The 40,870-nt window shown below is 65.9% G+C and carries 31 protein-coding genes (1 of these 31 only partly in view); 13 read left to right on the plus strand and 18 right to left on the minus strand.

Annotated elements, in window-relative coordinates; translation table 11 throughout:
* The 3 genes from U5A58_RS09295 to U5A58_RS09305 form a co-directional block, all read right to left on the minus strand.
* Window positions 1-642: the 5' portion of a bestrophin family protein gene (locus tag U5A58_RS09295; protein WP_321961213.1), read on the minus strand. The gene continues 288 nt to the left of window position 1, outside the view; 642 of the gene's 930 nt are visible here — the first part of the coding sequence; it begins with the start codon at window positions 640-642; its stop codon lies beyond the left edge, outside the window.
* 266 nt (window positions 643-908) lie between these two features.
* Window positions 909-2,315 (minus strand): argininosuccinate lyase, encoded by a 1,407-nt coding sequence (gene argH / locus U5A58_RS09300; protein ID WP_321947809.1) that lies wholly within the window; start codon window positions 2,313-2,315, stop codon window positions 909-911.
* Window positions 2,316-2,443: 128 nt separating this feature from the next.
* On the minus strand, window positions 2,444-3,268 hold the full coding sequence (locus U5A58_RS09305) for a helix-turn-helix transcriptional regulator (protein WP_321961214.1): 825 nt from the start codon (window positions 3,266-3,268) through the stop codon (window positions 2,444-2,446).
* 200 nt (window positions 3,269-3,468) lie between these two features.
* Here U5A58_RS09305 and U5A58_RS09310 point away from each other — a divergent pair, with 200 nt between their 5' ends.
* Window positions 3,469-4,233 (plus strand): class I SAM-dependent methyltransferase, encoded by a 765-nt coding sequence (locus tag U5A58_RS09310; protein ID WP_321961215.1) that lies wholly within the window; start codon window positions 3,469-3,471, stop codon window positions 4,231-4,233.
* Window positions 4,234-4,324: 91 nt separating this feature from the next.
* On the opposite strand, the gene ppc is transcribed toward U5A58_RS09310, so the two are convergent.
* Complete coding sequence (ppc, locus tag U5A58_RS09315; protein WP_321961216.1) at window positions 4,325-7,426, minus strand: phosphoenolpyruvate carboxylase; 3,102 nt, start codon at window positions 7,424-7,426, stop codon at window positions 4,325-4,327.
* A 544-nt stretch (window positions 7,427-7,970) separates the two neighbouring features.
* Here ppc and hemC point away from each other — a divergent pair.
* From hemC to U5A58_RS09330, 3 genes are read left to right on the plus strand one after another with little or no spacing between them, the layout of a single operon-like run.
* Window positions 7,971-9,023: a hydroxymethylbilane synthase gene (hemC, locus tag U5A58_RS09320; protein ID WP_321961217.1), complete on the plus strand. Its 1,053-nt coding sequence runs from the start codon at window positions 7,971-7,973 to the stop codon at window positions 9,021-9,023.
* Complete coding sequence (gene hemDX, locus U5A58_RS09325) at window positions 9,020-11,197, plus strand: fused uroporphyrinogen-III synthase HemD/membrane protein HemX (RefSeq protein ID WP_321961218.1); 2,178 nt, start codon at window positions 9,020-9,022, stop codon at window positions 11,195-11,197. Before hemC ends, hemDX begins: the two co-directional genes overlap by 4 nt.
* Window positions 11,198-11,200: 3 nt before the next feature.
* Window positions 11,201-12,400 (plus strand): heme biosynthesis protein HemY, encoded by a 1,200-nt coding sequence (locus U5A58_RS09330; RefSeq protein WP_321961219.1) that lies wholly within the window; start codon window positions 11,201-11,203, stop codon window positions 12,398-12,400.
* Window positions 12,401-12,487: 87 nt separating this feature from the next.
* Here the strand turns inward: U5A58_RS09330 and U5A58_RS09335 are convergent, their stop codons facing one another.
* The 3 genes from U5A58_RS09335 to U5A58_RS09345 form a co-directional block, all read right to left on the minus strand.
* Complete coding sequence (locus U5A58_RS09335; RefSeq protein WP_321912698.1) at window positions 12,488-13,807, minus strand: MFS transporter; 1,320 nt, start codon at window positions 13,805-13,807, stop codon at window positions 12,488-12,490.
* Window positions 13,808-14,005: 198 nt separating this feature from the next.
* Complete coding sequence (locus U5A58_RS09340) at window positions 14,006-14,764, minus strand: SDR family oxidoreductase (protein WP_321912696.1); 759 nt, start codon at window positions 14,762-14,764, stop codon at window positions 14,006-14,008.
* Between the two features lie 42 nt (window positions 14,765-14,806).
* Window positions 14,807-16,246 (minus strand): aldehyde dehydrogenase family protein, encoded by a 1,440-nt coding sequence (locus tag U5A58_RS09345; RefSeq protein WP_321961220.1) that lies wholly within the window; start codon window positions 16,244-16,246, stop codon window positions 14,807-14,809.
* A gap of 307 nt (window positions 16,247-16,553) precedes the next feature.
* On the opposite strand from U5A58_RS09345, the gene ppa reads away from it, so the two are divergent.
* Window positions 16,554-17,081 carry an inorganic diphosphatase gene (gene ppa, locus U5A58_RS09350; protein WP_116611852.1) on the plus strand — a complete coding sequence of 176 codons (528 nt, stop codon included), beginning with the start codon at window positions 16,554-16,556 and terminating at the stop codon, window positions 17,079-17,081.
* A 74-nt stretch (window positions 17,082-17,155) separates the two neighbouring features.
* Here the strand turns inward: ppa and U5A58_RS09355 are convergent, their stop codons facing one another.
* Complete coding sequence (locus U5A58_RS09355; RefSeq protein ID WP_321961221.1) at window positions 17,156-20,011, minus strand: EAL domain-containing protein; 2,856 nt, start codon at window positions 20,009-20,011, stop codon at window positions 17,156-17,158.
* Window positions 20,012-20,174: 163 nt separating this feature from the next.
* Window positions 20,175-20,492, minus strand: a complete 318-nt coding sequence (locus tag U5A58_RS09360) for a GIY-YIG nuclease family protein (RefSeq protein WP_321961222.1) — start codon at window positions 20,490-20,492, stop codon at window positions 20,175-20,177.
* Between the two features lie 144 nt (window positions 20,493-20,636).
* Here U5A58_RS09360 and U5A58_RS09365 point away from each other — a divergent pair, with 144 nt between their 5' ends.
* From U5A58_RS09365 to U5A58_RS09375, 3 genes are read left to right on the plus strand one after another with little or no spacing between them, the layout of a single operon-like run.
* On the plus strand, window positions 20,637-22,268 hold the full coding sequence (locus tag U5A58_RS09365) for a CHASE2 domain-containing protein (RefSeq protein ID WP_321961223.1): 1,632 nt from the start codon (window positions 20,637-20,639) through the stop codon (window positions 22,266-22,268).
* Between the two features lie 35 nt (window positions 22,269-22,303).
* Window positions 22,304-22,699: an SH3 domain-containing protein gene (locus tag U5A58_RS09370; protein ID WP_321961224.1), complete on the plus strand. Its 396-nt coding sequence runs from the start codon at window positions 22,304-22,306 to the stop codon at window positions 22,697-22,699.
* Entirely contained in the window at window positions 22,696-24,459 is a 1,764-nt protein-coding gene (locus U5A58_RS09375; protein ID WP_321961225.1) for a M48 family metalloprotease, read from the plus strand. The genes U5A58_RS09370 and U5A58_RS09375 overlap by 4 nt, the downstream gene beginning before the upstream one ends.
* 30 nt (window positions 24,460-24,489) lie before the next feature.
* Here the strand turns inward: U5A58_RS09375 and U5A58_RS09380 are convergent, their stop codons facing one another.
* Entirely contained in the window at window positions 24,490-25,662 is a 1,173-nt protein-coding gene (locus U5A58_RS09380) for a GNAT family N-acetyltransferase (protein WP_321961226.1), read from the minus strand.
* Between the two features lie 232 nt (window positions 25,663-25,894).
* Between U5A58_RS09380 and U5A58_RS09385 the strand changes: the two genes are divergently transcribed.
* Complete coding sequence (locus U5A58_RS09385; RefSeq protein WP_321961227.1) at window positions 25,895-27,997, plus strand: NAD(+) synthase; 2,103 nt, start codon at window positions 25,895-25,897, stop codon at window positions 27,995-27,997.
* A gap of 75 nt (window positions 27,998-28,072) precedes the next feature.
* Entirely contained in the window at window positions 28,073-28,411 is a 339-nt protein-coding gene (locus U5A58_RS09390; RefSeq protein ID WP_027795598.1) for a P-II family nitrogen regulator, read from the plus strand.
* Window positions 28,412-28,603: 192 nt separating this feature from the next.
* Here the strand turns inward: U5A58_RS09390 and U5A58_RS09395 are convergent, their stop codons facing one another.
* From U5A58_RS09395 to U5A58_RS09415, 5 genes are all read right to left on the minus strand, one after another.
* Complete coding sequence (locus U5A58_RS09395) at window positions 28,604-29,788, minus strand: porin (protein WP_321961228.1); 1,185 nt, start codon at window positions 29,786-29,788, stop codon at window positions 28,604-28,606.
* A gap of 579 nt (window positions 29,789-30,367) precedes the next feature.
* Window positions 30,368-31,150, minus strand: a complete 783-nt coding sequence (locus U5A58_RS09400; RefSeq protein ID WP_321912679.1) for an ABC transporter ATP-binding protein — start codon at window positions 31,148-31,150, stop codon at window positions 30,368-30,370.
* Window positions 31,151-31,169: 19 nt separating this feature from the next.
* A complete protein-coding gene (locus tag U5A58_RS09405) occupies window positions 31,170-31,892 on the minus strand; it encodes an ABC transporter permease (RefSeq protein WP_158757272.1) in 723 nt (240 codons plus the stop codon).
* 19 nt (window positions 31,893-31,911) lie between these two features.
* The gene (locus tag U5A58_RS09410; RefSeq protein ID WP_321961229.1) at window positions 31,912-32,601 is read right to left on the minus strand and encodes a histidine ABC transporter permease HisQ; all 690 of its coding nucleotides are present in this window, start codon (window positions 32,599-32,601) and stop codon (window positions 31,912-31,914) included.
* 302 nt (window positions 32,602-32,903) lie between these two features.
* Window positions 32,904-33,680 (minus strand): ABC transporter substrate-binding protein, encoded by a 777-nt coding sequence (locus U5A58_RS09415; protein WP_321961248.1) that lies wholly within the window; start codon window positions 33,678-33,680, stop codon window positions 32,904-32,906.
* A 434-nt stretch (window positions 33,681-34,114) separates the two neighbouring features.
* On the opposite strand from U5A58_RS09415, the gene U5A58_RS09420 reads away from it, so the two are divergent.
* Window positions 34,115-34,813, plus strand: coding sequence for a pirin family protein (locus tag U5A58_RS09420; RefSeq protein WP_321961230.1), 699 nt, complete (start codon window positions 34,115-34,117; stop codon window positions 34,811-34,813).
* A 168-nt stretch (window positions 34,814-34,981) separates the two neighbouring features.
* Here U5A58_RS09420 and U5A58_RS09425 read toward each other — a convergent pair whose 3' ends face one another.
* A complete protein-coding gene (locus U5A58_RS09425; protein WP_321961231.1) occupies window positions 34,982-35,533 on the minus strand; it encodes a Spy/CpxP family protein refolding chaperone in 552 nt (183 codons plus the stop codon).
* 233 nt (window positions 35,534-35,766) lie between these two features.
* Between U5A58_RS09425 and U5A58_RS09430 the strand changes: the two genes are divergently transcribed.
* Window positions 35,767-36,498, plus strand: coding sequence for a response regulator (locus U5A58_RS09430; RefSeq protein WP_028207713.1), 732 nt, complete (start codon window positions 35,767-35,769; stop codon window positions 36,496-36,498).
* A complete protein-coding gene (locus U5A58_RS09435; RefSeq protein ID WP_321961232.1) occupies window positions 36,482-37,798 on the plus strand; it encodes an ATP-binding protein in 1,317 nt (438 codons plus the stop codon). Before U5A58_RS09430 ends, U5A58_RS09435 begins: the two co-directional genes overlap by 17 nt.
* A 177-nt stretch (window positions 37,799-37,975) precedes the next feature.
* On the opposite strand, the gene U5A58_RS09440 is transcribed toward U5A58_RS09435, so the two are convergent.
* Both U5A58_RS09440 and U5A58_RS09445 read right to left on the minus strand, forming a co-directional pair.
* Entirely contained in the window at window positions 37,976-38,242 is a 267-nt protein-coding gene (locus tag U5A58_RS09440) for a hypothetical protein (protein ID WP_158757279.1), read from the minus strand.
* Between the two features lie 177 nt (window positions 38,243-38,419).
* The gene (locus tag U5A58_RS09445; RefSeq protein WP_321961233.1) at window positions 38,420-40,099 is read right to left on the minus strand and encodes a diguanylate cyclase; all 1,680 of its coding nucleotides are present in this window, start codon (window positions 40,097-40,099) and stop codon (window positions 38,420-38,422) included.
* Window positions 40,100-40,870: the final 771 nt, after the last annotated feature.

The raw sequence follows: 40,870 nt of genomic DNA on the forward strand, positions 1-40,870 counted from the left end.
GAACGGCAGCGGCGTGGAGACGATGCGCTCGCAACCGCCGATCACGTCTGAAATTCCATTGAGATTGTGCTCGAACGCGAGCACCGCGTAGCCGTCGAGGCGCCCTTCGCGCGTCTCGCGCCGGACCCATTCCGAGGCGCACAGCATGAGCGTGGCCGGCCGGTAGCGCGAGGCCATCACGCGCTCGAACAGTGCGAGCGGCAAGCGTGCTTCGAGATCGGCGCGCGGGTCGGTGTTGCGCAATTGATGGCGCAGCGCATGCGGCAGCGCGGCAAGCATTCCGGCCAATTCACGCGCTCGCTCGCGCGTGGCGGCTTCGTCGCTGTTGCGAGGCAGCGTGAGCGCCTCGCGCACCAGCGAACGCGTTTCGTTGAGCATTTGCCCCCAGAGCTTGCGGCCTTCCCAGTAGCGGTCGTAGCTCGCGCTGTTGCGAAAGCCGAGAAACACCGCAAGCGCGATGCCGATCAGCGAAAACGGCACCGTGCTCAGGTTCACCGTGAGCTTGAGGATGTGATCGTGTGCGGCCACCGCGATGATCGAGAGGACCAGCACGATGAACAGGCGCGGCAAAAGCTGCGGCAACACGGAGCCGCGCCACGCGAGCAGCATGCGGAACCAGTGGAGGTGAGGGCGGACGATCATGGAGCAGGTAGTGGAAGCGAAGACAAACCTGACGGAGCAATACGTCAGTATGGCGCGGGATCGTAGGCCATGGCGTGCGACTGCCGGGCGCACACTTCCGGCATTTTGCTGCGGGTACAGCGCGTTGTCATGCGCGCTGTTATCCGTCTCGTCATCCGCCTCGTCATGCGATGCGCCGCCGCAAAAACAAACCGGGCGCGCGACGGGGTCCGTCGCGCGCCCGGTTGGCCTGCGAGTGCGGGCGCATTGCGCCCGCCAGGCTGCGCTTACTTGAGTGCCGCGCGCGCCGCCGCGATGGCCGCACGCACCTGCTCGGGCGCGGTGCCGCCCGCATGGTTGCGCGCCGAGACCGAGCCTTCGAGCGTCAGCACTTCGAACACGTCTTCGGCCAGCAGGTGCGAAACGGCCGGCAGTTCGCGGCGCATCTCGTCGAGCGTGAGGTCGGCGAGATCGCAGTTGCGGTCCACGCAGATGCGAACGGCGTGCGCCACCGCTTCGTGCGCGTCGCGGAACGGCAGGCCCTTCTTCACGAGGTAGTCAGCCAGATCCGTGGCCGTGGAGAAGCCTTGCAGCGCTGCCGCGCGCATGGCCTGCTCCTTGACCGTGATGCCCGCCACCATCTCCGCGAAAATGCGCAGCGTGTCCGCCACCGTATCGACGGTGTCGAACAGGGGCTCCTTGTCTTCCTGGTTGTCCTTGTTGTACGCGAGCGGCTGGCCCTTCATGAGCGTGAGGAGCGCCATGAGGTGGCCGTTCACGCGGCCAGTCTTGCCGCGCGCGAGTTCCGGCACGTCCGGGTTCTTCTTCTGCGGCATGATCGACGAGCCCGTGCAGAAGCGGTCGGCCAGGTCGATGAAGCCCACGCGCGGGCTCATCCACAGCACCAGTTCTTCCGAGAAGCGCGAGACGTGCGTCATCACGAGCGCGGCGGCTGCCGTGAATTCGATCGCGAAGTCGCGGTCGGAGACGGCGTCGAGCGAGTTCGCGCAGATGCCGTCGAAGCCCAGCGTCTTCGCCACGGCGAAGCGGTCGATCGGGTAGCTCGTGCCCGCGAGTGCCGCCGCGCCGAGCGGCAGACGGTTCACGCGCTTGCGGCAGTCCACCATGCGTTCGGCGTCGCGCGTGAACATTTCCACGTAGGCGAGCAGGTGATGGCCGAACGTGACCGGCTGCGCCACCTGCAGGTGCGTGAAGCCGGGCATGATCGTGCCCGAGTGCTGTTCGGCGAGATCGAGCAGCGCGCCGCGCAGGTCGCCGAGCAGGCCGCCGATGCGGTCGATCTCGCCGCGCAGCCACAGGCGGATGTCGGTCGCGACCTGGTCGTTGCGCGAGCGGCCCGTGTGCAGACGCTTGCCTGCATCGCCGATCAGGGCGGTCAGGCGCGCTTCGATGTTCAGGTGCACGTCTTCGAGGTCGAGCAGCCACTCGAATTCGCCGCGCTCGATCTCGCCCTTGATCTTCGCCATGCCGCCCTGGATGGCGGCGAGGTCGTCGGCGGAGATGATCTTCTGCGCGGCCAGCATCGACGCGTGCGCGAGCGAGCCCTCGATGTCGACCAGCGCGAGACGCTTGTCGAAGAAGACCGACGACGTGTAGCGCTTGACCAGCTCCGACATGGGTTCGGAGAAGCGAGCCGACCAGGCTTCGCCTTTTTTGTGCAGTTGGGACGTCATGGTGATGGGGCGTGAACGAGCGTGATGAGCGTGAAAAAGCGCGGGCCGCGCGGCGCGTTACGTCTCGCACGGCATGAAAGACCACAATTTTAACATTGGCCGCCTGCTGGACCGTCGCCGGGCGGCGTTCAGAGCCGCACCAGCACCACGAGCTTGAGATCCTCGCGGTGAGCGGGCTTGAAGGTGATCTGGTCGTAGGCGATGCGGCCGTGCCGCGGATGGTTGAACTCGCGGCGGCCGCCTTCGCGCTCGAACACGTCCTGCGAGGCCCAGAAGCGTGCGAACTCGTCGCTCGCGGCGATCAGCGAATCGATCAGCGCGCGCGTGGGCGCATCGTTCAGATGGCGGATCGAGTCGGCGCGGAACTCGGCGGCGAGGCGGCGCGCGCGCGTTTCCCAGTCCACGATCAGCTCGCGCCCGAGCGGCTCGGTGAAGGTGAAGCGCAGCAGATTGCGGTCGTGCTCGCCGTCGAGCCAGCCTGTGAAGAGGTCCGCCGCATGGGCGTTCCACGCGAGCGCGGTCCACTGGCGGTCGAGCACGTAGGCGGGGGCGTCCACGAGCTTCACGGTCTGCAAGAGCGTGGCGGGGGCGTCCGCGGCGGTGGCCGGGTCGGGCTCGGCGGGGTCGCGCTGCGCGGCCAGTTCGAACAGATAGGCGCGTTCGGCGCGCGAGAGCCGCAGCGCGACGGCGATGCGCGCGAGCGCGTCTGCCGAAGCCGAAACCGGGCGGCCCTGCTCGATCCACGTGTACCAGGTCGGGCTCACGCCGCACAACTGCGCGACTTCTTCGCGGCGCAGGCCAGGCGTGCGGCGGCGCGGGCCCGGCGGCAGGCCGACCTCCGCAGGCGAGAGACGCTCGCGATGGGCGCGGATGAATTCGCCCAGCGCGCGGGCGGGCGTCGCGTCGAGGGTTTTGGCGGAGCCGCTGGCGGCGGCGGGCGTGTCGAGGCTCATGAGGTGTGGGACAGGTGGCGGTGATACCAGAATAATCGCTTAACTTGTACTGGTACAAAACGGCCTCTATTGTAGCGTCTGACGCGGCGACGGGCCGCCACGTCAGACCGCCCGGAGATTGCAGAACCCGCTACGCGCAGCGCTCGACGCTTCGCGCCCTACATAAAGCACCGCATAAGAACCCGCAAAAGGAGCATGCGATGAAGCATCACGATCAGGTCGCCGACGCATTCGGCTCGACCGCCGCCGCCTACCTCACGAGCCAGGTCCACGCGAGCGGCGCGGATCTGGAGAACCTCGCCGCGACCTTCGCGGCCACCTGCGGCAATGCGACGGTGCTGGACATGGGCTGTGGCGCAGGCCACGCGAGCTTTGCCGTGGCGCCGCACGTGCGTGAAGTCGTGGCCTACGACATCGCCCCGCAGATGCTCGCTACGGTTCAAGCCGCCGCGAAGGAGCGTGGTTTGACGACCGTGCGCACGCAACAGGGTGCGGCGGAAACGCTGCCGTTCGCCGATGCGAGCTTCAACTGGGCCGTGAGCCGCATGAGCGCGCATCACTGGCGCGACGTGCCGCGCGCGCTGGCCGAGGTGCACCGCGTGCTCAAGCCAGGCGGCCGGCTGAAGTTCATCGACATTGCGGGCATCGACGATCCGCTTTACGACACGCATATTCAGGCGATCGAACTGTTGCGCGACGCTTCGCACATTCGCGACTATCGCGCCGACGAGTGGATTGCGATGCTCGACGCCGCCGGCTTCGATGCGAAGGTGAGTGAGCGCTGGCGCATCGCACTCGACTTCGAATCGTGGGTCACGCGCATGCGCACGCCGCCCGAGCGCGTGACGGCGATCCGCTCGATGTGGGAGCGCGCGCCCGATGAAGTGCGCCAATATTTCGATGTGCAGAGCGATTTCTCGTTCAAGCTCGACGCGCTGATGATCGAGGCGACGCGGCGCGACTGAAGCGAGGTCATGGCAATAAAAAACGGCGTCGTGCCCGCGAAGGCACGACGCCGTTTGCACATGAGCACGGCGCGAACGCTTGACCCGTCGCTTAACCCGTATTGCGCAGCCCCGCCGCAATCCCGTTGATCGTAAGATGAATCCCGCGCTGCACGCGCGGGCTCGGGTCGCCGGCGCGATAACGCTTGATCAGCTCCACCTGCAAGTGATTCAACGGATCGAGGTACGGGAAGCGGTTCTTGATCGAGCGTGCGAGCAGCGGGTTGTCGGCGAGCCGTTCGGCCGCCCCCGTGATCTCGCCGAGCACCTTCGTCGTGCGCTCCCATTCGGCCACGATGCGCTCGAACACGAGCTTGCGCAGCTTCTTGTCGGCCACGAGCTGCGCGTAGCGCGAGGCCACCGCGAGGTCGGTCTTCGCGAGCGTCATGTCCATGTTCGAGAGCAGATTCGAGAAGAACGGCCAGGTCTTGTACATCTTCTTGAACATCGCAAGACGGCGCGCGCGCTCGGCGTCGCTGCCCGCATCGTTGAGGTATGAAGACACCGCGCTGCCAAAGCCGTACCAGCCCGTGAGCAGCAAGCGGCACTGGCCCCACGAGAAGCCCCACGGAATCGCGCGCAGGTCGTCGATCTTGCGGTTCTTCGGGTCCTGCAGCTTGCGCGAGGCCGGACGGCTGCCGATATTCAGCTCCGCGATTTCCGTGATCGGCGTCGAGGCGAAGAAGTAGTCGGTGAAGCCGGGCGTCTCGTACACGAGCGAGCGGTATGCGGCCATTGCGGCGTCGGAGAGCTGCTGCATCGTCTCTTCGAAGGCGGGCAGTTGATCGGGCGCGTTGCCCGCGCCGCCCATCGGCAGCAGCGTCGCTTCAAGCGTCGCGGCAATGACCGTTTCGAGGTTGCGGCGGCCGATCTCCGGATTGCCGAACTTGCTCGCGATGACTTCGCCCTGTTCCGTGAGGCGGATCTGGCCTTCCACCGTACCCGGCGGCTGCGAGAGGATCGCGTTGTAGGTCGGGCCGCCGCCGCGGCCTACCGTGCCGCCGCGGCCGTGGAACAGACGCAGCGTGATGCCGCGCTGCTTGTACAGCGCGACGAGCGCCAGCTCCGCACGATACAGCTCCCAGTTCGACGTGAGGAAGCCGCCGTCCTTGTTGCTGTCCGAGTAGCCGAGCATGATTTCCTGCTCGTTGCCCTGGTGCTCGACAATGCCGTCGATGCCCGGCAGCGCGAGCAGGTCGCGCATGATGCCCGGCGCGTGGCGCAAGTCGGGAATCGTCTCGAAGAGCGGGATCACCATCAGCGCGGCCTTCGCGGGGTCTTCCGCGTGGCCGAGGCGCCCGCTCACGAGGCCGGTTTCCTTTTGCAGCAGCAGCACCTCGAGCAGGTCGGAAACCGTTTCGGTGTGCGAGATGATGTAGTTGCGCACCGCGCGCGCGCCGAACTTCTCGCGCGTCACGCGCGCCATTTCCAGCACGCCCAGCTCGCTCTTCACGAGGTCCGAATAGTCGAGGTACGGCGAGCGCAGCGTGCGCGGATCGGCGAGCTGCGCGAGCAGCACGATCTGCTTGTCTTCTTCCGAAAGCGCCGCGTAGTCGGCTTCGACGCCGGCGCGCGCGAGCAGCTCCGTAATCACCGCTTCGTGAATGTCCGAGCTTTGGCGCAGATCGATCGAGGCGAGATGGAAGCCGAACACGTCGACGGCGCGCATGAGCGGCGCGAGACGCGTGGTCGCGAGCGACGCGCCATGATGCTCGGCGAGCGAATCCATCAGGATATGCAGGTCGCGCGAGAACTCATCCGCATCGGCATAGGGCTTGGCGCGCACCGGCGCGGCGTTGCGGCCCGCGCTGCGCACGGCCACCACGCCTTCGCCCAGGCGCACGCGTGCGCTGGCGGCGAGGCGCGTGTACACGCCGATCAGCGCGCGGCGATACGGCTCGTCCACGCGGTGCGGCGACTGGTCGGGCGAGGCTTCGGCCAGCGCCTTCAGTTCATCGCTTGCTCCCGCGAGCAGGTTCGACACCGAAAGCTCGGCGCCCAGACGGTGCACCTCGTCGAGGTAATGCTGGAGGATCACCTGTGCCTGGCGCTCGCTCGCTTCTTCGAGCGTGGCGGCGGTGACGTTCGGGTTGCCGTCGCGGTCGCCGCCAATCCAGCTGCCCATCTGGAAGAACGCGGGCAGGCGCGCCGAAAGGCCGTGCTCCTTCAGCTGCGTTTCGATCTCGCTGTAGAGCGCGGGGATCTCGGTGAGGAAGGTCGTGTGGTAATACGAAAGCGCGTTCTCGATTTCGTCGCCAACGGTCAGGCGCGAGTCGCGCAGCATGCGCGTTTGCCAGAGCGAGGTCACGCGTGCGCGCAGCAGTTGCTCGTTGTGTTCGAGTTCGCGGTGCGTGAGCGGCTGGTCGCGCTCGGTGAGCAGGCGCGCGATGTCGTGCTGCGAGTCGAGCGTGCTCTTGCGCTGCACTTCGGTGGGGTGCGCAGTGAGCACGGGCACGATCAGCGCGTCGTTGAAAAACTGCTGGAGCACCGGCGTCGCGGCGGAGCCCGCTTGCGCGAGACGTTCGAGCGAATGGGCGATGGTGCCGGCCTGCGGCGCCGAGCCCGCGAGGTCGTGAATGCGGCGGCGGCGATTGCGGTGGCGATCTTCAGCGATGTTCGCGAGATGCGAGAAGTAGCTGAACGCGCGCACGACGCTCACGGTCTGCTCGGGCGAGAGCGCGCGCAGCTGCTTCTCCAGCGCGAGTGCATCGGCGTTGTCGTCCTCGCGGCGAAAGCGCACTGAGGTCTGACGAATGGTCTCCACCACGTCGAACACGGCGTCGCCTTCCTGCTCGCGCAGCACGTCGCCGAGCAGGCGGCCCAGGAAGCGGATGTCTTCGAAGAGCGGCTGGTCCTTGTCGTCGCGCGCGCGGCCGTTGCGCGAGACGCCGGCGCCCGCTTTCGGGGCTTTCGCCGCCTTCGGGGCCTTCGTGGCTTTAGCGGCCTTCGGCGTCTTCACCGCCTTTGCTGCCTTGACGGCCTCGGCGGCCTCTTTGGCCTGGGTCGCCGGTTTGGTCGTGACGGATTTCGTGGTCTTCGTAGTCTTCGTCGTTTTCGCCGGTTTCGTGGACGGCGTGGCCGGTGCGGCCTTCGAAGTTGCGTTCTGCGATGCGGTGTTGCGGCGCTCTGCGCGCGCCGAGCCTGAAGACTTCACGATGTTTTCCTTGAGGCTTGCCAGGATATGGGCAGGTTAGTCGGAGAACTACCAACTGCATGGCCGCGGCGCGTGCCGGGCCGTGTACTGCGGGTGCAACCTGGAGAGGGTGGAAGGTGCCACCCTGCGTGAGCCGTGCGGATAGTGCAGAGGCGGTGCGGGCCGCCAAAGGCGGTGCGCCGGGTGCAGGCGTTGCTGGAGAGTGCGCCGTTGCGAGCGCGTACACAAGCCGAAGCGCCACCGCGGCGATGGCCGCAGCCATGCGGGCTGCGCATGCGCAACGCGTGCACCCTGCGCGCGCCAGTCACGCAGCCTCTTCGGGCCGCCGTGTCCACGACGTATCGCCATTGGTCGGCTCGCGGCCCATTGCGTACCAAATTGCCTACGATGAATACGTAAGCGCCGCGTGCAACGCCTGAGTCTCTTCCTTGCCGCCGCCCGCGCCTTCCCAGCCTGTCCCTGCGGGGAGGCGGTAAAAAGGGCGCGTGCTAACATTGCCTGTTATCCGATCCTGCTTTTCATCCCGTCATTCGATGTACTTGCCATGAACTCCGAGACGTTATCCGCGCCCATGCCCCGCACCCTGGTGATCGCTTCGCGGGAGAGCCGCCTCGCGATGTGGCAGGCAGAGCATGTGCAAGCTGCGCTGCACAAATTATATCCAGCCTGCGACGTGAAAATTGTTGGAATGACGACACGCGGCGATCAAATTCTCGACCGCACGCTTTCGAAGGTGGGCGGCAAGGGTCTTTTCGTGAAGGAACTGGAGCAGGCGCTGGCCGAGGGCCGCGCCGATCTCGCGGTGCACTCGCTCAAGGACGTGCCGATGGAGTTGCCCGAAGGCTTCACGCTCGCGGCCATCATGGAGCGCGAGGACCCGCGCGACGCGTTCGTCTCCAACGACTACGATTCGCTCGCCGCGTTGCCCGCGGGCAGCGTGGTGGGGACGTCCAGCCTGCGCCGCGAGTCGATGATCCGTGCGCGCTATCCGCATCTCGAGGTGAAGCCGTTGCGCGGCAATCTCGACACGCGCCTCGCCAAGCTCGACCGCGGCGACTACGCGGCCATCATTCTCGCGGCTGCGGGCTTGAAGCGTCTTGGCCTCGGCGCGCGCATCCGTGCGCTGATCGAGCCCGAGGACAGCTTGCCGGCGGCGGGCCAGGGCGCGCTCGGCATCGAAATCCGCGTCGACCGCGCCGATATCGCCGCATGGCTCGCACCGCTGCACGACGACGCCACCGCGAAGGCCGTCGAGGCCGAGCGCATGGTTTCGCGCGCACTGGGCGGCAGCTGCACGGTGCCGCTCGCGGCCTACGCGCAGTGGCACGACGGCATGCTCGCGCTGCGCGGCACGATCGCCACGCCCGACGCGAGCCGTGTGCTCGCCGCGCAGGAGGCCACCGCGGCGTCCACGGTCGACGAGGCCGTCGCGCTCGGCCGCCGCGTTGCCGACGACCTCATCGCGCAAGGCGCGCTCGAGATCGTGCGCGCGCTCGCGGATGCGGCCCAGGCCGCCGACGGCCCGAATACGGCGCCTCAAACAGGCGCTGCCATGAACAACCCAACCGGCACGGGCGAAGGCCCGGCCTCCCGATGATGGCCGGCCCCTGGCAACCGCGCGGCAACGCCGGCCAGCCCGACGAGTGGGGCGGCCCGGGCGACGCCTCCACCGGCGCGAAGCGCGCGTCGTCGGCAAGCGCGGATAGCGGCAGCACGCCGTTCACCGTCGTCATTACCCGGCCGGCCGGTCAGTCGGATGGGCTCGCCGGGCAGCTCGCGCAGCGCGGCATGCGCACGCTCGACTTCCCGCTCATCTCCATTGCGCCCGTGACCGACGAAGCGCCGATGCGCGCCGCGCTCGGCGCGCTCGAACGCTATGCGCTCGTTGTGTTCGTTTCGCCTAACGCCGTCGATCGCGCGTTCGCATGCTATGCCTCGGTGTCCTCGATCTGGCCGCCCGCGCTGCCCGTGGCCGTGGTCGGCCCGGCGAGCGTGGCCGCGCTCGAGCGTCACGGCGTGGCCGAGCCCGAGCATCGTGTGGTGAGCCCTGCGGGCGCGGGGGAAGAAGAGCCTGCGCGCTTCGATTCGGAGTCGCTTTACGCAGCGCTCGAGAAGACCTTCGGCGCGGACGCCTTTGCCGGCAAGCGCGTGCTGATCGTGCGCGGCGACGGCGGCCGCGAGTGGCTCGCCGAGCGTCTGCGCGAAGCGGGCGCCGAGGTGGAGACCGTAGCGGCATACCGCCGTGTCGTGCCCGAGCCGCCCATCGCCACGTGGACACAGGTGCACGCGCTGCTCGAAGGCGCGCCGCACGCGTGGCTCGTCACGAGTTCCGAGGGCGTGCGCAACCTCGACGAACTCGCGCGCGAGCACCTCACGGCGGGCGAGATCGTCGAACTGCGTCATGCGCCGCTCGTCGCGCCTCACCCGCGGATCGCCGAGACGGCGCGCTCAATGGGTTTTGATAGGATTACGGTGTCCGGCGCGGGCGACGAACGCATCGTCGAGACGCTGCTAGGCCTCGCTTCTTCCGTTGTTCAACCGGTTCAGAACACTCCGGCCCAGACGCCGGCCAACCCACGCATGACAGATTCGAACAACTCAAGCAGCACAGCAAACCAGGGTGCCGTCGCCACGGGCGCGGCGGTTTCCTCCGGCGCGTCGGCTTCGGCCAGCGCGTCGGCGCGGCCGTCGTATGCGTCGTCGGCCGCGGGTTCTTCCGCGCCGCTGACGCCGCCGCCGGGCGCAGGCGGCGCACGGCGCGGCGCGAGCATGGGACTGCTGTGGCTCGTCGTGGTGCTGGTCGCCGCGGGCTCGGGCGCAGGCGGCTATCTCCTCAATCGCAAGCTCGATGGCCTCGGCATGCAGGCCATCCAGCGCCAGCAGGCAGGCGAGCAGCAAATTGCCGCACTGCGCGCGCGCGCCGACGAGGCCGTCTCGGGCGCGCAGCAGCTCGATAAACAGATCGCCCAGCTCGAAGGCAAGATCGCCGACGCACAGACTTCGCAGCAGGCGCTCGCGCAGCAATACGCCGATCTTTCGAAGAGCCGCGACGACTGGACGCTCGCCGAAGTCGGCCAGATGCTCTCGAGCGCGAGCGAACAGCTCCAGCTCACGGGCAACACGCAGCTCGCGCTCTTCGCGCTGCAAAGCGCGGACACGCGCCTCGCCGCTTCGGAGAACGCGCAGGCCATCGCCGTGCGCAAGGCCATCGCGCAGGACATCGACAAGCTCAAGGCCGCGCCGTCCACGGACCTCACAGGCCTCGCCATCAAGCTCGACACCGCGCTCGGCCAGATCGACTCGCTGCCGCTCTCGGGCGAAGCGATCGTCGCGCATACGAAGCCCGAAGCTGCGCAGCCCGCCGATGTCGCAAAGGTTGCCGCCGCGACCAACCAGGCGAAATGGAAGGTGTGGATCGACACGTTCGTCGACGGCGTGGGCAAGCAGATCGCGAGCCTCGTGCAGGTGCGCCGCATCGATAACGCGGACGCCATGCTCGTGTCGCCCGATCAAGGCTACTTCGTGCGCGAGAACCTGAAGCTGCGTTTGCTCTCGGCGCGTCTGTCGCTGCTTTCGCGCAACCAGGACACGCTCAAGTCCGACCTCGCGGCCGCCGACGCCACGCTGGCGCGCTACTTCGACGGCGCCTCGAAAGACACGCAAACCGTGCGCGATCTGCTCAAGCAAGTGAACGACGGCTCGGCCGCCGTCGCGCTGCCCACGCTCGACACGAGCCTGAAGGCGATCCAGCAATACCGGAGCCGGGGGTAAGACATGGCGATCCGTGGACTCCTCTGGCTCGCGCTTCTCTTCGCGATTGCCGTCGCGCTCGCAACCGTCGGGCGCTTCGACACCGGGCAGGTGCTGCTCGTCTATCCGCCGTATCGGGTAGACGTCTCGCTCAACCTGTTCGTGGTCGGCATCGTGGTGGCCTTCCTGCTGCTGTACGCGATCCTGCGTTTCGCGCGCAACATCGTGACGATGCCGCGCCGCGTGGCTGCCTACCGTGCGCGCATGCGCACCGAGAAGGCGAACTCGGCGCTGCGCGACGCCGTGGGCAATCTCTACGCGGGCCGCTTCTCGCGCGCCGAGAAGGCCGCGCGCGATTCGCTCGCTGACATCAAGAACACGAGCGCCGCGGGCCTGATCGCCGCAACGGCCGCGCATCGTCTGCATGAATACGCGCGCCGCGACGAATGGCTCACCCAGGTCGACGACCCCGACCTGCAGGAAGCGCGCCTCATGGCGACCGCCGACATGCGCGCCGACGGCCGCGACGCCGATGGCGCGCTCGCCGCGCTCACCGAAATGCGCACGCAGGGCGGCCGCCGCATTCACGCTCAGCAGATCGCACTGCGCGCCCAGCAGCAGCTGAAGAACTGGAGCGAAGTGCTCAAGCTCGTGAAGACGCTGGAAAAGCGCGAGGCGCTGCACCCGGCCGTGGCCGTGCGTCTGCGCCAGCTCGCGGCGGAAAACCTGCTGCGCGATCGTCGCCACAACGCCGACGCGCTGCTCGAACTGTGGCAGTCGCTCTCGAACGTCGAGCGTCACTCGCCGCGTCTGGCCGATTGCGCCGCCGAACTGCTGATCGCGCTCGGACGCCCGGCCGACGCACGCAAGATTGTCGAGGAAGCGCTCGCGCAGAACTGGGACGCGCGCCTTTTGCGCCGCTATCCGGACACGGCTGGCAGCGACGCGCTGCCGCTCATCCAGAAGGCCGAGGCGTGGCGCAAGGAGCGCCCGGATGACGGTGACCTGCTGTTCGCGCTGGGCCGCCTGTGCCTGAAGCAGCAGCTGTGGGGCAAGGCGCAGTCGTTCCTCGAAGCCGCGCTCAAGTCCGCCGACACCACGCAGAACGAGCCGCTCAAGATCCGCTCGCATCGCGCACTCGCGCGCCTGCACGAGCAGCTCGGCGACGGCGACAAGGCTGCGTCGCACTATCGGGAAAGTGCGCTGTCGATGAACGTGGTCTAAGGAAGCTCACTGCAAATCCGAAGTCCCATCGAAAACGGCCGCCTGCAAAACAGGCGGCCGTTTGTTTTTGGAGAGCCTCGGACTGCTTCAGCGATTCACGAGTTTCGCCGGTGCGGAAAGTGCGAGCAATCCGCCCAGGATCATGAACGCTGCGAGCATGTACATGCCCGAATCGTTGGCCTTCGTGGCCTCCTTGAGCCAGCCCACCGCATACGGGCTCAGGAAGCCCGCGAGATTGCCGATCGAGTTGATGAGCGCGATGCCGGCCGCCGCGGCTGTGCCCGAGAGCCAGGCCGTGGGCAGGCTCCAGAACAGCGGCAGCGTGGTCAGAATGCCGATGGTCGCGATGGTGAGCGCCGTCATGGCGAGCGTGGTGTCGTGCGCCCAGGTGACCGAGAGCACGAGGCCGATCGCGCCGATGACAGCGGGAATCGCGATGTGCCAGCGGCGCTCACGCGTGCGGTCGGCGCTCTTCGCGAAGAGCACCATGCCGACCACGGCCGCCGCGAACGGAATCGCCGAAAGCAGGCCGATCGTGAGCGCGTCTTTCACGCCCGTCGCCTTGATGATGGTGGGCAGCCAGAAGCTCACGCCGTAAAGGCCCATCACGAACGAGAAGTAGGTGAGGCTCATGACCAGTACGCGCGGGCTCGTGAGTACGCTCATGAGCGGCGGGTCTTCCTTGGTGGCATCTTCGGCGGCGATGTTGCGTTCGAGCAGCGCGCGCTCTTCTTCGGTGAGCCACTTGGCTTTGCCGATGCGGTCGTCGAGCACGAAGAACACCAGCACGCCGACGATCACCGAGGGCAGCCCTTCGAGCAGGAAGAGCCACTGCCAGCCCTGCCAGCCATTCGCACCGTCGAAGGACTTGAGAATCCAGCCCGACACCGGCCCGCCAATCACGCCCGAAAGCGCAATGGCCGTCATGAACCACGTGGTCATGCGCCCGCGCCGATGCGCCGGATACCAGTAGGTGAGGTAGAGGATGATGCCGGGAAAGAAGCCCGCCTCGCACAGGCCGAGCAGAAAGCGCATCACGTAGAACATGGTGGGCGTGGTGACGAACATCGTCAGGATCGAGACGAGGCCCCACGTGACCATGATGCGCGCGATCCATACGCGCGCGCCCACGCGATGCAGGATCACATTGCTTGGCACTTCGAACAGAAAGTAACCGACGAAGAAAATGCCCGCGCCGAAGCCATAAACCGCATCGGAGAGATTGAGTGCCGAACTCATCTGCAGCTTGGCGAAGCCTACGTTCACGCGGTCCAGATACGCGACCACGTAACACAGCATGAGAAGCGGAATGAGCCGCCACGCGACTTTGCGATACGTGGCTTCCTCGAAGGCGGAGGGCGGTGCGCCCGCTCCCGCTTGCGGCAGGTGATTCGCTGGACTGGCCATGGTGTCTCCTTTGTCGACCGGAGATGGCGCTCCGGTCCCATGCAGAGCAAGATCTTGCTCATTGGCGTGTTTGTTGTATTGCCGCCGTGTTATGGCGGGTATTCGACGCGAAAGCACGACCATTCTATACGCGCCGCCGTGGCGCGACGGCGCGTTACGCTCGGGGAAAACACCGATTAGTCAACGACTTGGCGCGCACTACACGCAGCGGCCGCCATCGACTTCGATGCAGGTGCCGGTGATGAACGCGGCTTCGTCCGAGGCGAGATAGAGGCACGCGTTGGCCACGTCCTGCGGCGTGGAAAACCGTCCGAGCGGGATGGTTGCGATAAAGCGCTGGCGGTTCTCGGGGGTGTCGGGCACGCCCATGAATTCCGCCGTGAGGCCCGTGTCGCCAATCACGGGGTTCACGCAGTTCACGCGAATCTGGTCGGGGCCCAGTTCGGCGGCGAGCGCCTTGCTGGCCACGATCATCGCGCCCTTGCTGCCGTTGTACCAGACGAGCCCCGGCCGCGGCCGGATGCCCGCGGTCGACGCGATGTTGACGAACGCGCCGCCGCCACGCTCGCGAAAATGCGGCACGAACGCGCGCACGCTCCAGTAGAGCCCCTTCACGTTGACGGCGTAGACGCGGTCGAACTCCGCTTCGCTCACTTCGAGCACGGGCTTGTTGCGATGCGTGGTGCCCGCGTTGTTGACGACGATCTGCACGCTGCCGAAGTCTTCGATGGCGGCTTCGCGCAGCGCGTGCCAGTCGGCTTCGCGCGTGATGTCGCCTTGCACCGCGATGGCCCGTCCGCCCGCGAGCGCGATCTCGCTCGCCACGCGCTCGGCCGCATCGCCGTTCAGATCGTTGATGACGACGTTCGCGCCTTCGCGCGCATAGGTCTTGGCTATGCCTTCGCCGAAGCCCGAACCGGCGCCTGTCACGACAGCCGTCTTGCCTTTGAGTCGCATGGTGTCTCCGTTTGTCTGGTGCTTGCTTGACTGCGTAAGGGTTCAGCCGTGCCGGATCGCGATTGTTTTCAGCACCGTGAAGCCATAGAGCGCCTCGAAGCCTTTTTCGCGCCCATGCCCCGAATGCCGCGTGCCGCCGAACGGCAATTCGACGCCGCCCCCCGCGCCGTAGTTGTTGACGAAGACCTGGCCCGCGCGCACGCGCCGGGCAAGACGCATCTGGCGCGCGCCGTCGCGCGTCCAGATGCCGGCGACGAGGCCATAAAGCGTGCCGTTGGCGAGCGCGAGTGCTTCTTCCTCGCTCTCGAAAGGCATGGCCGCGAGCACCGGCCCGAACACTTCTTCCTGCGCAAGACGGCTTTGCGGTGGCACGTCGCGCAGCAGGGTCGGGACTTCGTAGAAGCCGCCGCTCGGCGCATCGGCCTCGAGCCTGCCGCTCGCCGCCGTGGCGATACGGCAAGCGGTGGCTTCGTCGAGAAAGCCGCGCACGCGCTGGCGCTGCTTCTCGTTGATGAGCGGGCCGCAGTCGAGGTCGGCGCTGGCGGGGCCCACGCGCAGCTTGCCGAACGATGCAGCGAGCCGGTCGATGAGCGGCTCGTACGCACTACGCTCGATCAGCACGCGGCTGCCCGCTGAACAGGTCTGCCCCGCGTTCTGCACGATCGCGGCCACGAGCACGGGGAGCGCCGCGTCGAGATCGGCATCGGCGAAGACGATTTGCGGCGATTTGCCGCCCAGTTCCAGCGTGACGGGCACGTGGTGCTCGGCGGCCATCTGCGCGACGAGCTTGCCCGTTTGCGGCGAGCCGGTGAACGAGATGTGGTCGATGCCGGGATGCGAGGAGAGCGCCGCGCCCGCCTCATGCCCCAGGCCCGTGACGATGTTGAGCGCCCCGGCGGGCAGGCCCGCTTCGCGCGCCAGTTCGGCCACGCGCAAGAGCGACACGCAGGCGTCCTCGGCGGGCTTCACCACGCACGCGTTGCCGGTGGCGAGCGCCGCGCCCACGCTGCGGCCGAAGATCTGCATCGGGTAGTTCCAGGGCACGATGTGGCCCGTCACGCCGTGCGGCTCGCGCACCGTGAGCACCGTGTAGCCGCTCTGGTAGGGCAGGGTTTCGCCGTGCAGCTTGTCGGCGGCGCCGGCGTAGAACTCGAAATAGCGCGCGAGCGCGGCGGCGTCGGCGCGTGCCTGCTTGAGCGGCTTGCCGGTGTCGCGCGCTTCGAGCTGCGCGAGTTCCTCCTTGTGCTGGAGGACAAGACCCGAAAGCGCGAACAGCAGCCGCCCGCGCTCAGTGGCGCTCAATGCGCCCCATGCGCCCTCGAAGGCCTTGCGGGCGGCGCTGACAGCGTCGTTGATGTCGGCGGCATTGCCGCGCGCAAGCTGCGCGAAGGGCTGGCCGGTGGAGGGATCGATCGCGGCGAGCGTTTCGCCGCTGGCGCTCGCTTGCCATTCGCCGCCGATGAAGTGCTTCGCTTCTTCCATGCATGCGCCTCGTAAATGGGGGTGAAACGAGGGAGGGGAAACGCAAAACGGGAAACGTCGCCGGAGCGTGCCTCGGATGGCCCGATGGCGGGCCGCGCCGGCGGATTCATTATCGCGCCAATTGCAGGCCCTACGCGCAGGAATTCAGCAGGCACTTCATCGGCGTGCGGGAAAGCCCTGGGCCGAAGCGCCGGCCGTCCTGGCCCGCCCTGGCCGATTGGCTATAATGGCGTCCATCCTCCAACGTCCGTTCGCGCGGGTTTTGCGCGCGAACCGTCGCTTTTTCCCTTCTCAACAGAGAGCGCTCATGAGCTTTGCAAATGTCCCCGCCGGCAAGGATCTGCCGCAAGACTTCAACGTGATCATCGAGATTCCCGCGCAAAGCGATCCGGTGAAATACGAAGCCGACAAGGACCTGGGCCTGCTCGTCGTCGACCGTTTCGTCGGCACGGGCATGCGCTATCCCGTGAACTACGGCTTCATTCCGCAGACGCTCTCGGGCGACGGCGACCCGGTCGACGTGCTCGTGATCACGCCGTTCCCGCTGCTGGCAGGCTCCGTCGTGCGCTCGCGCGCGCTCGGCATGCTGCAAATGACCGATGAATCGGGCGTCGACGCGAAGCTGATCGCGGTCCCGCACGACAAGGTCTGCCCGATGACGGCCAATCTCAAGTCGCTCGACGACGTGCCCGAGTACCTGAAGGACCAGATCAAGCACTTCTTCGAGAACTACAAGTCGCTCGAAAAGGGCAAGTGGGTCAAGGTCGAAGGCTGGGTCGGCATCGAAGCCGCCCACAAGGAAATCACCGACGGCGTGGCGAACTTCAAGAAGTAAATCGCACGCTTCAGGTTCGATCGAAAAACCGCACGCGCTCGCGAGGGCCGTGCGGTTTTTTCTTGGGCGTTCGACTAGCCCACTTCGGCGACGTCGCGCAGTTCCGGCCCGCGCAGGATGCCGAGCCGCGCGGGCCTGCCCACGCCGTAGCCCTGCGCGTAGTCCACGCCCATCGCGATCATCCAGTCCACGATGGCGGCGTCCTCCACGCACTCGGCGATCGTAAGCTTCCCCGCTGCGTGCGCGACCTGGTTGATCGAACGCACGATGGCCTGGTCCAGCGGACTGTCGATGATGCCGCGGATAAAGCTGCCGTCGATCTTCAGATAGTCGACGTGCAGATGTTTGAGGTAGTTGAACGACGACATGCCCGCGCCGAAGTCGTCGAGCGCGAAACGGCAACCCTGCGCGCGCAGGCGCTCGATGAGCTTGATCGCATCGTCCATGTTCGTGATCGCGGCGGTTTCGGTGATCTCGAAGCACACGCGCTCGAACGGGATGGACCAGACGCGCTGCTGCGCCTCGATATAGTCGGCGAGCTGCTCGTCGCCGAGCGAGGCGCCCGAGAGGTTGATCGACCAGGTGCCGTAATCGTGCGTGCCTTCGGCGATCATCGCGAACGCGCTCGCGATCACCCAACGGTCGATGGCCGGCATGAGGTCGAAGCGCTCCGCCGCGCCGATAAAGGCCGACGGCTCCACAAGCGCGCCGGAAGCGGTCTGCATGCGCAGCAGCAGTTCGACGTGCGTGTCGTCGGCCGACGATGCCTGCGCGAGCGAGAGAATCTTCTGGCCGAACAGGCAGAACTGGCCGTTTTCGAGCGCGGCCTTGATGTCGGAGACCCATGCCATCTGGGCGTGGGTTTGCGAGAGTTCCTCGTCGTCATAGCGAAAGCGGTGCACGCGGTTGCGGCCTTTCTTCTTCGCCATGTAGCACGCCACGTCCGCGGCCTTCATCACTTCCTTCACGGAAACGAGGCCTGCCGCTTCGCTGACCAGTCCGATGCTCACGCTCGTCTGCACGATGCGACCGGCGCCCGTGAAGCGGATCGCGGCTATGCCCGCGCGCAGGTTCTCCGCAAGCAGCGATGCGTGCGCCGCCGTGCAGTGCGGCAGCACGACGCCAAATTCGTCGCCGCCCAGGCGCGCAATGATGTCCTCGCCGCGCAGCTCGTTTTTGAGCACGCGGCAGACCTGGCGGATCAGTTCGTCGCCGGTCGAATGGCCGCACGTGTCGTTGACGACCTTGAACTGGTCGAGGTCGAGAAACATGACCGCGTGGCCATGTCCCGGCTGCCCCGGCTGTGTATTGCCACCGTCGTCGAGCAGCGCGGCGAGCCGCCGCTCGAATTCGCGGCGGTTGTAGATGTCGGTGAGCTCGTCGTGGGTCGCCTGGTAGGCGAGGCGGGCCGCGTGTTCGCGCAGTGCGCTCACGTCGTAGAGCACGATCACCGTGCCGATCACCCGGCGCTGCACGTCGCGCAGCTTCGACACCGAGTAATCGACAGCGAGGCGCGAGCCGTTCGGACGCATCACGTGGAGCGTCACGCCGCCTGTGTCGTCTGTCGCAGCCGTCGCTTGTGAATTGATCAGGATATCGAATCGTTGTGGCTCGTGCGCGTCGTTGCGCAGGTCGCAGATTGCGTCGAACGGCTGCGCGAGCATATCGGCGGCCGCGCGGCCGAGCATGCGTTCGGCCACGGCGTTGCAGTAGGTCACGCGCGCGTTTTCGTCGGTGCGGATCACCGCTTCGCCGATCGAGGCCAGCGTGACCTCCGCCAGTTCGCGTTCGGTATAGGCCTTCGCTTCGGCCGTCCTGAGTTCGGTGATGTCGAACAGGCAGCCGACCATACGCACGGCGCGCCCGCGCGCGTCGCGCACCGCCTGGCCGCGTGCGCGGCACCAGCAGTAAGTGCCCGCGAGCGTGCGCAGACGAAATTCCACATCGAATGGCGTTGCACGCGCAAGGTGTTGGCGCAACGCGTGGCGCACGAGCGTGAGATCGTCGGGATGGACGAGCTGAGTGAGGCCGGTATCGCTTTCGAAGCGCGTGCCCACGTCATAGCCGAGCTGCTCGTACAGCCAGTTCGAGAAGTAGCATTGGCGGCTGCCGACCTCCCAGTCCCAGAGCCCGGCGTTGATGCCTTCAAAGCCTAGTGTGAGGCGCTCCTCGTTCTTGCGAACCTCGGCTTCGAGGCGGTCGCTGCGTGCGAGCGCACGGCGGATGAATTGCGAGAACACGCCGAGCAGCACGATGGCGGAGGCGGCGAGCGCGAGTGTCAGGAGCGAGCGCGTGGCGCGTGCCGCGTCGTCGAGCGAGCGGGAGAAGCCGCTTTCGATGGGCGCGAGCTGGCTGTCGATTTCGCGCAGTTCGCGCACGAGGTTGGCGGACTCCGGCGCGTGCAGCCGGCCCGACTGCGCGAGTGCGTGCAGGCGCTCGCCTGTATCGGCGAGACGCAAGATAAAGTGGTCGCCGATATCCCAGAACGCCACCGCCGGGCGCATCCACGGCGTGTTCTTGAGCGTGCGGTAGCCCCAGGTCATGCCGTCCATATCGTCGGGCGCGATCCGGCCCAGCTCGAAGCCGCGCCGGATCGCTGCGGTGTCCGGTTGCGCGCGGTTCATTTCCAGCTTGGCCGCCCGGTCGCCGAGCGGCACGGCAATGCCGGAGAGGAACGTGCGGTAGTCCGTTTCGTCGCCGGTGCGCGCATAGCGCTCCAGGGCGTGAACGGCGTCCTTCTGACCCTTCGACCAGCTGCTTTCTCCTGCCACATAGGCAAGCAGGATCGACATGATCGAGAGACTGGCCGCGGCGATCACCGCCATGACGGCCGCGAGCAGCCATAGCGGCAGCAGGACCGCGGTCGTGCGCCGCAATCCGTGCCAACCGGGGGCAAGCCGGCTCGTCTCCGCCTTAATAGGTCTCTGCATGCCTCACCGGCCCCGTCCGAGGTGAAATGAGCGCGCACGCCGGGGGCTAGGACCGGCGTCTTGTGCGCAATAACGGCGGAGGCTGCGGGCGGCTTTAGGCTTTACGCGGGGTGTTCGATGAAAAGAGCAAACGCCCGTTTGGCAAGACGTTTGCTCGGTTTGCTCATTCTGATGCTTCGGTGTCCGGGGGCGTATCCGGCGGCGGGGGTGGCGGCGGCAGGACCGATTCGAGCGTGCGCGCGCCGGCCGCGAGCGCGCGCTTTTCGCGCGGGGTGAGGCGTTTGACCCAGTATTCGGCGCTCGACGCGCGCGCCCGGTCGGCGAACTCGAACTGCGCGAGCACCTGCACCGGCTTGCGCGAGCGCGTGTAGCGCGCGCCCGTACCGCTCGCGTGCTGCGCGAAGCGGGCTGCGACGTCGATGGCAATGCCCGTGTAGACGCTGCCGTCGGCGCATTCGAGCATGTAGAGGAACCACGGCATGGAGACGGAAAGCGGGCGGCGCGTATCTGGATGGGCGAGCGTGAGTGTCCCACAGATCTCATCGCATGCTAAGTCCTGTCAGTCTCGATGGAGGTCGGCTTGCCGCGCCGCGCCGCGCTAAAGTTTTACGGAAAGGCGGCCGTAATGCAGTCGAGAGCAGTGTTCGGCAGCGGCGTCGCGCTGGCCGGGCAACTGAAAGAAGCGCGCGGAACAAGCGCGGAATATGCGAAGAAGAAGCAGTCAATAACGAGAATGAATGTACTGGTACGGGGAGCGTGCGCGCTGAAGAAGCGGCTCGCCGCGGCACTTTTCAATCGCACGATGCTGCAGGGGCTTCTTGCCATCGTATTCGGCATTGCGGCTGCGCTCGTGCTGCCACAACTGTTCGGTGAGGAGTTCGCCACGCGCAAGGCCGCGAGTGTCTACGCGCCCGTTGCGGGGCAGGTGTACGGCAACGGCTCACGCGACGCGATTTCCGTCCTGGTGATCGACGACGCCTCGCTCACTCAGTCTGGGCAGACTTGGCCTGCAAGCTACGGCTATTACGCCCGGCTCCTCGACGCATTACAGGGCTACAAGCCGCGCGCCGTATTCTTCGACATCATGTTCCGGGATCCTCGTCCCGACCCAACGCTCGCGTTGTTCGCGCAGCGTTTGTGCATGCTGCGGGCCAGCGGCACGAGAGTCTACCTTGCGGGAACACCTGACGAGGCCGGCGTATTGCGCGTGCGTGCGGGCCTCGATGAACTGCGCGGGCGCTGCTTCGAGCCGGTCGCGATCACGTTCCGGCCCGACGAAGTCGACAAGCTCGCGTGGTCTTACCCGCTCGAAACGCACAGCGGTAGCAACCCCGTTGGGCCCAGCGCTGCACTCGCGATTTACGACGACCTCGCGAAGAAGCCGATCGACGATGCAAGCGTGCCGATGGCGCTCTCGTGGGGACTTGCTCCTGCGGCCGACGGCTTGCGCTTGCTCGCGCCTGCTCGGGCCGTGGAAGAGGGCGAGAGACAGGAGCGTCACGAAGCCTATTGCCGTACCGATCATGGCTTGCTCGAAATCGCGCCGTTCGGTTTGCGCGAGTGGCTCTTTCACGACGCGGAGAAGCCGGTCTGTGTCTACCACGAAACGGTCTACGGCTATGACTTCGCGAGCTCCGACGACGTTGGCGAGACCCTGCTCAAGCGCGCACTGACCGATCGCGTCGTCATGATCGGCACCGCGCGAGAGTATTCGAATGACTATGTGATTTCGCCGATCCACGGACGCGTTCCAGGTGTCTATCTTCACGCGATGGCGCTCGACAATCTCTTGACCTACGGCCCGCGCTACAAGCACGCGACGGCGCTCGCACTGCGAGCGGACCGCGATCACGTGCACCTGTTCATGCTGGTTGCGGGCGGACTGCTGGCAGTGGTGGCGGTGCGCCTGGCGAAAAACCGCATACGCAAGAAGGTAGAACGCGAGCGCGAGCCCTTCAATGGCTTAACGCGCTGGGTTGCACGACGTGTCGGCGAATCGGTCGCCTGGTTCGTCAAGCGCTCGGTTGAGATCGTGGCGTCGCTGGCGCTGGTCGCCCTGCTGCTGTATCTCGGCCAGTCCGTGCTGAATATGGGCTTTCTGAGCATCGTGGATATCGCGGTGTTCGCGCTTGCGGCGGAATGGTTCGAGTGGAACGAGAAGCTGGTCATTTGGCTGTTCGGTCCCGAGAAAGAATCGGAGGACGGTGAGGACGCCAAAGCGCATGTCGACGTAAAAGAGCAATGTCAGCAGGACTAAATAAGCCAACAGGCAAATCACCACGCAAACGGGGAATGAATATGAAGCAAAGCCGCAATCTGAACATCATGCCGAAACTCGTGCGCCGCGGGGCGAAAACTGCGCTGGCTCTCGCGCTCGCACTTGCCGCAACGTGGACTGCCGTGGCCGTGGCCGGCCAGTCGATCATGAGCGCAAAACGCGACCCGCTGCCGCTTTACGCTGCCCCCACGCCGGCTGCGCCCGTCAGTTCGACGCACGCGAGCGGCCTGCCGTGGCCGGTACTCGAAGAGAATTCGGGCTATTACCGCGTGAAGGTGGACGGCAAGGACTACTGGGTGGACTCGATGAACGTGCGCGCGAGCCAGATTGTGAAAGCGAATTGCGAGAAGACCGCGGGAGGCACGCAGAGCGCGGGCGATCTCGGCTCGTCGACGAACCGTTGCCAATGAGGCCGCCATTCGCCTACGCCGCAGTGGCCTGTGCCGCCGCGCTCGCGCTCGCACTTGCGGGCTGCGCGAACTTGCCAGTGCCCTCCGGCTTTGCGACACTTTCTTCACTCGCACCAGGCGCGCCCGAGAAGCCAGTCGTCACGACCGCGGGCGAACTGCCGCCGCCGCCCGCGCACACTTGGTCCGACCCGAAGCAGGATCTCAACGACCATCGCGCCGACGGCTGGGGCCTCGTTTCCATGCCGGAGATGGAGCAATACCTCAACGCGCTGCTACAGAAGATCAAAGTGGCGACCGGTACGGTGGACTGGCCCGTCACCGTGCATATCACGTCGGACACATCGCTCAACGCAAGTTCGACGGCGGCGGGCAACATCTACATTCCGCTTGGCTGGATCATGTCGGCGGAATCTGAGGACGAGATTTTTGCGATCCTCTCACACGAATACGGCCACATTTACCTGAACCACTACGCGGTGTACGACGTGCGCAATGCGGGCGACGCTTCCGCGATCCTTGCAGGCGTGACGTGGTCGGTTGTGAACCGCAACGTCGTCGATCGCGGCTGGAACGGGCTCGACAAGATCATGCTCGTGCAGAGCATAGGCACGACTGTGCTCATGCCGGCGTGGCAGCGCAGCATCGAGGAGCAGGCCGACCTCTTTGGCGCGACCGTAAGCTTGCGTTGCGGTTACTCGTATATCTATGGGTTCAAGGCGTTTCTTGAGCGCATCGACAGCTACGACACCGCGGCGCGCGAGCGCGATGAGAAGTTGCAAAAGGCGCAGGACGACGCGATGCACGAGAAGATTCGCGCTGATACGCTCGCCAGGATCCCTAAGGGATCGGTACCGATAGCCAGCGCGCCCGCAAGCGCAGTGAGCGCTAACGGTGCTGCTGCGGCGGCAGCGCCAACCTCTGATGCACAGCCATCTGGCCCCGCGCAGGCTCTGCAGGGCATTAACGACGCGCTCGCGAAGCTCAACGAGGCGCTCACGCAGGGACAGGTGAGCCTGAACACCGGCGCTTACGACGCGCAGCGCACATTGGACCGTGCGCTGGCGAAGGGTATGGCGTCGCTGCGCGATACGCACCCGGAGGGCGCTGCACGTGAGGACGACCTCAGCAAGGCCGTGGAGGGCCTGATCGCGGGAAAGCGACCGCCTGCGAAGACGGCGCCGTGGGAAGCCGCGCGTAAGCAGCGGCACACGAAGGAAGTGCTCGCACATTACGCGATGCTGAGCGACATCGACATGCTGGAGGCCCAGCGTCGCTATGGCGAGGCGTACCGGCTTGCGCAGAGAGCGGCTTCGGGCGCCACGGCGAACGACGCCGCCCCTGACTACTATCTTGCCAATTTGCTGGCGCTCTCCGGCGCTCGTTCGAGCGAGACGCCGAGGCAGATTCTCGCGCGCAACCAGAAAGCGCCAGAGCGTTCATGGCGTGTGCAGGTGCAACTCGCCGATGCAACGGCGGCCGGCGACCGGGCACAGGCACGTGCATTTCTGGAAGGGCAGTTCGCCTGGTTCGGGCAGGCGCCACAAACGTGGCCCGATATGATCGCGTTCTATCGCGACACGGGCGACGCGCAGCGCGGCAAGCAGATGGCGCTCACCTGCGGGATCAACTTCCCCAACTACCGCGCCGCGTGCTCGAATGCGAGCATGACGCCAGCAGAGCTTGCGCAGATCAAGGCAAAGACGGACGCGCACGCCAAGATGCTCGTCGACAACGTTTCGCACCGCTGGTTCAAGCAGTAGTGGGCGGGACGTCCGTTGTGCCCGGACACATCAAGCACGAAAAGGATTGCGCTCATTGAGCTCGTGCATATAGGCGTGAATATGGTTGGTCTCGTTTTCGAGAAAGCGCGCAACGGCGTCCGAGAACGCAGGGTGGGCGAGCCAGTGCGCCGAGCGCGTGGCGGTGGGCAGGAAACCGCGCGCCATCTTGTGCTCGCCTTGCGCACCGCCTTCGAACACATCGAGCTTTTCCTCGATGCAGAATTCGAGCGGCTGATAGTACGCGGTCTCGAAGTGCAGGCACGGCACGTGTTCGAGCGCGCCCCAGTAGCGGCCATAGAGCGTGCCGCCCTGGCTATTCTCGCCGCGCTGCCAGACCACGAGCGAACTCGCGATCGGCTTGCCTTCGTGCTCGGCGATCACGAGCAGCAGATTCTCCGGCATCGTCTCGCCGATCGTGCGGAAGAAGTCGAGATTCAGATACGGCGAAGAGAAATGCTCGCGGTACGTCTGCCGGTAGCAGCGGCTGAAAAAGCGCCACTCGGCGTCGCTGATATCCTCGCCGCGCACGCGCCGCAACGTCACGCCCGCCTCGCGCACCTTGCGGCGTTCCGCACGGATGTTCTTGCGCTTCTTCTGCTCGAGCGTCGAGAGGAAGTCCTCGAAGTCGCGATAGCCGTCGTTGAGCCAGTGAAACTGCACGCCTTCACGCTGCATCATGCCGAGGTCGGTCAGCGCCGCGGCGTCTTCGGTGGTCGGAAAGAGCACGTGCAGCGACGAGACGTCGGCCTGCTCGGCGAACGCGAGCAGCGTGGCGGCCAGATGGCGGCGCGCGGTGGTGTCGGCGGCGAGCAGGCGTGTGCCCTGCACCGGCGTGAACGGCACGGCGCACAAGAGCTTCGGGTAGTACTCGAGGCCGTTGCGCTTGTAGGCGTCGGCCCAGGCCCAGTCGAACACGTATTCCCCGTACGAGTGGCCTTTCAGGTACACCGGCGCGGCGGCGGCGAGGCGCCCCGTGCGCGTGTCCGTGAGCGTGACGAACTGCGCGGCCCAGCCCTCGTCCGGCGTGGTGCAGCGCGTGGCGTCGAGCGCCGCGAGGAATTCGTGGCGCAAAAAAGGCGTAGGCTGCGCCTGGCGTGCGAGCAGCGCGTTCCATTCGGCGGCGTCGACCTCGGACGGTGAGCCGAGGATGCCCGTGCGATAATCGAAATGTTCCTGTTTCAACTTGCGTGCCCGTTGGCGTGGGAAGCGGCGTAGGTGTTTCAACAGCGCCTGCCGCGGCAAACGGTCATGGTAAAGCAAACGTCCCGAGCGGGTGAGGACCGCCGCGCCGCTTGCAGCGGCGGCAGCCACGCGGGGTATCAAGCGGCATCACGTGGCACCAAGCGGCATCAAGCAGCCCGAACGTCAGAGCGCGCGCTTTCGTGCGCGGCGCGCCCGCCTCAAGGTTATCGAAATGAAAGAGCGCTTCTTCAATCTCTATACGCACGGCTTTGCGCGCGTGGCCGTGGGCGTGCCCCGCTGCCGTGTGGCCGACCCTGCGTTCAACGCCACCGAGACGCTCGCGCTCGCGCGCGAGGCTGCTGCGAAGGGCGCGGCGCTCGTCGCGTTCCCCGAGCTGGGCCTCTCGGCCTATACCTGCGACGACCTGTTCCATCAGCAAGCGTTACTCGACGCCTGTGAGCGCGCGCTCGCGCAGATCGTGGAAGCCTCGGCCGCGCTGCCGCTCGTGATGATCGTCGGGCTGCCGGTGCGCGCGGGCCATTCGCTCTTCAACTGTGCCGCTGTCGTGGCAGGCGGACGTGTTGCGGGCGTCGTGCCGAAAAGCTTCCTGCCGAACTACGGCGAATTCTACGAGCCGCGCCAGTTCAGTCCCGCCGATGTCGCGAGCACCGACACCGTGCGCCTCGCCGGCGCGGACGTGCCGTTCGGCGCGTCGCTGCTGTTCGACGTGCCGCAGATCGCGGGTCTGCGCTTTCACGTGGAGATTTGCGAAGACGTCTGGGTGCCGATTCCGCCGTCGTCGTTCGCCGCGCTTGCGGGTGCTTCGGTGCTCGTGAATCTTTCGGCGTCGAATGTCGTGGTGGGCAAGGCGGGCTACCGGCAGCAACTGGTGTCGCAACAGTCGGCGCGCTGTCTCGCGGCGTATCTGTACACCTCGGCGGGCAAGGGCGAATCGACCACCGACATGGCCTGGGACGGCCACGCGCTCGTGTGCGAAAACGGCGAACTGCTCGCGCAATCGGAGCGTTTCCCGGACGACTCGCACCTCATCTTCGCCGACATCGATCTCGCGCGCTTGCAGCAGGAGCGCATCCGCCAGACCACGTTCGGCGATTCGATTCGCCGCCACGCCGATGAGGTCGCGAAGTTCCGCGTGATGTCATGTGAGCTGGCGGGCGAGGGCGCCTGGGCGCGCGAAACGCTCGCGCTGGCGCGCCGCGTGGAGCGCTTCCCCTACGTGCCGGCCGATCCGAAGCGCCGCGACGAGCGCTGCAACGAGGTCTACAACATCCAGGTGCAGGCCCTCGTGCAGCGGCTTTCGCAGGCGGGCATCAAGAAAGTGGTGATCGGCGTGTCGGGCGGGCTCGACTCCACACATGCGCTGCTCGTGTGCGCGAAGGCGATGGATCGCCTCGGGCTGCCGCGCGCGAACATCCTCGCGTACACCATGCCCGGCTTCGCCACGAGCGAGCGCACGCTGCGCCAGGCACGCGAACTGATGGCGCTCGTCGGCTGCACGGCACGCGAAATCGACATTCGCCAGAGCTGCATGCAGATGCTCGAAGACCTTGGCCATCCGTATTCGGAAGGCAAGGAAACCTACGACATCACCTTCGAAAACGTGCAGGCCGGCGAGCGCACGAATCACCTGTTCCGCCTTGCCAACTTCAATCACGCGATCGTGATCGGCACAGGCGATCTCTCCGAGCTTGCGCTCGGCTGGTGCACGTACGGCGTGGGCGATCACATGTCGCACTACAACGTGAACGCGAGCGTGCCGAAGACGCTCATCACGCATCTCGTACGCTGGGTGGCCGAAACAGGCCAGATTGGCCAGAACGGCGAGAGCGGCCGCGACGTGCTCGAGGCGATTCTTGCCACCGACATCAGCCCCGAGCTGATTCCGGGCAAGTCCGATGGCGCGCCCGAGCAGAAAACCGAGAGCACGATCGGGCCATACGAGCTGCAGGACTTCAACCTCTACTACACGCTGCGCTTTGGCTTCGCGCCTTCGAAGGTGGCGTTCCTCGCGCGCCACGCGTGGGGCGACCGGGAAGCCGGGGCGTGGCCTGAGAACGCGAAAGTCGTGCGCAACCAGTACGATCTTGCGGCGATCAAGCGCAATCTGCGCATATTCCTCGACCGCTTCTTCCGCCAGAGCCAGTTCAAGCGCACCTGCGTTCCGAATTCGCCGAAGGTCGGCTCGGGCGGCTCGCTGTCGCCGCGCGGCGACTGGCGCGCGCCGAGCGATTCGGAGTCGGTGGTGTGGCTCGCCGACCTGGAACAGGTACCCGATGAAGCGAGTGGGGCGAGCGCGGGCAAGCCCTCGGCTTGAGCCCCGGCCGCACAGCGTAGAATCCCGATAGGTTCTGAAATTTCCGACTGATCCGATAACGAGACGAGGTTCGCCATGAAACGCATTACTGCCGTGATCAAACCGTTCAAGCTCGACGAAGTGCGCGAGGCACTCGCCGAAGTGGGCCTCACGGGCCTGACCGTCACCGAGGTCAAGGGCTTCGGCCGCCAGAAGGGCCATACGGAGCTTTACCGCGGCGCCGAATACGTGGTCGACTTCCTGCCGAAGGTGAAGATCGAGGTGGTCGTCGCGAACGATCAGGCCGACCAGGTGATCGACGCGATCATCGGCGCGGCGCGCACGGGCAAGATCGGCGACGGCAAGATCTTCGTGACCGACGTGGAGCGCGTGATCCGCATCCGCACGGGCGAGGAGAACGAAGCGGCGGTGTGAGGCCGTCCGCTTTGCGGCCCCGAAGTACACGAAGCACCGGATGCACCAATAGAAAAGGGGACGGCGCCGCTTTCGCGGCCCGTCCCCAGCATAAAAAACGGTGCGATACCCTTTCGGACATCGCACCGATACGCGCCTCTCGCAGCAGCGTGAAAACGTCGATGTAGCTGTTCTGTCTACACTCGCTTCAAATTAGAACGAGTGCTGGATACCTGCGTACACGCCAACCTGGCTGTGGCCCGGCAGCGGGTTGCCGGTTGCTGCCGCCGTACCGAAGTTGTTGGCGTTCAGGCCGAAGTTGGCCGTCTTGCTGTTCTGCACCGTGCCAGCCTGGATGTCGAGCAGCGTGCGCTTGGACAGGTTGTACGAACCACCAACCGTGTACAGCGTGGCGTTGCCGCCGCCGTTGTTCGCATTGACGTGGTAGACGGCTGCGATCAGCGCTGCAGCCGGCGTCATTTGCCACGTCACACCGCCCCATTCGTGGTCAAGCGTGGTCGGCTGACCGATGATGCCCGGGTTCATGCCCGACGAACGGATGGCTTCATAGCCGCCCTGAACCTTGAATGCGCCCAGGAAGATGTTGAACATCGCCATGTAGTCGCGCGAGTACGCGAACACGCCGTTGCCGGTAGCCTGGGTGCCGACCGGAGTCGTGTTGCCGCCGTTGAGCGCGTTGTAGACGCCGCCGAGCTGACCGTTGTTCGGATTGCGGATTTCGTCATACAGACCGCGGACCTGGAACAGCGAGCTCGTGTAGGTGAGCTGCAGGCCAGCTTCGCGACCTTGCGACGTCGAGCCGTTGCCGTTCCAGTTCGTTGCGTTCGAGAACGCGTACTGGCCGTACACGTCGAAGCCCATCCAGTTCGGCGACTGGTACGAAATGTTGTTGCTCGATTGCGGCCAGTTGCGGCCACGGACCATCGAAGCCGACGACCAGTTCGACTGACCAAACGGGTCGAAGTCCCAAATGCCGTTGGAGATGAACAGCATGCGGCCAGCCAGCAGCGTACCGAACTGATCGTTCGCTACACCGATAGTTGCCCAGCGATTCCAGAGCGAGCCGGCCGAGCCGAGCGAGCCGTTAGCCGTGCTGAAGCTGCCTTCCAGGTGGAACAGAACCTTGTTGCCGCCACCGATGTCTTCAACGCCCTTCATGCCCCACAGGCTGGTGCCCCAGTAGCCGCTTTCGAGCTGAACCTGGCTGGAGCCGTGGGTAGCCGAGCCGATGCTGCCGGGAGTGGTGCTGACGCCGGCACCGATGCCGTTCATGTACGCGATACCCATGTCGAGGCGGCCATACAGCGTGACGCTGCTTTGTGCATGCGCGACCACGCCAGCCGACATCAATGCTGCGGCGAGCAAAGCTTTCTTCATCTTCTCCTCCATACCCTGTCAAAGAGTCAACCTTAGTACTGCGAAAGACGTCCGTGCGCTTGGCGGCGCTGCGAACAGAAATCGTCGCGTGAGGGAGAATTACCCCGAGGACCGGCGTACGGGCTGGTGCCGCTGCATGACCCGGGCTGGGTCGTCTTGCAGGTCCCCTGGTTGACTGGCATCTCCCGTTCTTTTTGAAGTGAAACTACTTTTAATGAACTTTGTTTTGCTACTTTGGTTACTAATTTAGCAAAAAAGGTCCGCGCTGGCGAACTAATTCGTGCTCGCACCCCGTGGTGTCGTCAAATTGCAATATGGCCTTCCTGGATGGTGGTCAGAGAGGTACTACAAATAGATCGAAAGCCTTACGGGATAAGGGACTCACGTCAATTTATTGGCTAAGTTCAGGATTGCCACTATTGACGAGCGATTTCACAAGGAGTAATGCGAAAAACGCCGTTTTTGACGTCAAAGCGGCGGCTTTTCGAGGGCAAAAGACGAAAAAAGAAAAGGCGCTGTAAGCGCCTTGTAAAACTACTTTTACTACATCGCCGAAAGGCGGCGACCCTGAAGGTCGTCTTACTTGAGGCTGCCTGAAAGGAATTGGCGCAGGCGCTCGCTCTTCGGATTGGCGAATACCTCGGACGGCTGGCCTTCTTCTTCCACGAGTCCCTTGTGCAGGAACATGACGTGGTTCGAAACGTTGCGCGCGAAACCCATTTCGTGCGTGACCACGATCATCGTACGGCCTTCCTCGGCGAGCTTCTGCATGACCTTGAGCACTTCGCCCACGAGTTCGGGGTCGAGCGCCGAGGTCGGCTCGTCGAACAGCATGACGTCGGGGTGCATGGCGAGCGCGCGGGCGATCGCCACGCGTTGCTGCTGACCGCCGGAGAGGTGCGAGGGGTACTGCTTCTCCACGCGCGGCGCGAGACCGACCTTCTCCAGATAGGTGCGCGCGCGATCTTCGGCTTCCTTGCGCGACAGACCCAGCACGTGCACCGGCGCTTCGATCACGTTCTCGAGCACCGACATGTGCGACCACAGGTTGAAGTGCTGGAACACCATCGCGAGCTTGGTGCGCACGCGCTGGAGCTGCTTCGCGTCGGCGGGGTGCAGCGCGCCCGTGCGCTTGTCGGCGCGCGTGGCGACTTCCTCGCCGTCCACCACGATGCGCCCGGCGTTGGGCTGCTCGAGGAAGTTGACGCAGCGCAGCATCGTGCTCTTGCCCGATCCGGACGAGCCGATCACGCTGATCACGTCGCCTGCATTGGCTTTCAGGGACACGCCCTTGAGGACTTCGTTGTCGCCGTACTTCTTGTGGATGGAGTCGACGAACAGCTTCTGCTTCTGGGAATTCATCAAATAGCCTCTAGCGGACTCACTTGCCTTGCGGTCGCAGGTACGCGAGCCAGCGGCGCTCGGCGCGGCGGAACAGCCACACGAGCGTGAAAGAAATGATCAGGTACAGCAGGGCGGCGATGCCGAACGCGCCGAACGACTGGTACGTCGCCGAGTTCACGTCGCGCGCGATCTTCAGGATGTCGGGCACGGTGGCCGTGAAGGCCACGGTCGTTGCGTGCAGCATCAAGATGACTTCGTTGCTGTAGTAGGGCAGTGCGCGACGCAGCGCCGAAGGCAGGATCACGCGGCGGTACAGCGTGAACTGCGACATGCCGTAGGCGCGCGCGGCTTCGATCTCGCCGTAGGGCGTGGCCTTGATCGCGCCCGCGAAGATTTCCGTGGTGTACGCACAGGTGTTGAGCGTGAACGCAAGCAGCGTGCAGTTCATGCCGCTTCTGAAGAACGCGCTCGTGAGCTCGTGATTGCGCACGATCTCGAGGCTGTAAAGGCCCGTGTAGCACAGCAGCAGCTGCACGTAGAGCGGCGTGCCGCGGAAGATATACGTGTAAAGCCACACGAGCCCGGCGAGCCACTTCTTCTTCGATACGCGTGCCACGGCGAGCGGCACCGAGAGGCAGAAGCCGAGCCCGATCGAGATGACGAGCAGCCACAGCGTGATGACCACGCCGCTGAAATGGTAGCCGTCGGAGAAGAGGTAGTTGCGCCAGTACTGCTGGATCAGTTGGACGAAGTCTTGCATGGTCTTGGCCTCGTGCGATTCAGAGATCCGCCTTGCGCACACCGGTGGAGTAGCGCTTGTCGAGATACATCAGCACGAAGTTGGAGACCGTGGTGATGACGAGATAGATCGCGCCGGCGAGCAGCGTGAAGAAAAAGAAGCGCAGCGTGCCCTTGCCGGCGTCCTGGCTGGCCTTCACGACATCGGCGAGACCGATGATCGAGACGAGCGCCGTGGACTTCACGAGCACCTGCCAGTTGTTGCCGATGCCGGGCAGCGCGAAGCGCATCATCTGCGGGAACATGATGCGCGTGAATACCTGCCAGTTCGTCATGCCGTAGGCGTGGCCCGCTTCGAGCATGCCGCGCGGCACCGCGATGAACGCGCCGCGGAAGGTCTCGGTGAAGTACGCGCCGTAGATGAAGCCGAGCACGACCACGCCCGCGAGGAACGGGTCGATGTCGATCTGATCCCAGCCGAGCATGTCGGTCAGGTTGTTCAGCCAGATCTGGATGCTGTAGAAGAGCAGCAGCATGAGCACGAGATCGGGCACGCCGCGAATGAGCGTGGTGTAGAGCGTGCCCGCGCCGTGCGCGACGCGGTTTTTGGAGAGCTTGGCCGCCGCGCCGATCAGCCCGAGCACGAACGAGAGCGCGAGCGACAGCACGGCGAGCTTGACGGTCTGCCAGGTGCCGGCGAGGATCAGCGGGCCGTAGCCTTGAAGAAACATGGGCAAGTCCTTGACGGTGCGTTTCTCACACCGCGAAAGGCGCGGCGTTTGTGTGCCGCGGTTCAAATCCGTTCATGGCCGCGCGGTGTTTTGCGCGGTGTTGCGTACGCGCGCGTGGCCGATGCAATTGTGCTCGTGAGCGCGCCTGTGACTGCACATGTGACTGCGCATGTGACTGCGCCTGTGACTGTATACGAAGCCCGGTGGCGGTCTATCGGGGAGCCCCCGGGGCTTTAAGCGTCGTGGCGCGCGGCGCGAGCGGTAATGTCTCGTTGTTTATTTACCTGCGTGTGCTTTCCCGTTCACTTGCCTTTATAGATATCGAAGTCGAAGTACTGCTTCGCGATCTTGTCGAACGTGCCGTCGGCATGAATCGCGGCCAGCGCCGTGTTGAACTTCGCCTTCAGGTCGGCGTCGTCCTTGCGCAGGCCGATTGCCGTGCCGTCGCCAATCGTCGCCGGGTCTTCCACTTCCGGGCCCGCCCACGCGAAACCCTTGCCGCGCGGCGTTTTCAGGAAGCCAAAGTCGGCCTGGACTTCGTCTTGCAGCGTCGCGTCGAGGCGGCCGGCGATCAGATCCTGGTAGACCTGATCCTGATTCTGGTACGAGATCACGTTCACGCCCTGCGGCGCCCAGTGTGCCTTCGCGTACGCTTCCTGGGTCGAGCCCTGCTCGACGCCCACGGTCTTGCCCTTGAGCGAGGCAGGCGTCGGCAGTAGCGGCGAGCCCGTGCGCGCGAGCATGCGTGCGGGCGCATCGAACATCTTCGCGGAGTAGTCGATCTGCTGGGCACGCTGCGGCGTCACGGTCAGCGACGACACGATCGCGTCGAACTTGCGGGCCTTGAGCGCCGGGATGATGCCGTCGAGGTCGTTCTCGACCCACACGCACTTCACGTTCATGCGCGCGCACAGGGCTTTCGTGAGGTCGACATCGAAGCCGACGATCTGCCCGTTCGGCGCTTTGGACTCGAACGGCGCATAGCTGGCGTCCACGCCGATGCGCACGGTTTTCCACTCTTTGGCGGCGGCGCTGCCCGCGATCAGGGCCAGCGCCACGCACACTGCAAACTTCTTCATCATTCTCCTGTCGAGCCGCAGCGAGTGCGAGAGCACTGACTGCGGTCCCATGCACAGCTGATACGGGCGGCGCGGCGCGGTAAGGGGCGCGCGGCCGAAGCGGGGCGGCTAAGGCTCGTGACCGTTGGCCGCCATTCTAGGCGATCAAAAATGCGGGTCGGAAAGCGCGGACGCACTCCGGCCCCGGCGGCCGCGCGCGTTGGCGCGGCGGCGGTGCCGCCCCGGGCTGTCCACCCCGGGCCATCGGGCTCGCGCTGGCCGAAAAGCGCGGTATTTTACCCGAAGCCGGAGGGTGTGCCAGTCTGACGGAGGGCAACGCTGGCAGCGCAGCCCATTGATGTCGCTGGCGAAACGATGCGGTGCGCCGCTGCGGATTGTGCAGGCGGGCCGCCGCCCTTACCTTCGAACATCGACATGATTGACCGGAGATTGCCATGCTGACCATCCGACGCGCCGACGAACGCGGCCACGCCAACCACGGCTGGCTCGATTCGTACCATAGCTTTTCGTTTGCAGACTATTTCGACGAAGCGCATATGCACTACGGTGCGCTGCGGGTGCTCAACGACGACCGCATCGCGGGCGGCCAGGGCTTCGGAGCGCACGGCCACCGCGATATGGAGATCGTGACCTACGTGCTTTCCGGCGCGCTCGCGCACCGCGACAGCATGGGCAACGGCTCGACCATCCGCCCCGGCGACGTGCAGCGCATGAGCGCCGGCACGGGCGTGATGCACAGCGAGTTCAACGGTTCGAAGGAAGAGGAAGCGCACCTGCTGCAGATCTGGCTGCTGCCGCGCGAGCGCGGCGGGGCGCCCGGCTATGAGGAAAAGCGCTTCGACGACGCCGGCAAACGCGGGCGGCTGCGCCTCATCGCTTCCCCCGACGGGCGGGACGGCTCGGTGACGGTGGGCTCGGACGCCTCGATCTACGCGGGACTCGTGGACGGCGAGGAGCGCGTCGAGTATGCGGTGCCCGCGGGGCGGCGCGTATATCTGCATGTTGCGCGCGGCGCGCTCGATGTGAACGGCCGGCGCCTTGAAGCGGGCGATGCCGCGATGATCGAAGCCGAGGCGGGCGTCGCGCTCGCAAACGGCGCAGCGGCCGAAGTGCTGCTGTTCGATCTCGCCTGAGCGTTGACCGGCAGGGGCGGGCAAGCCGGCATACGCGTAAGCGGGCAAATAAGTAAGCGGAAAAAACGCTCGCGCCAAAAAAAGCGCCGCGGGATGCGAATCCCGCGGCGCTTTGTCGCACATTTGCGCATGGGCGCGCCGCCCACGGGCGGCGCGTGCGCGAGCCGGTTACTGCGGCGCGGCCGGTGCCGAAGCGCCGCCCTTGTGGTGCTGCTCCCAGCGCTGGCGCATCTGGTCGTGGCGCTGTTCCATCTTCGCGAAGCGTTCCTTGATCGCCGTGCTCACGGTCGTCTTCTGCTGGTCGTTCAAGCCGTTATAGAAGGCGAGCCACGCTTGCGTGGTTTGTTCGCGCAGTTGCTGGTTCTGCTGCTCGATCTGCTCGTGCGCCGCGTGCATGGCGTTCAGGTCGAGAATCGGCTGGTTCTTCATCGTGTCGAACTGCTGCTTCATCTGTTCATGATTCTTGCGCATGGCCTGGCCGTTCTGCTTCATCGTGTCGAGCGCGGCCTGCCATTGCTTTTCCTGCGCGGCGTTCAGATTCAGCTTGTCGTGCAATTTCTTGAAGCCGAGCATGAAGTCGCCGTGCATGCCGGGACCGTGCTGCATCATGCCGGGACCGCCCGGGGGCGGCGGCATCTGGGCGTTGGCGGCGGTGGCGCCCAGGGTGAGCGCGAGCGAGGCAGCGGCGATAGCGAGAAGGCGCGAAGTCGTCTTGTACATGGTGATGCTCCTGACAAATCCTGAGGGTTTTATCCGGTCTGGCGCGGCGCTTATCGGAAGTGGTGGCGCTCGCAACCGGTGTCCCTAGCGTATCGACCCCGCAGGTGGCGCGTGTTACGCGGCAAGCCGCCGAGATTACGCGACATTACACGCGCCTTTCGCGGTAACACCTCGTAACCCAGGTGGAAGAGCTGTAAGCAAACGGCCCGCGCGCGCGCGTTACACTTCATCCCATGGCTACTCAAATCCTTGTCGTCGACGACGACCTCGAACTACGCGACCTTTTGCGCGACTATCTGGCGCGCCAGGGCATGGAAGTCTCGGTGCTGCACGACGCCGGCTCGCTCGAGCGGCGGCTCGAGCGCGAGCGCCCCGATCTGATCGTGCTCGACCTGATGATGCCGGGCGTGGACGGCCTGACCGCGCTGCGCAAGCTGCGCGCGGCCGGCGACGACATCCCCGTCATCATGCTCACGGCGCGCGCGGACGACGTGGACCGCATCGTCGGCCTCGAACTCGGCGCGGACGACTACCTCGGCAAGCCGTTCAATCCGCGCGAGCTGCTCGCGCGCGTGCAGGCGGTGCTGCGCCGCCGCCGTACGGTGCCTTCGGCCGCGGCGCCCGAGCAGCGCGAGCCGTACGCGTTCGGCCGCTTCACGCTCGACTTCCAGTCGCGCACGCTGCAGCAGGAAGGCAAGCCCATCATGCTGTCGGGCAGCGAGTTCGCGCTTCTGAAGATTTTCGTGAACCACCCCATGCGCACGCTCACGCGCGAGCGCCTGCTGGAGCTGCTGCACGGTCCCGAGTACGACGGCACGGACCGCGGCATCGACGTTCAGGTGTGGCGTCTGCGGCGCATTCTCGAAAGCGATCCGTCCACGCCGCGCTTCATTCAGACGGTGCGCGGCCGCGGCTACGTGTTCGTTCCCGACGGAGAGCAGGGCAACCATGCGCCGGCCGGTTGATTCGCTGTTCGGGCGCCTCGCGGTCATCTTCATCGGCGTTCTGCTGGTGTCGCATGTCGCGTGGTTCACGCTCATGCGCGTCGAACACAATCAAATGCAAACGCGCTACGCCGTCGAAGAGGCCACCTTCCTCGTCGACGCGGTGCGCCAGCACGTCCAGCGCGAGCCCGACCAGCCGCTGCCTTCGCGCGTGCAGCTCGTCGACCCGGCCAGTCCCGCCGTGCCGCCGCAGACCGATCGGATGCCCGATCCGCTGCGCCGGTTCATCGACGACGTGCGCGAGCGCATGCCGCCCGGCACCGACGTGCGCCTCGGGTCGCCGGGCGGGCCGCCCACGCTCTGGGTGCGCGGGCCGCAGGACGCCCGCTGGATCGTCTTGCCGGGCCAGCCGTTGCGCGTCATGCGGCCGCTCGACAAGTTTCTGCCGTGGGTCGTCACCATTTTCGCCACCGCCGTGATCGCCGCGCTCGTGGCTGCGTGGATGCTGCAAAAGCCTTTGAGCGCGCTCGCGCAGGCCGTGGGCCGCTTTGGCCGGGGCGAGCCGGTGCCGCCCGTGCCCGAGCGCGGGCCGCGCGAGTTGCGCCAGCTCACGCTCGGCTTTAACCAGATGGTCAAGGAAGTCGAGCGCACCGAAAAAGACCGCGCCGTCATGCTGGCGGGCGTGGCACACGATCTCAAGACGCCGCTTGCGCGGCTGCGCCTGCGCGCCGAAATGATGGACGAGCAAAAGGTGCGCGACGGCGTCGTGCGCGACGTGGAGTCGATGGCGCACATCGTCGACCAGTTCCTCGTGTTCGCGCACGACGGCGCCGATCGCAGCGAGCCCGTCGAGGTCGACGATCAGTGCGAGCGCATTGTGCGCAACCACCGCACGGCGAACGGCGAAACGATTGCGATCGAAATGCGCCTGCGCGCCGGTCCTGAGTTTCGTCTGCCCGCGGCCACGCTCGAGCGCGTGGTCTCGAACCTGCTCGACAACGCCCATGCGTATGGCGCACCGCCCGTCGTGATCGAGAGCGAGCGCGGGGCAACGGGTTTTTCGCTCACCGTGCGCGACCACGGCAAGGGCATCCCCGACCAGGATCTCACACAGGCGAGCCGGCCGTTCGTGCGGCTCGACCCGGCGCGCGGCGGCAACGGCCACAGCGGCTTGGGACTGGCGATCGTCGAGCGCCTCGTGCGCCGCGCGGGCGGCGAGCTCTCGATCGGCAACGGCGAAAGCGGCGGTCTTGCGGTGCGCATGACGTTTGCGTTCGACGTGGTGGAGCGCACCGTAACCGAAGCGGCGCAGATCTGGTAATTCGCGGTTGATTGGCTGGCGCAAGCCCGCACCGCTCAGGTGGGGCATGGCCGGATGCGCTTGACGCGGGGGCAGGCTGGGTTTGCCTGCGTTTTACGTGGTACGGACCTGACGATCCGTGCGAAGGCGCCGCCTCAGCGACGCCGGGTAATGCCGGATGAACCCAAACGCACCCGCTCAGGCCGTGAAAAGCGTGTCGAGCGCGGCGGCGGCGTCGTTGTCCACCGTGTTATAGGTTACGGTGTCCGCTTCGAAGATGTAGTGCGTGGTGTACTTGCCGAGGCGGGCAAGAATTTCTTCCTGAATCAACTCGGGCGTGGTGTCGAGTTTCAGATACCACGCGGTCGATGACAGGCGCGTCTGGAACGCGCCGTACTCGACCATCAGCTGGTCGAACGCGAGCGCATCCTGATCGCGGCAGACAATGACCAGATTTCCCTTCATGCATGCCTCCAGATTTGTGCGGAACACCGAAGTGGCGCGGTTTGACTCATGCGCGCCGCACAGACTGGCGCGCACCGTTTATCCGATGATACCGCGCCTCGCCGGTTGAGCCGGGCGAGTCCCGCAGACTGATACGGGCTTGTTTCGTGCGGGTTGTCGCGCCAGTTCGTTGCGCGCTCACCAGGTTGGCGCCGCGGCGCGCGGCGGCACGACGCCCTCGGCCGTCATGGCCTCGCAGCGGTCGCGCCCGGCTGCCTTCGCCATGTAGAGCGCGAGGTCGGCGCGGCTCATCAGACGCTCCGGCTGATCCTGCGCGGCGGCAAGCTCGGTCACGCCGATACTCACGCTCACGCTCGCTTCCTCGGGCAGGTCCACGCAAATGCGCTTGCCGACCTGCTGGCGCAGGCGGTCGAGCACGGCTTGACCCGTGGCAAGCGAGGTCGCGGGCAACAGGATGCCGAACTCCTCGCCGCCAAGACGCCCGACGGCGTCGTCGGCGCGCAGTTCCGCGCGGCAGGTTTCCACGAAATGCTGGAGCGCGCGGTCGCCGGCCGGATGGCCGAAGCGGTCGTTGATCTGCTTGAAGTAGTCGAGGTCGGCAATCGCCATGCACAGCGGCGTACCCGCGGCATAGGACGCGTCGATCTCGCGGCGCAGCAGGTCGAGGAAGTAGCGCCGCGAGAGCGCGCCGGTCAGCGCGTCGTGGCGCGCCTCGGCGGCGAGCAGTGCGTTCGCGGCCTGCAGTTGCCCGGCGAGATCGCGGCTTGCGTGGTGCAAGCGCCGCTCGCGCACCCACGAGACCGAGATCACCGCCGCGAGCGCTGCCGTGCCCGCGAGCGTGAGGAAAATGAGGAGCCGGTCGCGCTGGTGGTTCGCGATCAGATCGGACCACGCATTGACCGGATCCACGAGATGCGCCGAGAGCCCGGAGTTCAGGCCGCCGCGGTGTTCATAGAGGGCAGGCGAGCGTTGGCCCGGCCATTCGATCATTTGCGCGGCGTCCGCGCGCGGCGTCCACGGCGCCTCGCTCAACGCCGCTTTCGAGGCCGAGCGCAGTTCGAGCGGCGCAAAATGCTCGCGCAAATAGGTGTTCACGCGGTCCACCGCGTTCATTTCCGCGACGTGCGAGCCCGGCAGGGCGTGTCCTTCGAGCGCGCTGTCGTGGGCCATGATGATGACGCCGTTGTTGTCCGCGACGAAGGTGCCTGGGTGCGTGACCCAGTGGCGCAAGCGCGCGATGCTGACTTTCGCGACCACGGCGCCGACCAGCAGGCCGTCGTCGTAGACGGGCGCGGCGACGAAGATGCCGGGTTCGCCGCTTGCCGTGCCCACGCCGTAGGCTTCGGAGAACGCTCCGAGCAGCGTTTCGTTCAGATACGCGCGTGGCCGCATATCCACGCCGACGTAGGAGATTTTCTCGAGCGCGTTGCTCGAGGCGATGCAGATGCCGTTGGCGTTGACGAGCCAGATCGCATCGAGCCCGGAGAAGCCCTGGGCGTCGTGCAGGAAGCGGTCGACGCCGGTGAGCGCCGGCACGCTTTGCAGGTCCTTGCGCCGCGCCAGTTCCGTCGAATCGCTTGACGCGGCATAATGCGCGGCCTCGGTGAGCGCCTGCTGGACGACGCGGGTTTCGGCCATCGTCGCGGGAATGGCGCGCGACATGGCGAGGTCGCTTGCGATCACTTCGGCCATGTTGTCCACGACCGAGCGCATCATCTGGCGCTGCGCGGTGAGCGCTGCTTCGAACTCCTGGCGGACCATGCGGTCCGCGAGCCAGTCGGCCGCCGCCCAGCAGACGAGCGCGACCACCACGACCCCGAGGGGCCCGGCTGCCTGGCGCAAGAGTCTCCTGTTCATCGGCCTTCTGGTTCGTGAGTGGTATTGAGGCGTGGTATCGGTGCCCCCGGGGCATCGAAGCGCCATTGACGGAGCCCGTCGATTTTACCCCTCGAACGGGGCCCGCGAACCCGCTCTCGAAGCGGCGGTGCGGTGTTCAGAGGCGGCGCGCGAGGGTGCGGGGACGTGCGCAGATCGCAAACATGCAAGCCGCATGCCGCCAGCACGGCCCTACGTGGCGTTGAGCGGCGGTGAGCGGGCTGGAGGAGGAGTCAGCGCGGTCAGCGAGGCTTCGCGCGCGGGGTTCGCGCACGGGCTAACGTGTGGCGCGCAAGCGACGCCTACTGGCGCTGGCGGCCTCGAAGTGGCAGGAGCGACGACACGCTATGTCATCAAGGCGTCATCGATGCGTCATCACGATGACGTCCAGAAGCCGCGTGCGTTCCCGTTCTGGAAGCTGGCCAGAAGGCCTGCGAAAGCGCCGCGAAAGCCCGCGTGGTCTGGATTTCGCGGGGTGCCTGGCGCGGTTGTGAGTGTCATGAAGGTTGTAGTAGTGTCGTGCCGTTTCAGTCGAGGCAAGCCCAGTCGCGAGCCGCTAGCCGCTCCAGCAACGACGGCGCGGGCGGTGCGTACCATCGCGGCATCGTCGCCGTGTCATCAACGCCAACGAAATTCTGTGTCCATGCGCCTTGCCCTTGTCGATCCGCCATCCCTGCTGCAAGTGCCACGCCACTCCGGCGGCACGGACGCCCTGTCGTCCGCTTTCCTGAAACCCGGCGCGGAGGGCGTCTG

The organism is Paraburkholderia sp. J7 (assembly GCF_905220155.1).
Classification (GTDB): Bacteria; Pseudomonadota; Gammaproteobacteria; order Burkholderiales; family Burkholderiaceae; genus Paraburkholderia.

What these genes read in the sequence shown, in the direction of transcription:
- ppa (WP_116611852.1), top strand. Translation starts at nt 16,554, where the DNA reads ATGAGCTTTGCAAATGTCCCCGCCGGCAAGGATCTGCCGCAAGACTTC.
- U5A58_RS09410 (WP_321961229.1), bottom strand. Translation starts at nt 32,601, where the DNA reads ATGTTTCTTCAAGGCTACGGCCCGCTGATCCTCGCCGGCACCTGGCAG.
- argH (WP_321947809.1), bottom strand. Translation starts at nt 2,315, where the DNA reads ATGACGTCCCAACTGCACAAAAAAGGCGAAGCCTGGTCGGCTCGCTTC.
- U5A58_RS09425 (WP_321961231.1), bottom strand. Translation starts at nt 35,533, where the DNA reads ATGTACAAGACGACTTCGCGCCTTCTCGCTATCGCCGCTGCCTCGCTC.
- U5A58_RS09310 (WP_321961215.1), top strand. Translation starts at nt 3,469, where the DNA reads ATGAAGCATCACGATCAGGTCGCCGACGCATTCGGCTCGACCGCCGCC.
- U5A58_RS09305 (WP_321961214.1), bottom strand. Translation starts at nt 3,268, where the DNA reads ATGAGCCTCGACACGCCCGCCGCCGCCAGCGGCTCCGCCAAAACCCTC.
- hemC (WP_321961217.1), top strand. Translation starts at nt 7,971, where the DNA reads ATGAACTCCGAGACGTTATCCGCGCCCATGCCCCGCACCCTGGTGATC.
- U5A58_RS09420 (WP_321961230.1), top strand. Translation starts at nt 34,115, where the DNA reads ATGCTGACCATCCGACGCGCCGACGAACGCGGCCACGCCAACCACGGC.
- U5A58_RS09390 (WP_027795598.1), top strand. Translation starts at nt 28,073, where the DNA reads ATGAAACGCATTACTGCCGTGATCAAACCGTTCAAGCTCGACGAAGTG.
- U5A58_RS09345 (WP_321961220.1), bottom strand. Translation starts at nt 16,246, where the DNA reads ATGGAAGAAGCGAAGCACTTCATCGGCGGCGAATGGCAAGCGAGCGCC.
- U5A58_RS09340 (WP_321912696.1), bottom strand. Translation starts at nt 14,764, where the DNA reads ATGCGACTCAAAGGCAAGACGGCTGTCGTGACAGGCGCCGGTTCGGGC.
- hemDX (WP_321961218.1), top strand. Translation starts at nt 9,020, where the DNA reads ATGATGGCCGGCCCCTGGCAACCGCGCGGCAACGCCGGCCAGCCCGAC.
- U5A58_RS09360 (WP_321961222.1), bottom strand. Translation starts at nt 20,492, where the DNA reads ATGCCGTGGTTCCTCTACATGCTCGAATGCGCCGACGGCAGCGTCTAC.
- U5A58_RS09375 (WP_321961225.1), top strand. Translation starts at nt 22,696, where the DNA reads ATGAGGCCGCCATTCGCCTACGCCGCAGTGGCCTGTGCCGCCGCGCTC.
- U5A58_RS09355 (WP_321961221.1), bottom strand. Translation starts at nt 20,011, where the DNA reads ATGCAGAGACCTATTAAGGCGGAGACGAGCCGGCTTGCCCCCGGTTGG.
- U5A58_RS09365 (WP_321961223.1), top strand. Translation starts at nt 20,637, where the DNA reads ATGCAGTCGAGAGCAGTGTTCGGCAGCGGCGTCGCGCTGGCCGGGCAA.
- U5A58_RS09335 (WP_321912698.1), bottom strand. Translation starts at nt 13,807, where the DNA reads ATGGCCAGTCCAGCGAATCACCTGCCGCAAGCGGGAGCGGGCGCACCG.
- U5A58_RS09405 (WP_158757272.1), bottom strand. Translation starts at nt 31,892, where the DNA reads ATGCAAGACTTCGTCCAACTGATCCAGCAGTACTGGCGCAACTACCTC.
- U5A58_RS09385 (WP_321961227.1), top strand. Translation starts at nt 25,895, where the DNA reads ATGAAAGAGCGCTTCTTCAATCTCTATACGCACGGCTTTGCGCGCGTG.
- U5A58_RS09435 (WP_321961232.1), top strand. Translation starts at nt 36,482, where the DNA reads ATGCGCCGGCCGGTTGATTCGCTGTTCGGGCGCCTCGCGGTCATCTTC.
- U5A58_RS09330 (WP_321961219.1), top strand. Translation starts at nt 11,201, where the DNA reads ATGGCGATCCGTGGACTCCTCTGGCTCGCGCTTCTCTTCGCGATTGCC.
- U5A58_RS09370 (WP_321961224.1), top strand. Translation starts at nt 22,304, where the DNA reads ATGAATATGAAGCAAAGCCGCAATCTGAACATCATGCCGAAACTCGTG.
- U5A58_RS09430 (WP_028207713.1), top strand. Translation starts at nt 35,767, where the DNA reads ATGGCTACTCAAATCCTTGTCGTCGACGACGACCTCGAACTACGCGAC.
- U5A58_RS09395 (WP_321961228.1), bottom strand. Translation starts at nt 29,788, where the DNA reads ATGAAGAAAGCTTTGCTCGCCGCAGCATTGATGTCGGCTGGCGTGGTC.
- U5A58_RS09400 (WP_321912679.1), bottom strand. Translation starts at nt 31,150, where the DNA reads ATGAATTCCCAGAAGCAGAAGCTGTTCGTCGACTCCATCCACAAGAAG.
- U5A58_RS09415 (WP_321961248.1), bottom strand. Translation starts at nt 33,680, where the DNA reads ATGAAGAAGTTTGCAGTGTGCGTGGCGCTGGCCCTGATCGCGGGCAGC.
- U5A58_RS09440 (WP_158757279.1), bottom strand. Translation starts at nt 38,242, where the DNA reads ATGAAGGGAAATCTGGTCATTGTCTGCCGCGATCAGGATGCGCTCGCG.
- U5A58_RS09445 (WP_321961233.1), bottom strand. Translation starts at nt 40,099, where the DNA reads ATGAACAGGAGACTCTTGCGCCAGGCAGCCGGGCCCCTCGGGGTCGTG.